Source organism: Serratia montpellierensis (assembly GCF_020858655.1).
Classification (GTDB): domain Bacteria; phylum Pseudomonadota; class Gammaproteobacteria; order Enterobacterales; family Enterobacteriaceae; genus Serratia; species Serratia montpellierensis.
This window is the reverse complement of the sequence record NZ_VOSN01000005.1, coordinates 648,868-695,044: the sequence shown is the minus strand read 5'-3', so window position 1 is coordinate 695,044 and position 46,177 is coordinate 648,868. Positions and strand designations below refer to the sequence as shown.

The window sequence follows — 46,177 nt, the reverse complement described above, 5'->3', positions numbered from 1 at the left end:
AGAAAAAAGCGCCTTTTGGCGCTTTTTTCGTTTTTGTAACATCCAAACCTGACCTCATCTTCTCGCTAACATAGTTCACCGAGTCGTGCGGGTGAGATCCTGCGTTCAGGTTCGAGCATCACGCAGCGATACGACAACGCGCAGCGTTGCCCGCAGGGTGAGGCCACAGGCCGAATCAATCCTGCACGACCCACCCATTCAGAAAAAAGCGCCTTTTGGCGCTTTTTTCGCATCTGCGTCATCGCAATCTAAATCCGCTGCTTTCTCGTTTCAATACCACACCGATCGTCATCCCGCTCTTTTCTGAACGGCTATACGTTCTCGCCAGGCTGTTAATTCGCTGTGAACTGCGCGGTAACGCCTGTTTTTTTAATTCATTAAACAATAGGTGCGCAAATATGAAAATATCAGCGGACTTTTCGCGCAGTTTTAGGTATTTTGTTTAGTATATAAAACGAAGGGCGTTGCGGCAGGCGATATTCACGCGGCAGGCGCCCAGCCTAGCATGAGATTGCAGCGATGAGTGAAATGTTTGATGTCAATGCGGCGGTGTATCCCTTCCCGCCTAAACCGGTACCGCTGGACGTAGCCGAAAAAGCCTTTTATCGCGAGAAGATCAAAACCCTGCTCAAGCAGCGCAATGCGGTGATGGTCGCCCACTATTATACCGATCCGGAAATTCAGGCGCTGGCGGAAGAAACCGGCGGCTGCGTGGCGGATTCGCTGGAAATGGCGCGCTTCGGCAGCGCTCATCCGGCTTCTACACTGTTGGTGGCCGGCGTGCGTTTCATGGGGGAAACCGCCAAAATCCTCAGCCCGGAAAAGCAGGTGCTGATGCCGACGCTGTTTGCCGAATGTTCGCTGGATCTAGGCTGCCCGGAAGAGGAGTTTCAGGCGTTTTGCGACAGCCATCCCGATCGTACCGTGGTGGTCTATGCGAACACCTCGGCGGCGGTTAAAGCGCGCGCCGACTGGGTAGTCACTTCCAGCATCGCCGTTGAGCTGATCGAACACCTGGACAGCCTGGGCGAGAAGATCATTTGGGCGCCGGATCGCCATCTCGGCAGCTACGTGCAAAAGCAGACCGGTGCCGACGTGCTGTGCTGGCAAGGCGCCTGCATTGTGCATGACGAGTTCAAGACCCAGGCGCTGCGGCGTATGAAGGCGCTTTATCCGCAGGCGGCGATCCTGGTACATCCCGAATCGCCTCAGGCGGTGGTCGAGCTGGCGGATGCGGTGGGGTCTACCAGCCAACTGATTCAGGCGGCGAAAACATTGCCGCATCAACAGCTGATTGTCGCCACCGATCGCGGTATCTTTTACAAGATGCAGCAGGCCTGCCCGGACAAGGAGTTGTTCGAAGCACCGACCGCCGGAGAAGGGGCGACCTGCCGCAGCTGCGCGCATTGCCCGTGGATGGCGATGAATGGCCTGAAGGCAATTGCCGAAGGGCTGGAGCAAGGGGGCGCGCAGCATGAGATCCACGTGGACGCCGCGCTGCGTGAGAAGGCACTGGTGCCGCTGAATCGCATGCTGGATTTCGCCGCTCAGCTTAAGATGCAGGTTAAAGGCAACGCTTAACCGTTTAAAAGGATGACCTCATGAGCTTCTTCAGTACCAGCAATATTCTGGTGCACATTCCGCTGGGCGCAGGCGGTTACGATCTGTCGTGGATCGAAGCTATCGGCACATTGTTCGGGTTGCTGTGCATCTGGTATGCCAGCAAGGAAAAAATCATCAACTACCTGTTCGGCCTGATCAACGTCACGCTGTTCGCGGTGATTTTCTTCCAGATCCAGCTGTACGCCAGCCTGCTGCTGCAGCTGTTCTTCTTCGGTGCCAACATTTACGGTTGGTATGCCTGGAGCCGCCAGACCCAGGATAATCAGGCTGAGCTGCAGATCCGCTGGCTGCCGCTGCCGAAAGCGTTGGCCTGGGCGGCGGTCTGCGTCATCGGCATCGGCCTGATGACCTTTAACATCGACCGCGTGTTCGCCTGGCTGACGCAGGTTGCGGTGGCGGTGATGCAAGGGCTGGGGCTGAACGTGCAGATGCCTGAGCTGCAGCCGGACGCGTTCCCGTTTTGGGATTCGGCGATGATGGTGCTCTCCATCGTGGCGATGATCCTGATGACGCGCAAATACGTGGAAAACTGGCTGCTGTGGGTGGTTATCGATGTCATCAGCGTGGCGATCTTCGCCTACCAAGGGGTGTACGCGATGGCGCTGGAGTACGTCATTCTGACGCTGATCGCCCTCAACGGCTCCTGGCTGTGGATTAAGAGCGCCGGGCGCAACCGTTCCAATCCGCTCTCTTCCACACCGTAACAACGCAGAGGGCGCCGTGGTGGCGCCCTCTTGGCTTAGTGACGATGTCCCAGATGGGAATGCGCTTCGGCATGTGAGTGTTCACTCGGCTCCGGCGCCCGGTTGATACCGCAGTCCGGCGTCTCGCAGTGCTGGTACTCCATCTGAATGGTCACGTGGCCAATCTTGTAGTGTTCCAACAGATAAGCCTGAATGCGTTGCAACAGCCCATCGTGGTCATGCGGCGGGATCACCTGCGCATGCAGCGTCATCAGCTTCTGGTCGCCGATCTGCCAGACGTGTACGTGGTGGATGTTGCGCACTTCCGGGATATTCAGGCACAGGTCTTTTTGCAGCTTGGCGATGTCGATCTCCTGCGGCGTGCCTTCCAACAGTTCGTGGAAACTCTCCTTCAGCAGTCGCCAGGCGCTGCGCAGCACCAGACAGGAGACCAGTACCGACAGGATCGGGTCAATCGGCGTCCAGCCGGTGGCAAGAATGACGATGGCGGCGACGATGGCGCCCACCGAACCGAGCAGATCGCCCAGAACATGCAACGCGGCGGCGCGCACGTTGATATTTTTCTCTTCGCTGCCGCGATGCAGCAACCAGAAGGCGAACAGGTTCGCCAGCAGCCCCGCTATGGCGATGATCAGCATCGGGGCACCCATCACCGGCTGTGGTTCGAAGAAACGCCGTATCGCCTCCCACAGGATGAATACCACGATCACCAGCAGCGCCGCGGCGTTGAGGAAGGCCGCCAGGGTAGTGAGACGCAGATAGCCGAAGGTATGGCGCGCGTTGGGCTTGCGCTGGGAGAAATGTACCGCCATCAGCGCCACCAGCAGCGCGGCGGCATCGGTCAGCATGTGGCCGGCATCGGCCAACAGCGCCAGCGAGCCGGACAACAGGCCGCCGACCACCTCGGCCACCATAAAGACCGCGGTGACTAAAAAAGCGGTCAGTAGGCGTTTACTATTACTGTCTTTCGGCAAGTGTACGTGTGGAGTGTCCGACATTATTCATCCTTATGCATAGCGAAAGAGGGGGCGGCGGTGAGCAGAGCGTCCAGCTCCGGCACTATCTGCGCCACTAACGCCTTTAATTTAGTATAAGCGGCGGCGGCAAGCTCACCCCGACGTGCGGTATCCACCAGCTGCTGGCACAGCTGCGCAGCTTCCGGCAGCTGCAGCATCAGCAGACTGCCCTTGATGCGGTGCGCCGCCTGCTCCAGCTGTGGCCAGTCGCTCGCGGCGACGGCATCCGCGAGTCGCTGCCGGTCTTGCCGCAGCGTATCGCCGAGCGTCTGCGCCAGCCGCTGCAGCATGGCGCGATCGCCACCTGCCATTTCGGCCAGCGTTTGTCGCAGGTCAGTAAGGACTGACTTTTCTTCCTGAGCCTGCGGTTGCTGAGCCAATACCTGGCCGATCGCCGCCAGTGAAATCGGTTTGGTCAGGAAGTGGTCGATCGCCACCAGCCCTGGCGGGATGCGGGTAAACTCCTGCACGTCTGCCGAGCAGAGCACGATGCGGCAAGGCGGGCGCCGCAGCCGCTGTTCGTCGCGGCGGATCAGCCTGGCCAGCGTCAGGCCGTCCGGACGCGGCATGTTATAGTCAATAAACAGCAGATCGAACGGCTGCCGGCGCTGGGCCTTCAGCAGCGCATAGCCTTGCTCGAAGCGGGCGGGCTGCAGCCCGAAGTGGCGCAACTGGCGTTCCAGCAGCAACAAATTGGTGGGGTGATCGTCGATCAGCGCGGTACGCAAGGCGGAAGACGGCAGAGCAAAGGTATGCTCCTCCGGGGTGACAGCCGGCGCGGTACCGCTCAGCTCGACCGGTACCGTGACCTCGACGCGGGTGCCGACGCCCGGCTGCGACCGCAGCTCGATGCGGCCGCCCATTTGTTCGACGATCTCTTTGCAGATAGACAGCCCTAAACCGGTGCCCTGCACCGAGATGCGTTGCGCGCCGCGCGCGCGGTAAAACGGTTGGAACAGCTTGTCTATTTCATCGGCGGCGATGCCGCAGCCGCTGTCGTTCACCGTCAGATGCAATTCTCTCTGTCGATCATTCTGCGCGTGCCAGCCGACCTCGACCTGAATGGCGCCGCGCGGCGTGAACTTTATCGCGTTGTTTATCAAGTTGTTAGTTACCTGAAGTAAACGCTCACCATCAATAATCACCCCCTCCGGCAGCGCCGGATCCGCCAGCACGCTCAGCGTCAACGGCCGCTCGCCGATCAGCGGCCGGTAAAGGGCGTCGATGCGCGCTACCCAGGGGCGCAGCGCCACCGGTTTCGGCGCCAGCGTCAGCGAACCGGTTTCCAGCCTGGCGTGATCCTGCAGGTCGTTGAGCAGGTTGAGCAGCGAAGAGGCCGAGCTGTATATCACCGGCAGCCCTTCCGGCGCAGGTTGGCGTTTAAGCTCCAGCTCCAGCAGGCCGAGGATGGCGTGCATCGGCGTGCGTAATTCGTGGCTGACGGTGGCGAGGAATTTACTCTTCATGCGGTTTTCCGCCTCGGCGCGACGGCGCGCGTGCTCGAGCTCTTCGCGTTCGCGTTTTTCACGGCGCTGCAGCATGAAACGGCGCAGCGTCAACGCCAGCAGCAGCACGGTGGCGGCGGCCAGCAGCGCCAGCAGCCAGGTGGTCTGCGGCGGCATGCGGTTGTCGTTTACCGCGTCGATCAGATTGCTGCGATCGACGATCCACTCGTCGCGCAGCGATTGTAGGGTGTCCGCCGGGATCTGCATCAGGTTCTTATCGAGGATGGCCAACAGAAGAGGTTGATCGCGGCGCACGCCGAAGGCCACCGGGTAGGGGATGTTGTTGGCGGCAAAGGCCAGCTTGATGGCGCCGGAATAGCGCGACAGCGCCAAAAAGTTGGCGGAGATAACGTTATCCACCAGCGCATCCAACTGGCCGTTGGCCAGCGCATCATACATCGACTTGCTGTCGGCGAAGCTGATGGTTGGTTCCCGTTCCGGCACCAGCCCCTGCGCCAAATCGCCCTGCAACACGCCGATGCGCTTACCGGCCAAATCGCTCCAGGTCGAGATGCCGTTGGCGTATTGGCCGACGTAAACGCCCCACAGCGAACGGTGGATCGGCATGCTGGCGCCGTAGCGCGCCTTGACGCCGCGCGCCAGCGGCAGGGCGGCGCGGAAGCTGGCCTGGCCGGACTGCACCAACTCATCGGCCTGCTCGGCGTTGCGCGCCCACAGCGGCGCGAAACGCAGCCCGGTGTTTTGCGCGATGATGTTGAGAATGTCGATGGCGTAGCCACGCGGCTGGCCGTCGGAACCGCGGTAGGCGAACGGGAAGTTGTTCTCGATGGCGGCGTAGTAAACCACGCGGTGGCTCGCCACCCAGTTTTTCTCCATCGTCGTCAGATCGGCATTGCCGGTGTCGAGGTAGCTGGGGATTTTTTTGCTCCAGCGGCTCTGCAGGGCGTTCATCAGTTCCATCGGCGCGTCGGCGATGGCGGTGTCCAGCGTGTCTATCAGTCGCGGGTCGGCGGCGGCGAACACAAAGGAGAGGTTGCCCAGGTTCTCGTTGCTTTCAATCTGATAGAGCTGGCCGAGCTGCAGCTGATCGATGATAAAACTGGCGCTGGCCTCGTCGGCGATAAAGTAGTCGCTGCTGCCGTTGAGCAGCGAGTAGACCGCCTGCAGGTTGTTGTCGTAGCGCTGGATCTGCGATGCCACCGCCTGCAGGGCGCCGCCGGATTGCATGTCGGTCAGCGCGCCGATCGCGACGCGGGCGTTGGCGGAATTGAGCATCACCGGCCGATCGTTGCTGCGATCGCGCAATACGCGCAGGTTGCTGACGTAGTAAGGCTGAGAGATCTCCAGCCCGTGCAGCGCTTCGCTCTGCGGGATGCCGTACAGCAGATCGACCTTACCGTCGTGCAGCGCCTGCTCCAGCTGCGTCAGGTCGGCGAAGCCGTAAATGGCAAAGCGGATGCCGGTCACCTGCTGAATGTAGCCGAGGTAATCGGCGTTCAGTCCGTATAGATCGTCGTCCACGATGATGTTGTATGGGCTGGTGTTCTCACTGATGATGCCGATGCGCAGCGTTCGGTCGCGCCAGGGGTTTTTCTCGCCGACAATCAGCATGTTATCGGGGGTATTCAGATTGCTGACCAGCTGATAGCGCACCGGCTCTGCCGCCTGCGCCAGACCGCACCACAGCAGCAGCAGCAGCAGGGCGCGGCGCATCATGGCGCCAGCTCTTTAAACACCGCCACCAGCTCCAGCAGGTTGCCGGCACCGGTCTTGCGCTGGATGTTTTTCTTGTGCGTGCTGACGGTCTTGTTGCTGATGTGCAGCCGATCGGCGATCTGCAGGTTGGACAGGCCCTGGCTCAGCAAGCCCAGCACTTCGAGTTCCTTGGGGGTGAGCAGCCCGCCTTCCGCCATCGGCGCCTCTTCGGCCAGCGCGGCGGCGGGGAAGCTGGTTTCCCCGTCCAGCACCTGCTCGATCGCCTGCACCAGCTGCGCCAGCGAGCTGCCTTTATTGACGAAACCGTTGGCGCCGGCGGCGTGCGCCATGCGTGCATAGACATCGGCCTCCTGCGCGGTGTAGATCAGGATCGGTTGTTGCGGGTAGCGGCGGCGGATTTTTTTCAACAGCTGCAGCCCGTCGACCTGCGGCAGGCCGATATCCAGGATCACCAGGCCGAAAGCGGCCTCGGCCAGCAGGGCCAGCGCCTGAACGTCGTCGTGCGCCGCCTGCAGGCGGTAGGGACGGGATGATTTCATTAGCGCCGCTTCCAGTGCGACATGAACCACCGGGTGGTCATCAACTAATAACAGAGAGGGCATGTTCAACTCGGGTCGCTTTATATTCCGATCGCTAGCATAGCGAAAAAGGAGGCTCTGCGCTCCCCTGATGAAACAGCACAATCTGCTGTTAATTTGGCGGTTCCAGCGGAGGGGGGCAAAGGTGATTTACAGCGCCATTCCCACAGGCTAGATTGTTGGGATCTACACCGTTACGCACTGCGAAATACCCCTCGATACCGAATGGAAAAGCTATGAATTACCAAAACGACGATTTACGCATTAATGATATTAAGGAACTCCTGCCGCCGGTGGCTTTGCTGGAGAAATTCCCGGCCACTGAACGCGCAGCAAAGACGGTGTCCCAGGCCCGCAGCGCAATTCACAATATCCTCCGCGGCAGTGACGATCGCCTGCTGGTGGTGATTGGCCCTTGCTCTATTCACGATACCCAAGCCGCCAAAGAGTATGCAGGGCGCCTGCTGGCGCTGCGTGAAGAACTGAGCGGCGAGCTGGAAGTGGTGATGCGCGTGTACTTCGAAAAACCGCGCACCACCGTGGGCTGGAAAGGCCTGATCAACGATCCGCAAATGGACAACAGCTTCAACATCAACGACGGCCTGCGCCTGGCGCGCAAGCTGCTGGTGGAGATTAACGACAGCGGCCTGCCGGCCGCCGGCGAATTCCTCGACATGATCACGCCGCAGTACCTGGCGGATCTGATGAGCTGGGGCGCCATCGGCGCGCGCACCACGGAATCGCAGGTGCACCGCGAGCTGGCTTCCGGCCTTTCTTGCCCGGTCGGCTTCAAGAACGGCACCGACGGCACCATCAAGGTGGCGATCGACGCCATCAACGCCGCCGGCGCGCCGCACTGCTTCCTGTCGGTGACCAAATGGGGCCACTCGGCGATTGTTAACACCAGCGGCAACGGCGACTGCCACATTATCCTGCGCGGCGGCAAAGAGCCGAACTACAGCGCGGCGCACGTGAAGGACGTCAAAGCCGGTCTGAGCAAAGCCGGGCTGCCGGCGCAGGTGATGATCGACTTCAGCCATGCCAACAGCAGCAAACAGTTCAAAAAGCAGATGGACGTGAGCGCCGATGTTTGCGGGCAAATTGGCGGCGGTGAAAAAGCGATTATCGGTGTGATGATCGAAAGCCACCTGGTGGAAGGCAACCAGAACCTCGAAAGCGGCGAACCGCTGGTTTACGGCAAGAGCGTGACCGACGGCTGCATCGGCTGGCAGGACACCGAAACCGTGCTGCGCGATCTGGCGGCGGCGGTGAAAGCGCGCCGCGGTTAATCGCGAAAATGACAAGGGCTCGGCAGCGGGCCCTTGTTTTATCCTTGTCATTGCATTTCTCTATCTCCATCTTCCGTTAATATAAGGCTTACAATTAATAGGCCAATGAAATCATTAAGCGACCTCCTTCGCATTATTCCTATTTAATAAAAGAATAATTGTCACTGCTCATGGCATTGTGCTTATATAAGACGCTTTTTTATTCCACAAACCCCGCATGAAAAATAAGTGGGGAGTGGTATGACCTATTCCTTTCAGGACGAAAGAATTATGACAAGCAATACCTCGCAGCCGCTGGGGCTGCACCGGATTAAATTCCATGGGAAAGGTGGCGAGTACTTCGCTATTTGGTTAGTCAATGCATTATTGACCATTGTGACCCTGGGCATCTATTCCGCCTGGGCGACGGTGCGTCGGCGTCGTTATTTTTACGGCAACACGGAATTGGACGGCGATCGTTTCGATTACCATGCGCAGCCGCTGCAAATTCTGAAAGGGCGTCTGTTGGTGATCGGTGGCATCATCGTGTTTTATATCCTGCTGGCGGTGGCGCCACTGCTGGGGCTGCTGGCCTTACTGGCGTTGCTTGCCCTGCTGCCATGGGTGGTGATTCGCAGCTGGCGCTACAATGCGATTATGTCGAGCTATCGCGGCGTGCGTTTTAATTATGTTTGCCGCACCGGGCGTGCTTATTGGGCGCTACTGTTCTGCCCGCTATTACTGATTATTGGGCTTTATGTCGGCTTAATCATTTTGCTCAGTATTGGCAGCGGTTTTGACAGTATCAACGCCATCGGCCTGATTCTGGTGCTGACGCTGCTGTTGGCCGTGCCGGCATTCGCCGCCGTCAACGGTATTATTAGCGCGCTGCAGCACGATCTGTACGTTAATAATCTGTTCTTCGGCCGTACGCCGTTTATTGCCGAGCTGAAAAAGTCGGCCTTTATCAAATTTGCCTTGATCGGCCTGCTCATTTTCCTGCCGTTTATGTTGGCGGCGCTGGTATGTATGGGGTCGTTCATACTGTCGCTGTACCAAATGGTATTGATGGGCATACTGACGGATGAAACCGCCGACTTGCTGGTGTTGGAGAATATTGGCAGCCTGCTGCTGATGATGGTGGTGTTGCTGGTTGGCGCGTTGATCGCCGGCAGCTACCAGATCGTCGCCCAACGCAACTATCTGTATAACCAGGCGACGCTGAACGGCAACATCAAACTGCGTTCTTCCATGCAAACCCTGCCGTATATGGGGCTGTTGATCACCAATACCCTGATCACGCTGTTCTCGCTCGGCTTTGCTGCGCCGGTGGCGGAAGTGCGTCACGCCCGTTATCTGGCGGAGTGCACGGCGGTTGAAGGCGATCTGGCATTGCTGGACATCGCGTCGCATCAGGAAACCGCCAACAGCGCGGTGGCTGAAGAAGCGGTGCAGGCGCTGGATCTGGGCGGCAGCTTCTGAGGCGCCGATGATCCTTGAGGGCGCCTATCAGTTGCCGGGGCGGGCCGCACGTGAGGCGGCCCGTCTGCTGGTGAACGAAAGCGGCGAGGGCGTGACGCTGCAGCGGCAGGATGAGCAACGTTACATCCCCTTGGCTGACATCACCGTCTCTGCGGCGCTGGGCAATATTCCGCTGACGCTGACCTTCAAGGACGGTGCGCGCTTTGTGCCGGACGACGACGCGGCGTTTCGCCGCTGGTTCTATCAGCGCCGTTCGCCGGGCTGGGTGCATCGCCTGGAACGCCACAAACGCGGCGTGGCTCTGGCGCTGTTGATGACGCTGCTGGCGGTCGTGGCCTACGTTTACGTTGTGCTGCCGTGGGCGAGTAGCGAGATCGCCATGCACATCCCTACCTCGGTGGAACAGACGCTGGGCGAACACACGCAGACGTTTTTGAGCCAGAGCGGCTTCAAGCCTTCTGCACTCCCGGCCGAGCGGCAGCAGGCATTGCAGCAGCTGTTCCGGCAGGTGATGCCGGCCGAGATGCGCCAGGAGCGCACGCCGCTGTCGTTGAAGCTGATGGCGGTGCCCGGTGCGCCGAACGCCTTTATGTTGCCGGACGGTACGCTGGTGCTCAGCGATAGTCTGGTCGCCTTGTCGAAAAACGACGAGGGGCTGGCGGCGGTGATGCTGCATGAGATGGGGCATCACGCTCATCGCCACCCGATGCGTATGCTGGTGCGTTCGTCGCTGGTGGCCTTGACGCTGATGTGGATGACCGGCGACGTCAGCGGCATCGGCGACACGCTGCTGCAGTCCGCGTCCTTCGTGAATGAGATGCAGTTTTCCCGCGGGATGGAGCGCGAGGCGGATGCGTTCGCCATCGCTCAGATGCAGCGCCAGGGGCGTTCGCTGGCGGAAATGGCGGCGATCTACCGCGCGTTGGCACAGGCGCCTGAACGAGAACAGGCCGATGACTGGGCGTTGCCGGCCTGGCTCAGCACCCATCCGGCGATGCAGGAACGGCTGGAGGCGGTGAACGAGGCGATGGCGCAGCAGTAATAAAAAAGCCCCCGGCGAAAACCGGGGGCTTTTTCGTTAACGGGCGAAATTACTTCGCTTTACCCTGGTTCGCTACGGCCGCCGCTTTTGCTGCGATCTCGTCAGCGTTACCCAGGTAGTAACGTTTGGTTGGCTTGAAGTTCTCGTCGAACTCATACACCAACGGCACGCCGGTTGGGATGTTCAGCTCGAGGATTTCGTCTTCGCTCAGGTTATCCAGGTATTTCACCAGCGCGCGCAGCGAGTTGCCGTGCGCCGCAACGATCACGCGCTCGCCGCTCTTGATGCGTGGCAGGATCTCTTCGTCCCAGTAAGGGATAACGCGATCGATGGTCAGCGCCAGGCTTTCGGTCAGCGGCAGCTCTTGCTCGGTCAGCGAGGCGTAGCGCGGATCGTGGCCAGGGTAGCGTTCGTCTTCTTTGGTCAGCTCAGGTGGGGTCACCGCGAAGCCGCGACGCCATTGTTTCACCTGCTCGTCGCCGTATTTTTCAGCGGTTTCCGCTTTGTTCAGACCCTGCAGCGCGCCGTAATGACGTTCGTTCAGCTTCCAGGATTTTTCGGTCGGCAACCAGGCCTGATCCAGCTCGTCGAGGATGTTCCACAGGGTGTGGATCGCGCGCTTCAGTACGGAGGTGTAAGCGAAGTCGAAAGTGAAACCTTCTTCTTTCAACAGCTTGCCTGCGGCTTTCGCTTCGGTACGGCCCTTGTCGGACAGATCAACATCATACCAACCGGTGAAGCGGTTTTCTTGGTTCCACTGGCTTTCGCCGTGACGCACCAGAACCAGCTTAGTTACAGCCATAGCTTAACTCCTTAATAATCTGACATTTCAATGATAACGAAAATCATTATATTGCCGCGGGCCGGGGCTCGGCAATCGATAGTGTCTAACCATAGCCAATTTCTTGCCGCAAAGTAAGGGCTGGTGAAAGGAAAAAGCTGAATCGTTCAGGCTGGCGCTGCGAGGGGGAAACGGCGCGCCGAAATCGCGTCGGACGCGCCGTGGCGTGGGGGAAATCAGGTCGATTTTTTCAGACAGCTGCTCATGAAGGTTTTACGCGCGTCGCCCTTCAGATTCTTGGTCTTGGCGTCGGCGTTGCAGGTTTTCATTTTCTGCTGCTGCGGCGTCAGGGTTTTGCCCGTCGCGGCGGCGCCTTCAGATTTCAGGCAGGTGCTCATAAAGGTGGAGCGATCCGCGCCTTTCAGCGACTTGGTGGATGCCTGTTGGTTGCAATCGGTCATGCGTTTCTGTTGGGCCGCCTGCGCCGGCGAAGGCGTTTTTGTCGCCGTCGTCGCGTCGGCCGCCATCAGATTGGTGCTCAGCATTAAGCCCGCCAGCAATGGAAGTGCAGTAATCAGACGCATAGGTGTTCCTTCAGCTATTGATTGGCCGCCATCGGCCGAAAATTGTGACGTTGCACAAGGCGTTGTGCTTATCACGGTAGCCTGAGTGTAGTGCGCGCTTTGGAATAAGGAAAGGTGGGCGCCGGCGGGGGATTAGCGCTAAAAGGTAAGCATTTATAACAAATCGCCCCCGGCCGCGCGGCGAGGGGCGTGGCGGGTCAGATAGGATAAAACTGATAATGCGTGGCGCTGCGGTAGCGGCTCCCCGGCTGCAGCCAACAGTCCGGCTGCGGCCACTCGGGATGGTGCGGGCTGTCCGGCAAAAACTCGCTCTCCAGCGCCACACCGGCGTGGTTGGCATAGCTGCCCCCGTCGCGCGCCGGCGTGCCGGCCAGATAATTGCCGCTGTAGAGTTGCAGTGCGGGCGCATCGGTGAACACGCTCATCTGCACGTGCCCGTCGGCGGACCATAAATGGGCCGCCGGGCACTCCAGCGCGCCGCAGGTGCGGTGCAGCAGAAAAGCGTGATCGTAGCCTTTTACCCGCTGCTGGTCGCGGTCGCGCAGAAAATCCTGCAGCAGCGTTTTCGGCTGGCGAAAATCCATGCCGCTGCCGTCCACCGGCGTCAGCCCGGTACAGGGAATGCCCTCGGCGTCAACGGGCAGATAGCGATCGGCGAACAGCTGCAGCCGCTGGGCGCGGGCATCGGTGCCTGCGCCGTCCAGATTGAAATAGGCGTGGTTGGTCAGGTTGACCGGGCAGGGGCGATCGACCTGGGCCAGATAGCTGATTTCCACGCGATTGTCGGGGGTCAGGCGGTAGCAGACCTGCACGTCGAGATTCCCCGGGAAACCCTGATCGCCCTCTGCTGAATGCAACGCATAGCAGACCTGATGTGCATCATGCTGTACCCGGCGCCAGCGGCGGGCATGGAAACCGTCGGGGCCGCCGTGCAGCTGGTGGGCGCCCTGATTGGCGGCCAGCGCATGGGGTTTCCCGTCGATGGGCAGACTGGCGTTGGCGATGCGGTTGGCGTAACGGCCGACGGTGGCGCCCAGATAGGCGCCCTGACGTTGGTAGTCCGCCGGGCTGCGGCAGCCGAGCAGCAGCTCGCGCCTTTCGCCGGATTTGAGCGGCAAGACGGCGGACAGCCAGGTGGCGCCCCAGTCCATCAGAGTGACGGTCATGCCGCCGGCGTTTTGCAGCTGCGTCAGTTGATAAGGTTGCCCATCGGGGGCCGCTGCCGTGGTTGCCGTCAGCATGTACCGGCCCCTTGCGAAGCTTGGCAGACATAAAACGTTTCCCGCAATCCGTCGGTTTGCCGTGGATACTCGTGCGCCACGGCGGCACGCACCGTCTCCACGAGATCCTGCGGCATCAGCGCGACGATGCAGCCGCCAAAGCCGCCGCCGGTCATGCGCACGCCGCCGCGTGGGCCGATCGTCGCTTTGACAATCTCGACCAGCTTATCGATCGGCGGCACGGTGATTTCGAAGTCATCGCGCATCGAGGCGTGGGATTCCGCCATCAGTCGGCCCATGCGTTGCAGATCGCCGGCCGCCAGCGCGTCGGCCGCCGCCAGCGTGCGGGCGTTCTCGCTGATAACATGGCGCGCGCGTTTGGCCACTAACGGATCGAGCTGATGTTGACGGGCTTCAAACTGTTCGGCGCTGACGTCACGCAGCGCCTTGACGCCGAAGAACCGCGCCGCCTCTTCGCACTGTTTGCGTCGGGTGTTGTACTCGCTGTCCACCAGCCCGCGTTGCACATTGGAGTTGATGATCACCACCGCGACGCTATCCGGCATCGGCACCGCACGGGTTTCCAGCGAGCGGCAGTCGATCAGCAGAGCGCTGTCGCGCCGGCCGAGCGCGGAGATCAGCTGATCCATGATGCCGCAATTGCAGCCGACGAATTGGTTCTCCGCCTCCTGGCCGTTCAGCGCCAGCGCCACGCCGTCCAGCGGCAGCTGATAGAGCGCCTGCAGCGCCTGGCCCACCGCCACTTCCAGTGCGGCGGAGGAACTGAGCCCCGCCCCTTGCGGCACATTACCGGCGATCACCAGATCCGCGCCGCCGAAGTCGGCGTTGCGGCGCTGAAGGTGCTTCACCACGCCGCGCACATAGTCGGACCAGCGCTGATCGGGATGGTTGACGATCGGATCGTCGAGCGAGAATTGATCCTGCTGATTCTGATAATCGGCGGCGAGTACACGGATCTGGCGGTCGTCGCGTTTGGCGCAGGCGATAACGGTTTGATAATCGATGGCGCAGGGCAGAACGAAGCCGTCGTTGTAATCGGTATGCTCGCCGATCAGGTTCACCCGCCCCGGCGCCTGGATGGTCAACGCCGGCGCGTAGCCGAAGTGCTCGGTAAACAGAGAATGGGTAAGCGGTTTCAGGCTCATGCTTGGGCTCCGGCTTCACGGTAATGAATATCGCTGACGGCGCGCAGACGCTCTGCGGCCTGTTCGGCGGTCAGGTCGCGCTGGGTTTCCGCCAGCATCTCGTAACCGACCATAAATTTGCGCACGCTGGCTGAACGCAGCAGCGGCGGGTAGAAATGGGCGTGCAGCTGCCAGTGTCGATTGTCGGCACCGTTGAACGGCGCACCGTGCCATCCCATCGAATAGGGGAAGGAGCACAGGAACAGGTTGTCGTAGCGGCTGGTCAGCTTCTTCAGCGCCAGCGCCAGATCTTGGCTTTGTGCCGCGCTGAGATCGGTAATGCGCTGCACCGCCGCTTTCGGCAGCAGCAGCGTTTCAAACGGCCAGGCGGCCCAGTAGGGCACCACCGCCAGCCAGTGTTCGGTGTTCACCACGACGCGTTCGCCGGCGGCCAGCTCGCGCCGCGCATAGTCCAGCAGCAGCGGGGAGGCGTGTTCCCGGAAATAGTCGTGCTGCAGGCGATCTTCGCGCTCGGCCTCGTTCGGCAAAAAACTGTTGGCCCAGACCTGCCCGTGCGGGTGCGGGTTGGAGCAGCCCATCGCCGCACCTTTGTTTTCGAACAGCTGCACCCAGGGGTACTGCCTGCCCAGCTCATCGGTTTGCGCCTGCCAGGCGGCGACCACCTGCTCCAGCGCCGGCAGCGGCAATTCGGGCAGGGTCTTGCTGTGATCGGGAGAGAAGCAGATCACCCGGCTGACGCCGCGCGCGCTCTGACTGCGCATCAGCGGATCCTGGCTGTCGGGTGCCGGCGGCGTATCGCTCATCAGCGCGGCGAAATCGTTGGTGAAAACGTAGGTGCCGTGATAATCCGGATTGCGATCGCCGGTGACGCGCGCGTTGCCCGGGCACAGGAAACAGTCGGGATCGTGCGCCGGCAGCGTTTCCGTGGGGATGGCCTCTTGTTGGCCCTGCCAGGGGCGCTTGGCGCGGTGCGGTGAGACCAGCACCCACTGGCCGCTCAGCGGGTTGTAGCGGCGGTGTGGGTGGTCGATAGGGTTAAATTCCGTCATACGGTTCCTTTCTTGACGTCGACGAAGGTGTAATCGCTTCCAATTACCGCCTTGATACGCCCGTCACTGGACAGGGAGAGGTCATTGCGCAAAAAGATAGCATGCCCGCGGCGATAAAAAGGTGATCTAACGCGAAAAATGGAATCGTTTACACTTCATTGAAAAGCGACGAATGGCCGGAGATGAGCCGGTGGCTACGTGATTGAGGGGATTGCGGTGAGCTGCCGGTGATAGCGTTTTCACCTGGCCAACCGGCAGAGAGGGGCTCTCTGCCGGCGTCAGCCGTCAGGGGTGCTGATACAGCGGGTAGGTGAAGAACAGCAGATGGGTCAGGTTAAGCCCGAAATGGAACAGAATCGGCACCCACAGGCGGCCGCTCCACATCCATGCCAGGCCGTAGATCACGCCGGCCAGCGTCGCGAAGATCACCATCAGCATGCCACCGGCCAAATGCGCGGCGCCGAACACCAGGGCGGCGACGATCAGCGCCGGCCAGGCCCCCAGCCATTGGCTGAGGCGCTGTTGCAGGTAGCCGCGAAACAGCGCTTCTTCGGCCATGCAGACGAAGAACAGGTTCGCCATCACGAATGGCAGCATCCAGGCGGGCGCATGCAGTTCGATTTTTAAACCGCCCAGCGCCACGGCCAGCAGCAGCAGCGCCGGTACGCTGATGATCAATGCGATCCAGGAACCCGAGGCGACGCTTTTTTCCGCTTTATCGGTTCTGAACAGCGTGGGCAAGCAGGCGAACAGCAGGAAGGGCACCATCGCCTTGTCGAAATTGTAATACATGGTGAACGGCGCGCTGAGCGGGCCGGCTTTCTCGCCGTCGATCATCAGCTGGTTGTGGATGCCCGGCACCAGATGCAAGAACAGCGCGATGCAGCCGGCGACCACCAACCCTTCGAACGCGATCGCCAGATTACGCTGCGCGCGAAAATGGTGACGCAGCCCGGCCAACGCTACGATCGCCAGCAGATAACTCAGGCTGAGCGGCGTCAGTACCCCATGATACAGCCCCATGCCTGCCGAGGCAGCCAGGATCACCCAGGCTATCAGCCGATTAAACGGCAAGAAAAATAACGAAGCAGCCAGTACGCCCCACATAATATGTCCCTTTAAAATATGTACACGGCGCTCAGCGCCTTTGCGGCGTGCGATGATGGCGAAATTGAGCGCTAAAGCGGATAGTAGCACACCCAAATGACGCTAAAGGTCGGGGCAGTGACGGATTTGTGCATGATGCCGGCCCACACGACCGGCGACAACGCGGGTCAGCCTTTCATCCAGGCCTGCGAACGGGTGATTTCGGCCAGATTTTGCAAGGTATCGAGGCTTTGTTGGTGGATTTCCTGCGTGGGGGCCGCGCACAGGTCGTGCAGCACGGTCACCTGAAAGCCGGCGTCGTGCGCCTGACGCGCGGTGCTCTCGATGGCGAGCGGCGTGCTGACGCCCGCCAGCAGCAGATGATGGCACCGATGCTGCCGCAGCCAGGCTAACAAATTGTTACCGGAGAAGGCGCTGACCGCCGTTTTTTCAAACAGCAGATCGCTCTCTTCCTGATGCAGGTCGGGCATCCAGCGGCAGCCCGGGCTGTTAAGCCGCAGCGCGCCTATCTGTTTCAAATGGTTGAACAGCGGCGAGTGGGGCGGGATGTCATGATAATCGTCGGCGAATCCCACCCGCACCCAAATCACCGGGATTTTTCGCACCCGGGCGTAGGCCGCGGCGGCATTGACGTTGGCGAGCAGGTGGGTCGCCAGCACCTGTTCGCGGCAGTGGTTGGCGCGCCCTTTGGGCCCGATCAGATCCTCGATCAGGTCGATGATAATCAACGCAGCGGACATGGCGTCTCCAGAAAATGGCCTTCTTTCTTTCTATGATAAAAGGCCAAATGTGATGTGCTGCGGTGAAGTGTTGCCGGATATGTTTACGCCGCGCTTCAGGCGGAGGCCGCCTCCAGCCGTTGCTGTTGGTAGCCGTAGCCGCCCTCGCCGTCGGGCACGAAGCTGAGGCGGTGAGTGATGCACCGCGGCGCGTCTTCGGCATGGTGTGAGACGAACAGCAGCTGGGTGGCGCCCTGGCCAATCAGCACGTCGATGAAGCGACGCACCAGCTGGCGATTGAGTGGATCCAGCCCTTGCAGCGGCTCGTCGAGGATCAGCAGCGCCGGGTGTTTCACCAGCGCGCGGGCGATCAGCGCCAGCCGCTGTTGGCCCCAGGAAAGGCTGTGGAACGGAGCGTCGCCGCGCGCGCCGTCGAGCCCGAGCAGCGCCAGCCATTGTTCGGTCAGCTGCCGCTGACGATCCGAGACCGCCTGATAAATACCGATCGAATCGAAGAACCCCGACAGCACCACGTTGCGCACGCTGGTGTTGACGCGATAATCCAGATGCAGGCTGCTGCTGACGTAGCCGATATGGCGCTTGATCTCCCAGATGGTTTCCCCGCTGCCGCGGCGGCGGCCGAACAGCGTCAGATCGTTGCTGTAGCCCTGCGGATGATCGCCGGTGATCAAACTCAGCAGCGTGGACTTGCCGGCGCCGTTCGGGCCGACGATCTGCCAATGTTCACCGGGGTTAACCTGCCAGTCGAGATGATTGAGGATCGGTCGATCGTTATAGCTGACTACGCCGTCGCGCAGGACGATCAGCGGCCGATCCGCCGGCAGGGTCACCTTTTGCGTCGGATCCTCGGTCTCCGGCAGCGCCAGCCCGCTGAGGTTTTCGCTGTGCGCCAGCTGCGCCACCAGCGCGTCTGCCATCACCTGGCGGCGCGGCCCGCGGCTGGTCAGGGTGCAGTCCGCCAGCACGCCCACTTGCCGGACAAAATCCGGTATTTCGTCGAACCGGTTGAGCACCAGCACCACGGTTTGGCCCTGGGCGGAAAGTTCGCTCAGCAACGCGGCGAGCTGCGCGCGCGAGTGAACGTCCAGCCCGTCGAAGGGTTCGTCGAGGATCAGCAGGTCAGGCTCGGGCATCAGCGCCCGGCACAGCAGGGTTTTACGCGTTTCGCCGGTGGAGAGGTACTTGAAGCGGCGCGTCAGCAGGGCGGTGATGCCGAACTGCGCGGCCAGCCGCTCACAGCGCGCGGCGTCTTTCACCTCTTCCTGAATGATTTCCGCCGCGGTGCGGCCGGTGTCGTCCTCGTCCGCGCTGAGCAGATCGGTGTTGTTGCGTTGCCACTCGTCGCTGACCATTTTTTGCAGCTGTTCGAAGGAGATGCGCACCGCGTGCTGAAAATCGCTGCGCCGTTCGCCGCTCAGCAGAACCAGTTCGTCGGCCAGCGCACGCGCCAGGGCGGATTTGCCGCTGCCGTTGGCGCCGACGAAGGCCCAACTGTCGCCGGCCTGGATTTCCAGCGCGTCCAGCGTCAGGGTACGGGTATCGCTTAAGCGGAATGAACCTTGCGAAATGTGCAACGACGACATCACCTGTTCCTTTTTTTGCAATTATTTGCCTTAGAAATAGGCGCATTGCACGGTGATGTCAATCAGCAAAAACGCAACGTTACGTTGCGCTTAACACAACGTGGCGACAATCACGTGGTCGGCGTTGAACAGGGCGTGTACGGCGGCGCCGACGCTCAGCTGCAGGCGCTGCAGCTCCGCCGTCGTCAGGGTGGCGCACAGGGTTTCGCCCCCCGCCAGCGTCACCAGCACCTCGCTGTGTTCGGCCCCCGGCTGAATGCCGGCTACCACGCCTGCCAGCGCGTTATCCGCACCGGCATGCTCCGCCGTCTCGACGCTTAACCGCACCCAGGGCGCCTTGATCAGCGCCAGCACCTCTTTGCCCGGCGTCAGCTGCAACCGGTCGGCACTTTGTTGGGTGATGGCCGCCGTCAGGCGAGTGGTGCCGTCGTTCAACAAAATCGCCAGGTGCTGCTGCACCTGCTGATGATCGCGTTCGATCACGGTGCCGAAGAACTGATTGCGCGCGCTGGTTTGCAGCGAGAAGCGCGAGATGGCCGCCAGCAGGCTGTCGAGCGGCAGATCGTCCTGCTGCAACACGTCGAAAGCTTTTTGCTGTACCTGGCCCAGCAGGTCATAAAGCTGGATCAGCCGTTGGCCATAGTGCGTCAGCTGCGCGCCGCCGCCGCCTTTACCGCCGGTGGCGCGTTCCACCACCGTTTGTTCCGCCAGCTGGTTCATCTCATTGATGGCGTCCCAGGCGCTTTTGTAGCTGATGCCCGCCAGTTTGGCCCCCTGACTGATGGAGCCGGTGTGCTGCACCTGTTTCAGCAGCGCGATGCGGCGCGGATCGGCGAACAGCTTTTGCTGGAGTTTGAGAGTCAGAAGAATTTCGGCCTGCATTGCGCACATCCTGTCGGCAGCAAAAATCTTATTGTCGCCGATTTGGCGGCAAAGCGCCAAACGCCGTGCGTGGGAGAGCGGGGCAATAAAGACTGGCATTGCAATATTGTAATAATATAACATAACAGAAAACGATAAAGCTTTATTCCGGCTGCGGCCGATTTTTATTTCACCACAGGGATGCTCCACATGAGTACGACACGCCGGCGCCTTCGCGCGCCCAGTAAATCTTTATGCCTCGCCGCCGCCTGGGTCGGCGGTGCACTGGCGGCGCCGCTGGCTTTCGCCGCCGACTGCGATAAAGCCCGCAATGCCACGGGATGTGAAGAACATCTCACCGTGGAGGCGGCGGCGGCAGCCCCCACCGGGCGTTACGATGCGTTGAACGCCGTGAGCCGCAGCGCGTCACAGCTCGGGCTGAGCGCTCGGGAGACGCCGCGCAGCGTCGATATCATCAGCGCGCGGGCGATCCAACAGCGGGGCGATCGCTCGCTGGCCACCGCCGTCGAGCACGCCACCGGTCTGTCCGGCGTCGCTTCGCCAACGTTGTCCAACAACTTTTCCGCACGCGGTTTTCGGCCGATCGCCTGGCTGTATAACGGCGTAGAGATGCCCGGCAGCACGCTGCAACTGGGCGATCCGTCGCATTACGACAGCATCGAGGTACTGCGCGGGCCGGGATCGGCCTTGAACGGCCTGAGCGCCGCGGGCGGCAGCGTCAACCTGATCTCGCGGCGGCCGACCTTCAGCCGCCAGCCGGTTGAGCTTGATTATGGCTTCGGCAGCTACCGCAGCCAGCGTCTGCATCTGGGGGCCGGCGGCGCGCTGGTGGACGATGCGGTGGCGTACCGGTTGGACGTCAGCGGCAACGACAGCGGCAGCAACGTGCAGTATGAACGCGATCGGCAGAAGCGGGTTTCCGGCTCGCTGCTGTTTAAATTGACGGACGAAGCGTTGCTGACGCTGAGCCTGGACCGCATGCTCAACCGCACCAACAACCCTTACTACGGCACGCCGCTGCTGGACGGGCGCATTGCCGGCGAGCTGCGTGACATCAATTACAACAACCTGACCGACAGCCGCATCCAGAGCAACGCCACCGCATTTCAGGCCAGTCTGGACTGGTTTATGACGCCCGAAGTGGAGTGGCATAACCAATTCTATTACTACAGCGGCTTTCGCGAATGGCGCAACGTCGAGCGTTTCCGCGTCGCGGCGGCGGCCCGGCCCGGCGACGTCAACCGCGACTCCTTTGGCGCCCTGGCGCACGACGACGATCTGATCGGCAACCGCAGTTCGCTGGTGTTCGATCGGGCCATCGCCGGTTTCGATAACCGGTTGCTGGTCGGCTTCGATCTGAGTAAGCGGCATTTTCAGTACTACTCGAACGGTTTCCCTGGCTCCGAAGACGTACCGCTCGGCGCGCCGCCCAGAGAGCCGTTCGCTCAGGGCACCGCCAGCCAGCGTGCGCCGGTGCGCCACGTCACCCAGAATCAGTACGCCGCCTTTCTTGAAGACCGCTTCAGCCTGACCGAGCGTTTAGCGTTGCTGGGCCAGCTGCGCTACAACCATATGAACATGGACTGGCGCTTCCAGGGGCCGCAGGAAGAGAGCCGCGCCCACACTTATGTTTTCAGCACCTGGAGCCTGGGCCCCAGCTATGCATTGACCGATAACCTCACGCTCTACGCCAACTACACCACCGGTCAGGAGCCGGGCAACGATCTGTTCTTCCTCAGCCCAACGCAGACCGATCTGCCGCTGACGCGAGCGCGCCAGTGGGAGGCCGGCGTCAAAGGGCAGTTCTGGGGGAACAAGGGCGAGGCGACGCTGGCGCTGTACGAACTGCGCAAGGACAACCTGTTTGTGCCCGACGCGCAGCGGCCGGATGCGTTGAACGCGGTAGGCAGGCAGACGTCGCGTGGCATCGAGCTTGGCGTGGTGCTGCGTCCCGACGATCGTTGGGAGCTGGCCGGCAATGCCGCCTACACGCATGCCCGCTACGACGACTATCGCGGCGGCAGCCCGCTGCGCAGCTACAACGGCAATCGCCCGGCCTATATCCCGGACTGGACCGCCAACCTCAGCGTGCATTATCAGGCGACGGCGCGCCTGGGGCTGGCTTCTTCGCTGCGCTACGTCGGCAGCAGCTACAACGACGACGCCAACCGGCGCAAGATGCGCGCGTACACCACGCTCGATCTGGCGGCAGACTATCAGCTGACGCCGATCGTCGATGTCGGTTTTCGCATTCGCAACGCCACCAACCAGCTGTACGCCTATCAGCGCACCTACCCGGATCAGGCGCTGATCGCGCCGCCGCGCAGCTATGAAACCTTCGTGTCGGTCAGGTTCTGACGGCGTGAAACGATCGCTTTATCCGTTGTTGTGCGCCCTGGGATTGGGCGGGGGCGTGCCGCTGCCGGTCGATGCCGTCAGCCTGCAAAATTGCGGGGTAACGCGCGATTACCCGCAGCCGCCGCAGCGGGTGCTGGTTTACGCCAATCCGGCGCTGGAAAACCTGCTGGCGCTGGGGCTGGCTGGCCGTGCGATCGCCGTGGTCGGGTATGACCGCACGCGCGATCCCGCGCCGACGGCGCCGGCCGATGCGCTGCGGGCGCCCGCCAGCCCGGCGCCGCCCACGGCGGAAGCGTTGCTGCTGATGCAGCCGGATTTTGTCTATTCGGCCAGCTATTACTGGCTGCACAGCCCGGAAACGCCCGATCGGGCGCGGCTGGCGGAATGGGGCATCGGCACTTACCTCTCCCCCGGCGCCTGCAGCGGCCAGCAAAGCGCGATCGCCGCCGCGCTGACGTTTGAAGACATCTTCTCCGAGCTGCGGGAGCTGGCGCGCATTTTCAACGTCAGCCGTGCCGGTGAAGCGCCGATCGCGCGGCTGCGCGGGCAACTGCAGGCGTTTGAGGCGCAGCGCGCGCCGCTGCCGCATTTGCGTCTGCTGTGGTGGTATGCCGGCACGCAGACGCCCTACGTGGCCGGCTGCTGCGGCGCACCAGGTTTGCTGAGCCGCAGCATCGGCAGCGAGAACCTGTTCGGCGATCGGCCCGAGCTGTGGCCGACGGTATCCTGGGAGGTTATCGCCGCCCGCGATCCGGATGCGATCGTGCTTGGCGATCTGCCGCGCGGCGGCTTCGGCGACAGCGCAGCGGACAAGATCGCCTTTCTGGAGCATCACCCGCTGACCGCGACGCTGCGCGCCGTGCGTCAGCGGCGCTACGTGATCCTCCCCGGTTACGACATGGACCCTTCCGCCCGCACCGTGGCGGCGCTGGGCCGTTTGATTCGGGGCCTGGCGGCCTTGCCGCCGCAGGCTACGACTTTTTCCAACAAGGAACCTTGATATGACAGCCGTTTCATTATCTTCATCTTCTTCGCTCTCTTCACTGCTGGATGCCTGGGATCGCCAGCAGGCGGCCTACATCGCCGAGCGGGAAGCGCGTTTTAACGCCCAGCTGGAGGTGCTGGCGCTGGCCGCCGGCCAGGATTTTCACGTGGTGGATCTGGCCTGTGGCCCGGGATCGCTGAGCCTGCGCATTTTGCAGCGCTTTCCGCAGGCCAGGGTGACCGCCATCGATCTCGATCCGCTGCTGCTGGCGGTGGCGCGCGGTGCGCTGGCGGCATACGGCGATCGGATCCGCATTCTGCAGGCCGATCTGGCGGATCCGGCCTGTTTTGCCGCATTGTCCGGCCCCGCGCCGCAGGCGGCGGTGTCCAGCACGGCGCTGCACTGGCTGATGCCGGAGCAGCAGCTGGCGCTGTACCGCAACGTCGCCGAGCTGCTGGCCGACGGCGGCGTATTCCTCAATGCCGATCATCAGCGCTATGACCACCGTCAGCCACGGCTGAAGGCGTTGGCCGAGCGGCACGATGAGCAGACCCAGCAACGCGCCTGGGACAACGGCGTCGAGGATTGGGATCGCTGGTTCGCGAACGCACTGCAATCGCCGGCATTGGCCGCTTATCAGGCCGAGCGTGACGCGCTGTTCGCCGGCCGCCCGGTGCCGCCGCCGACGCCGGTGGATTTCCAGCTCGCGGCGCTTAGACAAGCCGGTTTCAGCGAGGTGGGGACGGTGTGGCAGCTGTTGGACGACTATGTGATCGCAGGCTGGAAATAACATGATCCGGTGGTTACTGCCCGGTCGTGAGGCCGGCTGGCTGCTGTTGCTGGCGGCGGCGTTGCCGCTGGCTCTGCTGGGCGCCACCTTGTCGGGGCCTGCGCCGATCGCGTGGCACGACGCCTGGCGCATCGTGCTCGGCGTTAGCGGCGGTGCGCAGACCGATGCCGAGGTGTATCAGCGCATCATCTGGTCGCTGCGGATGCCGCGCGCGCTGCTGGCGGCGCTGGCCGGCGCCGGGCTGGCGCTGGCGGGCACCGTGCTGCAGTCGCTGACCCGCAACCCGCTGGCCGATCCCTGGGTGCTGGGGATCTCCTCCGGCGCCGGTGTGGGGGCGGTAACGGTGCTGGTATTGGGGCTGGGGAGCGGCCTGCTGTCGGTGTCCGGCGGGGCGTTTATCGGCGCGCTGGGGGCATTTGCGCTGGTGATGTTGTTGGCCGGGCGTTCGCTGCAGGGGGAGTCCACGCTGTTTATTCTGGCCGGGGTGGCGGTGACGCAGCTGCTTTCTGCGTTGACTTCGCTGATCACCCTCTGGCAGGCAGACGCCAACGCCACGCGCGGCGTGATGTTCTGGCTGCTGGGATCGTTCAGCGACGCGCGCTGGCCGCAGGTCGGGCTGTGCGGGCTGGCGCTGGCGGCGGCGCTGCTGCTTTGTTGGCTGCGGGCGGGTGAGCTGGACGCGCTGGCGTTCGGCGGCGTGACCGCCGCTTCGCTGGGGGTGGCGGTGGCTCCGCTGAAGTTGCTGCTGTATGTGGTGACTACCGCGCTGACGGCGGCGATCGTCGCGTTCAGCGGCGCGGTGGGATTTATCGGGCTGACGGTGCCGCACGTCGCCCGGCGGCTGGTCGGCTCGCGGCATCGTCAGCTGTTGCCGGCCAGCGCGCTGTGCGGCGCGTTGTTCGCCGTGGCGGCGGACACCCTGGCCAGAACGCTGTTTGCCCCGCGCGAGTTGCCGGTTGGCGTGTTGACGGCGCTGTTGGGGGTACCGGTATTCCTGCTGTTGCTGTATCGGAAGGTCAATGCATGACGGTTGAAAAAACGCAATCCGGTCTGTGCGCCGAGGCGGTAAGTTGGCGAGTGGGCGAACGCACGGTGTTGGAAAACCTCAGTTTCTGCGCCTTGCCCGGTGAAATCACCGGCGTGCTCGGCGTCAACGGCAGCGGTAAATCCACGTTGCTCAAGCTGCTGGCCGGGCTGCAACCCGCCGCCGGCGGCCGCGTTTGGCTGGAAGGGCGCGAAATCGCCGCGTTTTCCGCGCGGGAGCGCGCCAGGCGCATCGCCTTTCTCGAGCAATCCGCCCCCGGCGCCTTCGCGCTGCCGGTGAAGGAGGCGGTATTGTTGGGGCGCCTGGCCCACATCGGCCGCTGGCGCGGTTTCGGCTCCGAAGATCGCCGCCTCGCCGGGCAGGCGATGGAACAAGTGGGCATCAGCCACCTGGCCGATCGTGATTGGCAACGGCTGTCCGGCGGTGAACGGCAGCGGGTGCACCTTGCGCGCGCGTTGGCGCAGCAAACGCCGTGGCTGCTGCTGGACGAACCCGCTAATCATCTGGATATTGCTCATCAGCAGCAGTTTATGGCCTTGCTGCGGCGGCTGAAGCTCAGCGTGGTGGTGACGCTGCACGATCTGAATCTGGCGGCCTGTTATTGCGATCGGGTCGCGCTGCTGCAGCGGGGCGGGATCTGTGCGGCGGGCACGCCGCAGCAGGCGCTGACGCCGGATCACATTCGCGCGGTATACGGGGTGGAGGCCCGGCTGGCAGCGCCCGACGGCTATGCGCCGCCGCTGATCTATTACCCTGCGGCAGGATGAGATCGGTCAAAAGGGCACGTTTGGCCGATCACAATTTCGCCTCGCTGGCTAAAATAACTCCGGTTTTAGCGATTTTTTTGGGTTAGAATAACCCGATATGCGGTGAAAGGCATTTGCCGCTCAATGGGCAGTTAAGCGAGGCTATCATGTTGGAATTATTGAAAAGTCTGTTATTCGCCGTGGTGATGGTGCCGGTGGTCATGGCGATCATTCTCGGTCTAATCTACGGTTTTGGCGAAGTGTTCAACGTCTTCTCCAAAGTGGGTCGTTCGAAAGAAAACCGCACCCAGCACTGACCGTTCCCCATCCCGATACCCGTCGGCATCGCCCGGCGGGCATTCCTCAAGTTATCTCACGCTTTGCCGATAAACCGCATGACAAGCTTTCGCGCAACGTTATATTATTTTTTATATAACGAAGAGTGATAATGCACGTTAACTTGCGGAGAAAAACAATGAAACAGCAATGGACCAAATGGGTTGGCGGGATCGTGTTGGCATCGGGCCTGGTGGCTCAGGCCTCGGCGGCGGAAAAGGTCACCGTGTTCGCCGCCGCGTCGCTGACCAACGCGCTGCAGGACATCGCCACCCAATATCAAAAAGGCAAGGACGTACAGGTGGTTTCTTCCTTTGCGTCGTCTTCTACGCTGGCGCGCCAAATTGAGCAGGGCGCTCCGGCCGACCTGTTTATCTCCGCCGATCAGCAGTGGATGGATTACGCCATCGATAAGCAGCAGGTGGTGAAAGACACCCGTTACACGCTGCTGGGCAACGAGCTGGTGCTGATCGCCGCCAAGAGCGATAAACAAGACAAGATTGCCATCGACAAGCAGACCGACTGGACCAAGTTGCTCAGCGGCGGCCGCCTGGCGGTGGGCGATCCGGATCACGTGCCGGCCGGCATTTACGCCAAAGAGGCGCTGGAGCATCTGGGCGCCTGGAGCGCGCTGGAACCGAAACTGGCGCGCGCCAACAACGTGCGCAGCGCGATGGCGCTGGTGGAGCGCGGTGAAGCGCCGCTCGGCATCGTCTACGGCTCCGATGCGGTCGCCAGCGACAAGGTGAAAGTGGTGGGCGTGTTCCCGGAAGACAGCCACAAACCGGTTGAATATCCGATGGCGATGGTGAAAGATCGTCAAACTCCGGCGGTCAGCGCTTTCTATACCTATCTGAAGAGCCCGGAAGCCGCCGCTATTTTCGAACATTATGGATTCACCCCGCGTAAATGATTCTGAGTGAGTACGAGTGGCAGGCGGTTGAGCTGAGCCTGAAAGTCTCCGGTTTGGCGGTGGTCTGCAGCCTGCCGTTCGGCATTTTGATGGCCTGGGTGCTGGTGCGTTGCCGTTTTCCCGGCAAGGCGCTGCTGGATGGCGTCATTCACCTGCCGCTGGTGCTGCCGCCGGTGGTGGTCGGCTATTTGCTGCTGATCGCCATGGGGCGGCGCGGCGTCATCGGCGAGTGGCTGTACGACTGGTTCGGCTTCAGCTTCAGCTTTAGCTGGCGCGGCGCCGCGCTGGCGTCGGCGGTGGTGGCGTTTCCGCTGATGGTGCGCGCTATCCGGCTGGCGCTGGAGGCGGTGGACACTCGGCTGGAGCTGGCGGCACGCACGCTGGGTGCCAACCCGTGGCGGGTGTTTTTCACCATCACGCTGCCGCTGTCGCTGCCCGGCGTCATTGTCGGCGTGGTGCTGGCCTTTGCCCGTTCGCTGGGGGAGTTCGGCGCCACCATCACCTTCGTCTCCAACATTCCCGGTGAAACCCGCACCATTCCGCTGGCGATGTATACGCTGATTGAAACGCCGGGGGCGGAGGCCGCCGCCGCGCGTCTGTGTGCGATCGCCATCGTGCTGTCGCTGGCTTCGCTGATGGTGTCCGAATGGCTGGCCCGCTGGGGCCGCAAACGGATGGGGGTGTAAATGCTGGAGCTGGACTTCTCGCAGCAGCTGGGCGACCTCAATCTCAACGTCCGCGCCGATTTGCCGGCGCAGGGCATCACCGCGATTTTCGGCCTGTCCGGCGCGGGCAAAACCTCCCTGATCAACGCCATCGGCGGCCTGACCCGTTTGCAGCAGGGGCGCATTGCGCTCAATGGCCGCACGCTGGTGGATACTGCCGCGGGCCTTTGCCTGCCGCCGGAAAAGCGCCACATCGGCTACGTGTTTCAGGATGCGCGGCTGTTCCCGCATTATCGGGTGCGCGGTAACCTGCAGTACGGCATGGCGGCCGGCATGCGCGCGCAGTTCAATACCATTGTCGAGCTGCTGGGCATCGGGCCGCTGCTTAATCGGCTGCCGCTGACGCTCTCCGGCGGTGAAAAACAGCGGGTGGCGATCGGCCGCGCGCTGCTGACCGCGCCGGAACTGCTGCTGATGGACGAGCCGCTGGCCTCGCTCGATCTGCCACGCAAACGCGAGCTGCTGCCGTATCTGGAGCGGTTGGCGCAGGACGTCAACATCCCTATCCTCTACGTCAGCCATAGCCTGGACGAGATCCTGCGCCTGGCCGAGCAGGTGATGGTGCTGGATCGCGGCGAGGTGCGCGCGTTCGGCGGGCTGGAAGCCGTCTGGGCCAGCAGCGCGCTGCGGCCTTGGCTGCAGCGTGAAGATCAGAGCAGCGTGCTGCGCGTCAGCGTGATTGAGCATCATCAACGCTATGCCATGACCGCGCTGGCGCTTGGCGATCAGCGGCTGTGGGTCAGCGGCATCGACGCCGAACTGGGCACCCAGCTGCGCATTCGCATCAATGCCGCCGACGTCTCGCTGGTGCTGCAGCCGCCGGTCAACAGCAGCATTCGCAACGTGTTGCCGGCCAAGGTGAGCGAGTGTCTGGACGTGGACGGGCAGGTGGAAGTGAAGCTGGCGGTCGGGGAACACGTGCTGTGGGCGCGGATCACGCCGTGGGCGCGCGATGAACTGGCGATCCGCCCTGGGCAGTGGCTGTACGCGCAGGTGAAGAGCGTGTCGATCAGCCGCGAGAGCCGCTAAGACAGGCCCTCCCGGCGGGAGGGCGAAAAAACTAGAGTACGCGGGTGCGGATCACCTCGGCGATGCCCGGCTGCAGGTTATCGGCGATCACCAGATCGGCGCGTTCCTTGATCGCGTCATCGGCGTTGCCCATCGCCACGCCCAAACCGACCGCTTCCAGCATGCTGATATCGTTGTAGTTATCGCCGAACGCCACCACCTGATCCATGCTCAGCCCCTGCGACTCCACCCATTGGCGCAGGCGCTTGCCTTTGCTGTTGCCGCCTTTGGCGATATCCACCTGATCGTGCCAGGACCATTCGCACGCCAACCCCAGCTCTTTCTCCACCGTGTCGGCAAACTCGCGCAGCGCCAGGGTATCGGCGTGCGAGGTGGCGAATTTCCAGATGGCCTGCGCGTCGTCGGCCGCCTGCGCCAGGCTGCCGACCTGCAGCAGCGTCGGGCGCTGCGCCGCCGGCAGGGTTTCGGCCCAGGCCAGAGAGCGGGTCACGTGGCCGCTCGGTTCCTGATACAGCATGGCGTCGTCAACGTACATCAGTCCGTGAATGTCGGTCTGTTTGAGCATCTGCAGTACCAGCTTGGCCTGCTCCTTCGCCAACGGGTCGGCGGCCAGCACCTTTTTCTGCTGAAAATCATACAGGTAGGTGCCGTTACAGCAGATGGCCGGCGTGTCTATTTGCAGCGCCTGGTAGAACGGATGGATGGCGACGTGATGGCGGCCGGTGACCACCACCACCTGGACGCCGGCGGCGCGCGCCTGCGCCAGCGCTTCCAGCGACTGCGGTAAGATGCGTTTTTGATTGTCCAGCAGGGTGCCGTCAAGATCGAGGGCGATGACGCGGTAGCTCATAGGGTTCTCGTTATCGTTAGCCATAAAATTAATCCGATGGTACACCGGATAGCCAATGGAGAAAACCGCGTGAGCTTCCGGTGCTAAGCAGGGTTGCCATGCGACGGATGTGCGGTAAGCTAGGAGCAATCGAACGGCCTGAAACCGGTTCCTCTTTTACCCTTTGCAAGGAGAACACATGAAGCAAATCGTTTATGTCGCCAGCCCGGAGAGCCAGCAGATCCACGTCTGGCAGTTGGACGACGCCGGCGCGCTGGCGCTGCTGCAAACCGTTGACGTGCCGGGCCAGGTGCAGCCGATGACCCTTCATCCGGACAAGACCCACCTGTACGTCGGCGTACGTCCGGCATTCGGCATCGTCAGCTACCGCATCGAGGCGGACGGCACGCTGCAGCAGGCCGGCATGGCGCCGCTGCCGGGCAGCCCGACCCATATTTCCACCGATTTGCAGGGGCGTTACCTGTTCTCCGCCTCCTACAGCGGCAACTGCGCCAGCATCAGCCCGATCGGCCACGACGGCGTGGTGACGGCGCCTATTCAGCAGATCGACGGCCTGACCGCGCCGCACTCGGCGAACATCGATCCGACCAACCAGCTGGTGCTGGTGCCTTGCCTGAAAGAAGACCGCATCCGCCTGTTCAACCTGAGCCTGGCGGGCCAGCTGACGCCACACGCGCAGGAAGCGGTGGCGACCGCCGCCGGCGCCGGGCCGCGCCATATGGCGTTCCACCACAACGACAAGTTCGCCTACTGCGTCAATGAGCTGGACGGTACGGTGGACGTGCTGGCTATCTCGGAAAACGGTGGCAAATACACCGTGACGCAGACGCTGGACATCATGCCGGCCGACTTCGACGGCACCCGCTGGGCGGCGGACATTCATATCACGCCGAACGGCCGTTTCCTGTACACCAGCGATCGCACCGCCAGCATTCTGACCATTTTCAGCGTTTCCGAAGACGGCGGCACGCTGAGCGTGGTCGGCTATCACCCGACCGAAACGCAGTCGCGCGGTTTCAATATCGATCACAGCGGCCGCTTCGTGATTTCGTCCGGTCAGAAGTCCGATCACATCGCGGTGTATGAAATTGACCAGGCCAGTGGCGAGCTGACCACGCTGGCGCGTTATCCGGTGGGCAAAGGCCCGATGTGGGTGAGCGTGCTGGCGAAGTAATTCGGCGGTCAGACGAGTATGGAAAAAGCGCGGTTCGGTTGAACCGCGCTTTTTTATTGGCGGCGGATCAGTTGAACGTCACCGTCAGCGTGGCGCTGCCGAGGCTGTGGAAGTGGACGTTGAAGCCCACCAGCGCGCCGCTGGAACCTTCATCCACCTCAATGCTTTCCACGTCCAGCGCATGCACGGTGAACTGGTAGCGGTGGCTCTCGCCCTCTGGCGGCGCCGCGCCGCCGTAGCCGGCCGAGCCAAAATCGGTGCGGGTCTGCAGTGCGCCGGCGGGCAGCGGGGCTTTGCCGGAGCCCGCGCCCTGCGGCAGCTCGCGCACGTCGGCGGGAATGTTGGCCACGATCCAGTGCCACCAGCCGGAGCCGGTTGGGGCATCGGGATCGTAAACGGCGATTACGAAGCTCTTGGTGCCGGCCGGCACGCCGTCCCAGGCCAGGTGCGGCGACAGGTTATCGCCGTGGTAGCCCATGCCGTTGAAGACCTGCGCCTGCGGCAGCTTGCCGCCGTCCTGCAGATCGTTGCTGTACAAACGAAAAGCCATAGTGACTCCCAGTTGTCGATAAACGCGGACCCTTAAGCTAGATCGTTTCGCCGTGACAATACAAGCGGGATTGCCATTCGCCAACGGCGGCGCGGATCGGTTACCATGGCCGCATCTTCCTCCCTACAGACCGCCGGATAGCCAAACAACGCCACCATGATCTCACTGAAAAAACGCACGCCGTGGTTCGGCTGGCTGCGCCGTTGGGCCAAAAGCATCAAGCGCGATATTTACGCGCTGTGGCTGGCCGCCCGTGATAAGCGCACCCCGTGGTACGCCAAACTGATCGCGCTGCTGGTGGCCGGCTATGCGATCTCGCCGATCGATCTGATCCCGGATTTCATTCCGGTGCTGGGCTATCTGGACGATGTGATCATCGTGCCGCTGGGCATCATGCTGGCGGTGCGACTGATCCCCAAGCCGCTGATGGCCGAACTGCGCGAGAAGGCGCAAAAACGCGTCGACAACCCCACCGGCCGCATGGCGGCGGCGATGATCATTTTACTCTGGCTGCTGTGCCTGGGGTTGCTGGCCCGTTATCTGGACCAGCATTGGTAAGGCATTAACGCGCGGCGGCGGCCACGGCGGCGGTCAGGCGGCTGAGCTGTTCCGTTTCGATGATGTAAGGCGGCATCAGGTAAATCAGCTTGCCGAACGGCCGGATCCATACCCCGCGCTCGACGAACCCGCGCTGCAGCTCGGCGACATCCACCGGTTCGCGCATCTCCACCACCCCAATCGCCCCCAGCACCCGCACGTCCGCCACCTTCGGCAGCGCCGCGAGCGGCAGCAGTTCCTGTTTCAGCTGGGTTTCGATGGCGCTCACCTGCGCCTGCCAGCGATTTTCCGCCAGCAGCGCCATGCTGGCGTCCGCCACCGCGCAGGCCAGCGGATTGCCCATAAAGGTCGGGCCGTGCATAAAGCAGCCGGCCGCGCCGTTGCTGATGGTCTCCGCCACGTGGCGGGTGGTCAGGGTGGCGGACAGGGTCATGTAACCGCCGGTCAGCGCTTTGCCGAGGCAGAGAATGTCCGGCACCACCTGCGCGTGCTCGCAGGCGAACAGCTTGCCGGTGCGGCCGAAGCCGGTGGCGATCTCGTCGGCGATCAGCAGCACCCGATGGCGATCGCACAGCTCGCGCACCCGCTTGAGGTAGGTCGGATGGTAGATGCGCATGCCGCCGGCGCCTTGCACCACCGGTTCCACGATCACCGCCGCCACTTCACCGGCGTGCTGCTCCAGCAGCGCAGCGAACGGTGCAATATCTTCTTCACGCCATTCTTCGTCGAAGCGGCACTGCGGCGCGGTGGCGAACAGGTGCGGCGCCAGATAGCCCTGATAGAGGCTATGCATCGAGTTGTCCGGATCGCAGACCGACATCGCGCCGAAGGTATCGCCGTGATAGCCGTGGCGCAGCGTCAGGATGCGCTGCCGGCGCTCGCCGCGCGCCTGCCAGTACTGCAGCGCCATCTTCAACGACACTTCTACCGCCACCGAACCGGAGTCCGCCAGGAACACGCACTGCAGCGCTTCCGGCGTCATCTCCACTAGCCGCCGGCATAACGAGATGGCGGCCGGATGGGTAATACCGCCGAACATCACGTGTGACATCTTCTCCAGCTGCTGGCTGGCGGCCTGATTCAGGCGCGGATGGTTGTAACCGTGGATCGCCGCCCACCAGGAGGACATGCCGTCCACCAGGCGCCGGCCGTCCGCCAACTGCAGTTCGACGCCGCTGGCCGATTCGATCGGGTAACAGGGTAACGGGCGGCTCATGGAGGTATAGGGGTGCCAGATATGGCGTTGGTCAAACGCCAGGTCGGAAGCGGTCACAGACATACTTGTAAACCAAATTGAATTAAGATTGGTTGACAGTATATCCACAATATTTAAACTGGCGACACTTTTTCGTTTTGGAGACGCCATGATGGCCGACCGCATTCACTGGACAGTAGGGCAAGCCCAGGCCCTGTTTGATAAACCGCTGCTGGAACTGCTGTTCGAAGCGCAAACCGTACACCGCCAGCACTTCGACCCGCGTCAGGTGCAGGTCAGCACGCTGCTGTCGATCAAGACCGGCGCTTGCCCGGAAGACTGTAAATACTGCCCGCAGAGCTCACGCTACAAGACCGGCCTGGAGTCGGAGCGGCTGATGCAGGTCGAGCAGGTGCTGGAATCGGCGCGCAAGGCCAAGGCGAACGGTTCGACCCGTTTTTGCATGGGTGCGGCGTGGAAGAACCCGCACGAGCGCGATATGCCTTATCTGCAGCAGATGGTGCAGGGCGTGAAAGCGATGGGCATGGAAACCTGCATGACGCTGGGCACGCTGGACGGCACTCAGGCCGAACGGCTGGCGGAGGCCGGGCTGGATTATTACAACCATAACCTCGACACCTCGCCGGAGTTCTACGGCAACATCATCACCACCCGCAGCTACCAGGAACGCCTGGATACGCTCGACAAGGTGCGCGACGCCGGCATCAAAGTGTGCTCCGGCGGCATCGTCGGGCTGGGGGAAACGGTGCGCGACCGCGCCGGGCTGCTGGTGCAGCTGGCCAACCTGCCGAAACCGCCGGAAAGCGTGCCGATCAACATGTTGGTGAAGGTGAAAGGCACGCCGCTGGCGGACAACGACGACGTCGATCCGTTCGATTTCATCCGCACTATCGCGGTGGCGCGCATCATGATGCCGTCCTCTTATGTCCGCCTTTCCGCAGGCCGTGAACAGATGAACGAACAGACACAGGCGATGTGCTTTATGGCCGGCGCCAACTCGATCTTCTACGGTTGCAAGCTGCTGACCACGCCGAACCCGGAAGAAGACAAGGATCTGCAACTGTTCCGCAAGCTGGGGCTGAACCCGCAGCAGACCGCCACCGAACACGGCGACAACCAGCAACAGCAGGTGCTGGCTAAGCAGCTGCTGAACGCCGATACCGCCGAGTTTTACAACGCGGCGCTGTGATGAGCTGGCAACAACGCATCGAGCAGGCGCTGGCAGAGCGGCGCCTCAACGCCGCCTACCGTCGGCGACAGACCACCGAGGGCGGCAACGGCCGCCAGATCCGGCTCGGCGATCGTCTCTACCTGAACTTCTCTGGCAACGACTACCTGGGGCTGAGCCAGGATGCGCGGGTGATCGCCGCCTGGCAGCAGGGCGCGCAGCGTTACGGCGTCGGCAGCGGCGGGTCGGGCCACGTTACCGGCTTTAGCGCGGCGCATCAGGCGCTGGAGGAGCAACTGGCGGCGTGGCTCGGCTATCCGCGCGCGCTGCTGTTCATCTCCGGCTATGCCGCCAACCAGGCGGTGCTGGCGGCGTTAATGCAGAAGGGCGATCGCATTTTGGCCGATCGCCTCAGCCACGCCTCGCTGCTGGAGGCGGCGGCGCAGTCGCCGGCCGAGCTGCGCCGCTTCCAGCACAATCAGCCGCAGGCGCTGGCGGATCTGCTGGCCAAACCCTGCGATGGGCAGCGGCTGGCGGTGACCGAAGGGGTGTTCAGCATGGACGGCGACGGCGCACCGTTGGCGGAGCTGCATCGCTTAACCCGCGCGGCGGGCGCCTGGCTGATGGTGGACGATGCCCACGGCGTCGGCGTGCGCGGTGAGCAAGGCCGCGGCAGCTGCTGGCAGCAGGGCGTGCGCCCTGAACTGCTGGTGGCGACCTTCGGCAAGGCGTTCGGCGTCAGCGGCGCGGCAGTGCTGTGCGATGAGGCGACCGCCGAGTATCTGCTGCAGTTCGCCCGCCATCTAATCTACAGCACCGCGATGCCGCCGGCGCAAGCCTGCGCGCTGCAGGCGGCGCTGGCCTGCATTCGAGAGGGCGATGAACTGCGTGCCCGGCTGCAGGACAACATTCGGCGTTTCCGTCAGGGCGCGGCGCCGCTGGCGCTGACCCTGACGGATTCCGACACCGCCATCCAGCCGCTGCTGGTGGGGGACAATCAGCGCGCGCTCGATCTGGCGACCCGTCTGCGCGAGTGTGGAATGTGGGTGAGCGCCATCCGACCGCCGACGGTGCCGCCGGGCGGCGCGCGGCTGCGCATTACCCTGACGGCGGCGCATCAGCCGCAGGATATCGATCGTCTGCTGGAGGTATTGCATGACGTCAGTCAATGACACGGTGAACAAACAGGCGGTCGCCTCGGCCTTCAGCCGTGCCGCCGGCAGCTACGATGCCGCCGCTGCGCTGCAGCGTGACGTTGGCGAGCGCTTACTGGGGATGGGAAGTCCCCATCCGGGCGAACGGCTGCTGGACGCCGGCTGCGGCACCGGTTATTTCAGCCGCCTGTGGCGCGAGCGCGGCATGCAGGTCACCGCGCTCGATCTGGCACCGGGCATGCTGGACGTCGCCCGCCAACGGCAGGCGGCGCACCATTATCTACTGGGCGATATCGAACAGGTGCCGTTGCCCGATGCGGCGATGGACATCTGTTTCAGCAGCCTGGTGGTGCAGTGGTGCAGCGATCTGCCCGCCGCGCTGGCGGAGCTGTATCGCGTGACCCGCTCCGGCGGCGTAATTTTGTTTTCCACGCTGGCGGCGGGATCGCTGCAGGAACTGGGGGACGCCTGGCAACAGGTGGACGGCGAGCGCCACGTGAACGCCTTTCTGCCGCTGGCGCAGATCCGCGCCGCCTGTGCTGATTATCGGCACGAACTGGTCACGGAGCTGCGCACCCTGAACTATCCGGACGTGATGACGCTGATGCGTTCGCTCAAGGGCATCGGGGCCACGCATCTGCATCAGGGGCGCGAGGGCGGCCTGATGTCGCGCGGCCGTCTCGCCGCGTTGCAGGCGGCTTACCCGTGCCGACAGGGGCAGTTTCCGCTCAGCTATCATCTGGCTTATGGAGTGATTTATCGTGATTAAACGTTGGTTCGTGACCGGCACCGACACCGAAGTGGGGAAGACCGTCGCCAGCAGCGCCTTGCTGCAGGCCGCCAACCGGGCGGGCTACCGCAGCGCCGGCTATAAGCCGGTGGCCTCCGGCAGCGAGATGACCGCCGAGGGGCTGCGCAACGGCGACGCGCTGGCGCTGCAGGCCAACAGCGGCGTGGCGCTTCGTTACGACGAAGTGAACCCTTACGTTTTTGCCGAACCGACCTCGCCGCATATCGTCAGCGCCGATGAAGGTCGGCCGATCGACGCGGCGCGGCTGTCCGACGGCCTGCGCCGGCTGGAGCAGCGCGCCGACTGGGTGCTGGTCGAGGGCGCCGGCGGGTGGTTTACCCCGCTGTCGGCGGAGTACACTTTCGCCGACTGGGTGCAGCAGGAACAATTGCCGGTGATCCTGGTGGTGGGCATTAAACTGGGCTGCATCAACCACGCAGTGCTGACGGCGCAGGCGGTGCAACAGGCGGGGTTGACGCTGGCCGGTTGGATCGCCAACGACGTGACGCCGCCGGGGCGGCGGCATCAGGAATACCTGGCCACGCTGCGCCGCATGCTGCCTGCGCCGCTGCTGGGCGAAATCCCGCATCTGCCGCAGGCCGAACGGGCGCCGTTGGGGGAGTATCTGGACATCAGCCTGCTATAAACGCTCAATGAGGGGGGCTTCTCTCCCTCATCCTTCTTCTTGCCCTGCCAGCCCGGCGCCGATCAGCGCCTCATCCAGCTGCGCCAGCGCGCCGTGCGCCACCGTGCGCCCCCTGTCTAACAGACAGAAACGATCCGCCACCCGACGCACGAACGGCAGCTGATGCTCCACCAATAAAATGGTCATGCCCAATTCATCGTTGAGCCTGCGGATCACGTTGCCGATATCGGCGGCGATTGAAGGGGGGACGCCCGAGGTCGGTTCGTCGAGGATCAGCAGCGCCGGCTCCTGAGCCAGCGCCCGACCAATCGCCAGCTGGCGTTGGGCGCCCACGCACAGATCGCCGGCGCGGCGAGCGCGCATCTGGCGCAAATGGGGGAACAGGCTGTAGATCAGCGGCGGAATGCGGCGAGGGGCGCCGCGCCCGGCCATTTGTGCCACCTGGAGATTCTCTTCTACGCTCAGCTGTGAGAAAAGCTGCCGCCCCTGGGGCACGTGGCTGATGCCCAGCGCGGCGCGGCGTTCCATCGGCTGCAGCAGCAGGTTTTGCGGCGGCTGATCCGCCGGCAGCCAGGTCATGCTGCCGCTCACCACCGGCACATGCCCCATGATGCAGTTGACCAGCGTGGTCTTGCCCACGCCGTTGCGCCCAAGCAGCACGGTGCACTGACCGCGCGGCAGCTCCAGGTTGATGTCCCACAGGGTATGGTTCTGCCCGTAAAATTGATTGACCGACCTCAGGCTCAGCATTTGGCATTCTCCTCATAGACGCTCGTTTCACTCGTTGGTGGGGGACTGCAAAGGCCGCATGCGCGGCGAATTTCCCGAGTGTGGCCATGTCTGGAACAAAATGCCGTCCGTCCGATGAGCCAGAGCAAGGCCTGCGGTGGACGGAATGACAGTCAATATGTCGTTAAAAACGACGCTTGTGACGACTTGGTGTCGTTCTTGCGCTTTTACGGGCGATAGCGCCGCAAGGGTTACACGAAGCGGCAGACAGCGCATCATGCTGCCGCACCGCATTTATACGCAGGAAGATAAAGCAACTCCCAGGCCAATTTTGCCACCGGGTGAAAACGGGGGATTGTTATCGCCTTGTTAACCGCCGGTCAGGCCTGACGCGCGCTGCCGTGACAGCCTGAAAATACGCGGGGAAGTTAACCCGGACGTTTTTTGCACTCTTGTGGTGCTCTTCGGTGAGGGCATGGTGCAAGGCATTGCGCCGCCGTCAAGAGCGATCCGCGAGAAAGGGGCCGATGCGATTTTGGCAATGGGGATTTTTAGTATTAATCGGCATAAACAAAGCGATATTTTTATGAAAAAATAACTAAAAAAGGCATTTTGGCGAGTGTAAAGGGCGAAAAGCTTTCTTTCTGTAACTCCCGCCCCGGGCGGGGCGGTGAGAGTTATCCACTATTCCTGTGGATAACCTTGTGCATTAGATTTAGAAAAACGCTGTAAAGCGAGAGCCGACGCGGGTTCTGTTCGCTTTGTCCGCATTCTCGTCTTTTTATTAATATTATTAAATATCAATAATTTAATTAAAATCAAGACGCAGGGGTATTGATCAGGCCTCTATGTATGATTTTTCGACGCCGTGCTATCAATAAGTTAATTCGCGGCAAGTTCTGGGGATAAATCTGTTATTGACAATAAAAATGTCACCGGGCTGTAACGCCACGGTGCAGGGGCGTTGCCGCCGCATCGATCGCGGCGACGAATCCGCTTGAAGCTGGTTTTATATCCAGTATCATGGGCACTGGCGCAAATCGCCGACACTTTCCATAATTAGGGGCCATATCCGGCGCAGAGCCGGCTGGCCGCCTGAGCGCGCGCATCTCCACAGGGTAGCCGAGCAATGAGTAAACTTTTCAAACTGCATTCCGAGTTCAAACCGGCCGGCGATCAGCCGGAAGCCATCCGCAAGCTGGAAGAGGGGCTGGAAGACGGCCTGGCGCACCAGACGTTGCTGGGAGTCACCGGTTCGGGCAAGACGTTCACCATCGCCAACGTGATAGCCGATCTGAATCGACCGACCATGGTGATGGCGCCGAACAAGACGCTGGCGGCACAGCTGTACGGCGAGATGAAAGCGTTTTTCCCGGAGAATGCGGTGGAGTACTTCGTCTCCTACTACGACTACTACCAGCCGGAAGCCTACGTGCCCAGCTCCGACACCTTCATTGAAAAAGACGCTTCGGTGAACGAACACATCGAGCAGATGCGTCTTTCCGCCACCAAGGCGCTGCTGGAACGGCGCGACGTGGTGGTGGTGGCGTCGGTGTCGGCGATCTACGGCCTGGGCGATCCGGATCTTTACCTGAAGATGATGCTGCACCTGACCCAGGGCATGATCATCGATCAGCGATCCATTTTGCGCCGCCTGGCGGAGCTGCAGTATTCCCGCAACGATCAGGCTTTCCAACGCGCCACCTTCCGCGTGCGCGGCGAGGTGATCGATATCTTCCCGGCGGAATCGGACGAGCTGGCGCTGCGCGTCGAGCTGTTCGACGAGGAAGTGGAGCGGCTGTCGCTGTTCGATCCGCTGACCGGGCAGATTGAGCAGGTGGTGCCGCGTTTTACCATCTACCCGAAATCGCACTACGTGACGCCGCGTGAGCGGATCATGCAGGCGATGGAAGAGATCAAGGTCGATCTGGCGGACCGCCGCAAGGTGCTGCTGGCCAACAACAAGCTGCTGGAAGAGCAGCGCCTGACGCAGCGCACCCAGTTCGATCTGGAGATGATGAACGAGCTGGGTTACTGCTCGGGCATCGAAAACTACTCGCGCTATCTGTCCGGGCGCGCCGAGGGCGAGCCGCCGCCGACGCTGTTCGACTACCTGCCGGCGGACGGCCTGCTGGTGGTCGACGAATCCCACGTCACCATTCCGCAGATCGGCGCGATGTTCAAGGGGGACCGCGCGCGTAAGGAAACGCTGGTGGAGTACGGCTTCCGCCTGCCGTCGGCGTTGGACAACCGCCCCTTGCGCTTCGAGGAGTTCGAGGCGCTGGCGCCGCAGACCATCTACGTTTCCGCGACGCCGGGCAAATATGAGCTGGAGAAATCCGGTGGCGATCTGATCGATCAGGTGGTGCGCCCGACCGGGCTGCTGGATCCGATCGTGGAAGTGCGGCCGGTGGGCACCCAGGTGGACGATCTGCTCTCCGAGATCCGCAAGCGTGCGGCGATCAACGAGCGCGTGCTGGTGACCACCCTGACCAAACGCATGGCGGAAGACCTGACCGAATACCTGGAAGAGCATGGCGAGCGCGTGCGCTACCTGCACTCGGATATCGATACCGTGGAACGGGTCGAAATCATCCGTGACCTGCGTCTGGGCGAGTTCGACGTGCTGGTGGGCATCAACCTGTTGCGTGAGGGGCTCGACATGCCTGAGGTGTCGCTGGTGGCGATTCTGGACGCCGACAAGGAAGGCTTCCTGCGTTCCGAGCGTTCGCTGATCCAGACCATCGGCCGCGCGGCGCGTAACCTGAACGGCAAGGCGATCCTGTATGGCGATCGCATCACCGATTCGATGGCCAAGGCGATCGGTGAAACCGAGCGGCGTCGTGCCAAGCAGCAGGCCTACAACGAAGCCAACGGCATCGTGCCGCAGGGGCTGAACAAGAAGATCGGCGATATTCTGCAGATCGGCCAGCCGGTCAACCGCGCCAAGAGCAAAGGCAAGGGCAAGGCGGTGGACGGCGGCGCTCAGCTTCAGAACCTTACGCCGAAAGCGCTCGATCAGAAAATCCGCGATCTGGAGGCGCAAATGTACACCCACGCGCAAAACCTGGAGTTCGAACAGGCGGCTGCGCTGCGCGACGAGATCCACCAGCTGCGCGAGCAGTTCATCGCGATTTCCTGACCGTTGGACGGCGCCCGCGCCGCGGGCGTCAAAATTCCTTGTCGGCCGCGCCAAAGCTGTTATGGTGTGCGGCCCGATTTGACCACGAAGAGTACCGAACATGAGCCAACACCAGTCTAAAGACCCGCTGCACGGCGTAACGCTGGAGCAACTGCTGAATAAACTGGTGGATCACTACGGTTGGTCCGAACTGGGCGCGCGCATTCGCATCAACTGCTTCCTCAGCGATCCGAGCATCAAGTCCAGCCTGAAGTTTTTGCGTCGCACGCCCTGGGCGCGTAAAGAGGTGGAAGATCTGTATATCGATATGATCAGCCATCCCGCCCCAGCCAGCGATAATCCCTGGCTGCGCGGGCGAGACGGTTAAATTCGGTTAGCGGCGCGCGGCCAGCTCCACCAGCGCGTGATCCAGCGCCTGGCGCAGCAGCTGGCGATCGTGGCGGTAGGGGATGTCGCTCGCTTCCAGCGGTTGCTGAATCACCACCCGATCCTGCACTTCACTGGCGTCCACCGCCGGGCCGACGATCAGCGCATCGATCATCCGGCGGCCGATCTTCTCTTCCATCAGCGTCAGCTTATCCTTTAACGACAGCGCCGCGGCGGCCACGCTCAGCTCGCGGCCGAGGTTGCCAATATAGATCATGCTGGCGCTGCTGCGGCGCAGCGCCTGGGTGAGATCGTCCAGCAGCAGCAGCGGCATCAGGCTGGTGAGGAAACTGCCCGGCCCGATCAGGATCACGTCGGCCTGTGCGATGGCGTCCAGCGCTTCGCGCGTGGCGTTGACCGGCGGCGACAGCATCAACTCCTGCGGCATATGGGTCAGCTGGTCGACATTCACTTCACCGTAAACATGGTTGCCTTCGTGATCGTGCGCCATCAAATCCACCGGCTGCTCCGACATCGGGATCAGCGCCGCGTCCACCTTCAACAGGCTGCGTACCAGGTTGATCGCTTCCAGCGGGCGCACGCTCAGGTGATCCAGCGCTTTCAGCATCAGGTTGCCGAGGTTGTGGCCGGCCAGTTCGCCGTTGCCGCTGAAGCGGTATTCGAACATCGCCGAGGCGACGCTCGGTTCGGTGATCAGCTGGTTGAGACAGTTACGGGTATCGCCCCAGGCAATGCCGCCTTCCGAACGGCGGATACGGCCGGTGGAACCGCCGTTGTCGGTGGTGGTGACGATGCCGGTCAGGCGGGAGCCTAAGGACGACAGGGCCGACATCACACGGCCCAGGCCATGTCCGCCGCCTAACGCCACCACGCGGTCGAGATCGGCCAGGGTACGATTACGCATAAATTTCCTTACAAAGGGGCTGAACTGCCCGCATAAGGTAGCGGATCCGGCATAAAAACGCGATAAGAGTGTCATTTGCGTGATTCCGGTCAATTCGTCCGCGCAAGCGATGTTTATCATGGTTTACCAGAATACGCGGCGTCTAAAAACGCTGTATAGACAATTATATAGCGAATTAACGCGTTGGCTATCGTTGCCGATTAGCGCTAGAATTCTGCTGAAAACCACGGTTTCATTCCGGCTACTCAAGGTAGCGGGAAGAGAAATCAAACTCCTAGCCCCTGTGCCTACGTTGTTCATCCGGAACGATATGGCGCCTGGGCCGTGGCGAAGTCAGCCACCAGGGTGCAGAGGGGAAACGCTCGCATCTCCCGACTTTGGAAAGGTGTTATGGTACCGCAACTCATTGATGCTTATGAGCGCAAGTTCTATTACCTGCGCTTGTCGATCACCGACGTGTGCAACTTTCGTTGCACCTATTGTTTGCCCGACGGCTACAAGCCGAGCGGCAGCCCGAAAAGCTTCCTGTCGCTGGATGAAATCCGCCGCGTCAGCCGTGCGTTTGCCGAACTGGGCACCGAAAAGGTGCGCCTGACGGGCGGTGAGCCTTCGCTGCGCCGCGATTTTACCGAGATCATCGCCGCCGTGCGGGAAAACCCGGCCATCCGTACCCTGGCGGTCACCACCAACGGCTACCGTCTGGCGCGCGACGTCGCCGCCTGGCGCGATGCCGGTCTGACGGCGATCAACGTCAGCGTCGACAGCCTGGATCCCCGTCAGTTTCACGCCATCACCGGCCAGGACAAGTTCCGTCAGGTGATGGACGGCATCGATGCTGCCTTCAGCGCCGGTTTCAGCAAGGTCAAGGTCAACGCAGTATTGATGCGTGACGTCAATCATCAGCAACTCGGTGCCTTTCTCGCCTGGATCAAAGACCGACCGATCCAGCTGCGCTTTATCGAACTGATGGAAACCGGCGAGGGCGGCGAGCTGTTTCGCAAACACCACGTTTCCGGCGAAGTGATTCGCCGGCAGCTGGAGCAGCAGGGCTGGCAGCGCCAGGCGCGCGGCCGCAGCGACGGCCCGGCGCAGGTGTTCAGCCACCCGGACTACCAGGGTGAGGTGGGTCTTATCATGCCGTATGAGAAAGACTTCTGCGCCAGCTGCAACCGGCTGCGCGTTTCTTCCATCGGCAATCTGCACCTGTGCCTGTTCGGCGAGCAGGGGGTGCCCCTGCGCGATCTGCTGGCAGAGGACGGCCAGCTCGACGCGCTGAAGGCGCGCATCCAGAGCGGGCTGTTGAGCAAGAAGCAGACCCATTTCCTGCATCAGGGTAACAGCGGGATCACCCAGAACCTGTCGTTTATCGGCGGCTGACAGCCAATAGGAGCTTATTGAACCATGAGCCATGCGAGCAGCGAGTTTATTCCGGCGCATATCGCCATCCTGACCGTGTCTGACAGCCGCGGCGCGGCGGAAGACACCTCCGGCCAATATCTGCAGGACGCGGCGCAGGAAGCCGGCCATCAGGTGGTGGATCGCGCCATCGTCAAAGATGACATTTACCAGATCCGCGCGCGGGTTTCCGCCTGGATCGCCGATGACAACGTGCAGGCGGTGCTGATCACCGGCGGCACCGGTTTTACCGCCCGCGACAACACGCCGGAAGCGCTGTTGCCGTTGTTCGACAGAGAGGTGGAAGGGTTCGGCGAACTGTTCCGTATGGTGTCGTACGAAGAGATCGGTACCGCGACGATCCAGTCGCGCGCGTTGGCCGGCCTGGCCAACCGCACGGTGATTTTCGCCATGCCGGGCTCCACCCGCGCCTGCCGCACCGCCTGGGAGCGGATTATCGAAGAGCAGTTGGACGCGCGCCATCGCCCGTGCAACTTCCAACCCCATTTGAAGAAGCCCTGAGTCATGACACAGCTAACCCACATTAACGCCGCCGGCGAAGCTCATATGGTCGACGTATCCGCCAAGGCCGAAACGGTGCGCGAGGCGCGCGCCGAAGCCTTCGTCGAGATGTTGCCCGCCACGCTGGCGATGATCGTCGACGGCAGCCATCACAAGGGCGACGTGTTCGCCACGGCGCGCATCGCCGGCATTCAGGCGGCCAAACGCACCTGGGAGCTGATCCCGCTGTGCCACCCGCTGATGCTGAGCAAGGTCGAAGTGCAGCTGGAGGCGCAGACGCAGCACAGCCGGGTGCGCATCGAAACCTGTTGCCGGCTGACCGGCAAAACCGGCGTCGAGATGGAGGCGCTGACCGCCGCCTCGGTGGCGGCACTGACCATCTACGACATGTGCAAAGCGGTACAGAAAGACATGGTGATCGGCCCGGTGCGCCTGCTGGCGAAAAGCGGCGGCAAATCCGGCGATTTTAAGGTGAACGTATGATCGATATTCTTTTCTTCGCGCAGGTGCGCGAACTGGTGGGCACCGGCGGCCTGTCGATGCCGGCGGATTACCCGACCGTTGAGGCGCTGCGCCAGGCGCTGTGCGCGCGCGGCGATCGCTGGGCGCTGGCGCTGGAGTCCGGCAAACTGCTGGCGGCGGTCAATCAGTCGCTGGTGGCGGCGGACCATCCGCTGCGCGCCGGCGATGAAGTGGCCTTCTTCCCGCCGGTCACCGGGGGATAAGCATGGAAAATACCCGCATTCGCGTGGGCGAAGCGCCGTTCAACGTCGGCGACGAGTACCAGTGGCTGGCTCAGTGCGACGCCGATGGCGCGGTGGTGACCTTCACCGGCAAGGTGCGCAACCATAACCTCGGGGACGACGTCAGCGCGCTGACGTTGGAACACTACCCCGGCATGACCGAGAAGGCGCTGGCGGAGATCGTGGCCGAGGCGCGCAGCCGTTGGCCGCTGCAGCGGGTGACGGTGATCCATCGCGTCGGCGCGCTGTATCCCGGCGACGAGATCGTGTTCGTCGGCGTGACCGGCGCGCACCGCAGCATGGCGTTCGCCGCCAGCGAGTTCATCATGGACTACCTGAAGACCCGCGCGCCGTTCTGGAAGCGCGAAGCGACAGACCAGGGCGATCGTTGGGTAGACGCTCGCGACAGCGATCGCGAGGCCGCGCAGCGCTGGCACGACGCGGCTAAATAACGCGTCAACAGCGGAAACAAATCAAGACCTTTGCCGCTTTCGCGCGGCATATTCTGTGGTACGCTTATAGCAGGCGAAGCCCCGTTCGAGGGGCTTCGGAATCTTGTTTACAACGCAAAAGGTAACCGTCATGGACCGATATCCACGCTCTAATGGTTCAATCGTCGAACGTGCCAACAGCGGCATTCAGGCCTACATGGCGCAGGTTTACGGCTGGATGACCTGCGGTCTGCTGCTGACGGCGTTCGTTTCTTGGTATGCGGCCAACACGCCCGCGATCCTCAACTTCATCTTCTCCAGCCAGATCACCTTCTTCGGCCTGATCATCGCCCAACTGGCGCTGGTGTTCGTGATTTCCGGCATGGTCAACCGCCTGAGCGGCGCGGTGGCCACGTCGCTGTTCATGCTGTACTCGGCGCTGACCGGGCTGACGCTGTCGAGCATCTTCATCGCCTACACCTACAGCTCGATCGCCAGCACTTTCGTGGTCACTGCCGGCATGTTCGGCGCCATGAGCCTGTACGGCTACACCACCAAGCGCGATCTGAGCGGCTTCGGCAGCATGCTGTTCATGGCATTGATCGGCATCGTGCTGGCCTCGTTGGTGAACATCTGGCTGAAAAGCACCGCGCTGATGTGGGCGATTACCTACATCGGGGTGGTGGTGTTCGTCGGCCTGACCGCGTACGACACGCAAAAACTCAAGGCGATGGGCGAGCAGCTGAACGCCGATGATAAAGACAGCTTCCGCAAGTACGCCATCGTCGGCGCGCTGACGCTGTATCTCGACTTCATCAACCTGTTCCTGATGTTGCTGCGTATCTTCGGCAACCGCCGCTAAATCCGTCGTTTTTCAAGCAGTA

General features: G+C 62.2%; 46 protein-coding genes, 1 other RNA gene and 1 riboswitch. Of the genes, 30 read left to right on the top strand and 17 right to left on the bottom strand.

Annotated elements, in window-relative coordinates; genetic code table 11:
* The first annotated feature begins 71 nt into the window (after positions 1 to 71).
* The 3 genes from FUU19_RS08715 (at position 72) to pnuC (ending at position 2,327) form a co-directional block, all read left to right on the top strand.
* A non-coding RNA gene (locus tag FUU19_RS08715) (RtT sRNA) lies at positions 72 to 196 on the top strand.
* A gap of 323 nt (positions 197 to 519) precedes the next feature.
* On the top strand, positions 520 to 1,581 hold the full coding sequence (gene nadA, locus FUU19_RS08710; RefSeq protein ID WP_141970363.1) for a quinolinate synthase NadA: 1,062 nt from the start codon (positions 520 to 522) through the stop codon (positions 1,579 to 1,581).
* A 20-nt stretch (positions 1,582 to 1,601) separates the two neighbouring features.
* On the top strand, positions 1,602 to 2,327 hold the full coding sequence (pnuC, locus tag FUU19_RS08705) for a nicotinamide riboside transporter PnuC (RefSeq protein ID WP_089180632.1): 726 nt from the start codon (positions 1,602 to 1,604) through the stop codon (positions 2,325 to 2,327).
* Positions 2,328 to 2,362: 35 nt separating this feature from the next.
* Here the strand turns inward: pnuC and zitB are convergent, their stop codons facing one another.
* The 3 genes from zitB to FUU19_RS08690 are packed head-to-tail and all read right to left on the bottom strand — an operon-like array spanning position 2,363 to position 7,127.
* Entirely contained in the window at positions 2,363 to 3,325 is a 963-nt protein-coding gene (gene zitB / locus FUU19_RS08700) for a CDF family zinc transporter ZitB (protein ID WP_230490124.1), read from the bottom strand.
* A complete protein-coding gene (locus tag FUU19_RS08695; protein ID WP_230507109.1) occupies positions 3,325 to 6,525 on the bottom strand; it encodes an ATP-binding protein in 3,201 nt (1,066 codons plus the stop codon). The genes zitB and FUU19_RS08695 overlap by 1 nt, the downstream gene beginning before the upstream one ends.
* Entirely contained in the window at positions 6,522 to 7,127 is a 606-nt protein-coding gene (locus FUU19_RS08690; protein ID WP_141970357.1) for a response regulator, read from the bottom strand. The genes FUU19_RS08695 and FUU19_RS08690 overlap by 4 nt, the downstream gene beginning before the upstream one ends.
* A 212-nt stretch (positions 7,128 to 7,339) precedes the next feature.
* Between FUU19_RS08690 and aroG the strand changes: the two genes are divergently transcribed.
* The 3 genes from aroG to FUU19_RS08675 all read left to right on the top strand — a co-directional run bounded on the left by aroG (position 7,340) and on the right by FUU19_RS08675 (position 10,895).
* Entirely contained in the window at positions 7,340 to 8,392 is a 1,053-nt protein-coding gene (aroG, locus tag FUU19_RS08685) for a 3-deoxy-7-phosphoheptulonate synthase AroG (protein WP_141970355.1), read from the top strand.
* Between the two features lie 270 nt (positions 8,393 to 8,662).
* The gene (locus FUU19_RS08680) at positions 8,663 to 9,853 is read left to right on the top strand and encodes a YjgN family protein (RefSeq protein ID WP_230490126.1); all 1,191 of its coding nucleotides are present in this window, start codon (positions 8,663 to 8,665) and stop codon (positions 9,851 to 9,853) included.
* Positions 9,854 to 9,860: 7 nt separating this feature from the next.
* Complete coding sequence (locus tag FUU19_RS08675; RefSeq protein WP_230490127.1) at positions 9,861 to 10,895, top strand: M48 family metallopeptidase; 1,035 nt, start codon at positions 9,861 to 9,863, stop codon at positions 10,893 to 10,895.
* A 49-nt stretch (positions 10,896 to 10,944) separates the two neighbouring features.
* Here FUU19_RS08675 and gpmA read toward each other — a convergent pair whose 3' ends face one another.
* From gpmA to modE, 9 genes are all read right to left on the bottom strand, one after another.
* Positions 10,945 to 11,697: a 2,3-diphosphoglycerate-dependent phosphoglycerate mutase gene (gpmA, locus tag FUU19_RS08670; RefSeq protein ID WP_004939834.1), complete on the bottom strand. Its 753-nt coding sequence runs from the start codon at positions 11,695 to 11,697 to the stop codon at positions 10,945 to 10,947.
* A gap of 215 nt (positions 11,698 to 11,912) precedes the next feature.
* Complete coding sequence (locus FUU19_RS08665; protein WP_230490128.1) at positions 11,913 to 12,260, bottom strand: PsiF family protein; 348 nt, start codon at positions 12,258 to 12,260, stop codon at positions 11,913 to 11,915.
* Positions 12,261 to 12,457: 197 nt separating this feature from the next.
* Entirely contained in the window at positions 12,458 to 13,501 is a 1,044-nt protein-coding gene (galM, locus tag FUU19_RS08660; protein ID WP_202669091.1) for a galactose-1-epimerase, read from the bottom strand.
* Positions 13,495 to 14,646 carry a galactokinase gene (galK, locus tag FUU19_RS08655; protein ID WP_202669092.1) on the bottom strand — a complete coding sequence of 384 codons (1,152 nt, stop codon included), beginning with the start codon at positions 14,644 to 14,646 and terminating at the stop codon, positions 13,495 to 13,497. Before galK ends, galM begins: the two co-directional genes overlap by 7 nt.
* The gene (galT, locus tag FUU19_RS08650) at positions 14,643 to 15,695 is read right to left on the bottom strand and encodes a galactose-1-phosphate uridylyltransferase (RefSeq protein ID WP_230490129.1); all 1,053 of its coding nucleotides are present in this window, start codon (positions 15,693 to 15,695) and stop codon (positions 14,643 to 14,645) included. Before galT ends, galK begins: the two co-directional genes overlap by 4 nt.
* A 285-nt stretch (positions 15,696 to 15,980) precedes the next feature.
* The gene (locus FUU19_RS08645; protein WP_141970343.1) at positions 15,981 to 16,802 is read right to left on the bottom strand and encodes a CPBP family intramembrane glutamic endopeptidase; all 822 of its coding nucleotides are present in this window, start codon (positions 16,800 to 16,802) and stop codon (positions 15,981 to 15,983) included.
* Positions 16,803 to 16,969: 167 nt separating this feature from the next.
* The gene (locus FUU19_RS08640; RefSeq protein ID WP_060432608.1) at positions 16,970 to 17,542 is read right to left on the bottom strand and encodes a cysteine hydrolase family protein; all 573 of its coding nucleotides are present in this window, start codon (positions 17,540 to 17,542) and stop codon (positions 16,970 to 16,972) included.
* Positions 17,543 to 17,637: 95 nt separating this feature from the next.
* On the bottom strand, positions 17,638 to 19,125 hold the full coding sequence (gene modF / locus FUU19_RS08635) for a molybdate ABC transporter ATP-binding protein ModF (protein ID WP_230490130.1): 1,488 nt from the start codon (positions 19,123 to 19,125) through the stop codon (positions 17,638 to 17,640).
* A 90-nt stretch (positions 19,126 to 19,215) separates the two neighbouring features.
* Complete coding sequence (gene modE / locus FUU19_RS08630) at positions 19,216 to 20,007, bottom strand: molybdenum-dependent transcriptional regulator (protein ID WP_141970338.1); 792 nt, start codon at positions 20,005 to 20,007, stop codon at positions 19,216 to 19,218.
* 189 nt (positions 20,008 to 20,196) lie between these two features.
* Between modE and FUU19_RS08625 the strand changes: the two genes are divergently transcribed.
* The 9 genes from FUU19_RS08625 to modC all read left to right on the top strand — a co-directional run bounded on the left by FUU19_RS08625 (position 20,197) and on the right by modC (position 28,934).
* Positions 20,197 to 22,365 carry a TonB-dependent siderophore receptor gene (locus FUU19_RS08625; protein ID WP_230507108.1) on the top strand — a complete coding sequence of 723 codons (2,169 nt, stop codon included), beginning with the start codon at positions 20,197 to 20,199 and terminating at the stop codon, positions 22,363 to 22,365.
* A 4-nt stretch (positions 22,366 to 22,369) separates the two neighbouring features.
* Complete coding sequence (locus tag FUU19_RS08620) at positions 22,370 to 23,365, top strand: ABC transporter substrate-binding protein (protein WP_230490132.1); 996 nt, start codon at positions 22,370 to 22,372, stop codon at positions 23,363 to 23,365.
* Between the two features lies 1 nt (position 23,366).
* On the top strand, positions 23,367 to 24,140 hold the full coding sequence (locus FUU19_RS08615; RefSeq protein WP_230490133.1) for a class I SAM-dependent methyltransferase: 774 nt from the start codon (positions 23,367 to 23,369) through the stop codon (positions 24,138 to 24,140).
* A gap of 1 nt (position 24,141) precedes the next feature.
* Positions 24,142 to 25,167: a FecCD family ABC transporter permease gene (locus tag FUU19_RS08610; RefSeq protein ID WP_230490134.1), complete on the top strand. Its 1,026-nt coding sequence runs from the start codon at positions 24,142 to 24,144 to the stop codon at positions 25,165 to 25,167.
* Positions 25,164 to 25,952, top strand: coding sequence for an ABC transporter ATP-binding protein (locus FUU19_RS08605; protein ID WP_230490135.1), 789 nt, complete (start codon positions 25,164 to 25,166; stop codon positions 25,950 to 25,952). Before FUU19_RS08610 ends, FUU19_RS08605 begins: the two co-directional genes overlap by 4 nt.
* Positions 25,953 to 26,098: 146 nt before the next feature.
* A complete protein-coding gene (locus FUU19_RS08600) occupies positions 26,099 to 26,248 on the top strand; it encodes an AcrZ family multidrug efflux pump-associated protein (protein ID WP_141970326.1) in 150 nt (49 codons plus the stop codon).
* 158 nt (positions 26,249 to 26,406) lie between these two features.
* The gene (gene modA / locus FUU19_RS08595; RefSeq protein ID WP_230490136.1) at positions 26,407 to 27,180 is read left to right on the top strand and encodes a molybdate ABC transporter substrate-binding protein; all 774 of its coding nucleotides are present in this window, start codon (positions 26,407 to 26,409) and stop codon (positions 27,178 to 27,180) included.
* Positions 27,177 to 27,866 (top strand): molybdate ABC transporter permease subunit, encoded by a 690-nt coding sequence (gene modB, locus FUU19_RS08590; RefSeq protein WP_230490137.1) that lies wholly within the window; start codon positions 27,177 to 27,179, stop codon positions 27,864 to 27,866. The genes modA and modB overlap by 4 nt, the downstream gene beginning before the upstream one ends.
* Positions 27,867 to 28,934 (top strand): molybdenum ABC transporter ATP-binding protein ModC, encoded by a 1,068-nt coding sequence (gene modC, locus FUU19_RS08585; RefSeq protein ID WP_230490138.1) that lies wholly within the window; start codon positions 27,867 to 27,869, stop codon positions 28,932 to 28,934. It abuts the gene before it with no gap.
* A gap of 31 nt (positions 28,935 to 28,965) precedes the next feature.
* Here the strand turns inward: modC and FUU19_RS08580 are convergent, their stop codons facing one another.
* Positions 28,966 to 29,784 carry a pyridoxal phosphatase gene (locus tag FUU19_RS08580; protein ID WP_197752976.1) on the bottom strand — a complete coding sequence of 273 codons (819 nt, stop codon included), beginning with the start codon at positions 29,782 to 29,784 and terminating at the stop codon, positions 28,966 to 28,968.
* A 178-nt stretch (positions 29,785 to 29,962) separates the two neighbouring features.
* Here FUU19_RS08580 and pgl point away from each other — a divergent pair, with 178 nt between their 5' ends.
* Positions 29,963 to 30,958 (top strand): 6-phosphogluconolactonase, encoded by a 996-nt coding sequence (gene pgl, locus FUU19_RS08575; protein ID WP_230490139.1) that lies wholly within the window; start codon positions 29,963 to 29,965, stop codon positions 30,956 to 30,958.
* Between the two features lie 67 nt (positions 30,959 to 31,025).
* Here pgl and FUU19_RS08570 read toward each other — a convergent pair whose 3' ends face one another.
* The gene (locus FUU19_RS08570; RefSeq protein WP_202669100.1) at positions 31,026 to 31,508 is read right to left on the bottom strand and encodes a kinase inhibitor; all 483 of its coding nucleotides are present in this window, start codon (positions 31,506 to 31,508) and stop codon (positions 31,026 to 31,028) included.
* Between the two features lie 156 nt (positions 31,509 to 31,664).
* On the opposite strand from FUU19_RS08570, the gene FUU19_RS08565 reads away from it, so the two are divergent.
* On the top strand, positions 31,665 to 32,066 hold the full coding sequence (locus tag FUU19_RS08565; protein WP_038870940.1) for a YkvA family protein: 402 nt from the start codon (positions 31,665 to 31,667) through the stop codon (positions 32,064 to 32,066).
* 4 nt (positions 32,067 to 32,070) lie between these two features.
* On the opposite strand, the gene bioA is transcribed toward FUU19_RS08565, so the two are convergent.
* Positions 32,071 to 33,345 (bottom strand): adenosylmethionine--8-amino-7-oxononanoate transaminase, encoded by a 1,275-nt coding sequence (gene bioA / locus FUU19_RS08560; RefSeq protein ID WP_141970319.1) that lies wholly within the window; start codon positions 33,343 to 33,345, stop codon positions 32,071 to 32,073.
* Positions 33,346 to 33,433: 88 nt separating this feature from the next.
* On the opposite strand from bioA, the gene bioB reads away from it, so the two are divergent.
* The 4 genes from bioB to bioD are packed head-to-tail and all read left to right on the top strand — an operon-like array spanning position 33,434 to position 37,040.
* Entirely contained in the window at positions 33,434 to 34,471 is a 1,038-nt protein-coding gene (gene bioB / locus FUU19_RS08555; RefSeq protein WP_089196509.1) for a biotin synthase BioB, read from the top strand.
* Positions 34,471 to 35,622, top strand: coding sequence for an 8-amino-7-oxononanoate synthase (gene bioF, locus FUU19_RS08550; RefSeq protein ID WP_197832987.1), 1,152 nt, complete (start codon positions 34,471 to 34,473; stop codon positions 35,620 to 35,622). The genes bioB and bioF overlap by 1 nt, the downstream gene beginning before the upstream one ends.
* The gene (bioC, locus tag FUU19_RS08545) at positions 35,606 to 36,373 is read left to right on the top strand and encodes a malonyl-ACP O-methyltransferase BioC (RefSeq protein WP_089195617.1); all 768 of its coding nucleotides are present in this window, start codon (positions 35,606 to 35,608) and stop codon (positions 36,371 to 36,373) included. The genes bioF and bioC overlap by 17 nt, the downstream gene beginning before the upstream one ends.
* A complete protein-coding gene (gene bioD / locus FUU19_RS08540) occupies positions 36,366 to 37,040 on the top strand; it encodes a dethiobiotin synthase (protein WP_230490140.1) in 675 nt (224 codons plus the stop codon). The genes bioC and bioD overlap by 8 nt, the downstream gene beginning before the upstream one ends.
* Positions 37,041 to 37,067: 27 nt before the next feature.
* On the opposite strand, the gene FUU19_RS08535 is transcribed toward bioD, so the two are convergent.
* A complete protein-coding gene (locus FUU19_RS08535) occupies positions 37,068 to 37,790 on the bottom strand; it encodes an ATP-binding cassette domain-containing protein (RefSeq protein WP_141970310.1) in 723 nt (240 codons plus the stop codon).
* 454 nt (positions 37,791 to 38,244) lie between these two features.
* On the opposite strand from FUU19_RS08535, the gene FUU19_RS24670 reads away from it, so the two are divergent.
* The 3 genes from FUU19_RS24670 (at position 38,245) to FUU19_RS08525 (ending at position 41,278) form a co-directional block, all read left to right on the top strand.
* Complete coding sequence (locus FUU19_RS24670) at positions 38,245 to 38,367, top strand: hypothetical protein (protein WP_255703093.1); 123 nt, start codon at positions 38,245 to 38,247, stop codon at positions 38,365 to 38,367.
* Positions 38,368 to 38,898: 531 nt separating this feature from the next.
* Entirely contained in the window at positions 38,899 to 40,911 is a 2,013-nt protein-coding gene (uvrB, locus tag FUU19_RS08530) for an excinuclease ABC subunit UvrB (RefSeq protein WP_141970308.1), read from the top strand.
* Positions 40,912 to 41,011: 100 nt separating this feature from the next.
* On the top strand, positions 41,012 to 41,278 hold the full coding sequence (locus FUU19_RS08525; protein WP_230490142.1) for a VF530 family protein: 267 nt from the start codon (positions 41,012 to 41,014) through the stop codon (positions 41,276 to 41,278).
* A gap of 6 nt (positions 41,279 to 41,284) precedes the next feature.
* Here the strand turns inward: FUU19_RS08525 and yvcK are convergent, their stop codons facing one another.
* Positions 41,285 to 42,202: a uridine diphosphate-N-acetylglucosamine-binding protein YvcK gene (gene yvcK / locus FUU19_RS08520; protein ID WP_141970306.1), complete on the bottom strand. Its 918-nt coding sequence runs from the start codon at positions 42,200 to 42,202 to the stop codon at positions 41,285 to 41,287.
* A 259-nt stretch (positions 42,203 to 42,461) separates the two neighbouring features.
* Positions 42,462 to 42,606, top strand: a riboswitch (molybdenum cofactor riboswitch).
* On the opposite strand from yvcK, the gene moaA reads away from it, so the two are divergent.
* From moaA to FUU19_RS08490, 6 genes are all read left to right on the top strand, one after another.
* The gene (gene moaA / locus FUU19_RS08515) at positions 42,593 to 43,579 is read left to right on the top strand and encodes a GTP 3',8-cyclase MoaA (RefSeq protein WP_047728407.1); all 987 of its coding nucleotides are present in this window, start codon (positions 42,593 to 42,595) and stop codon (positions 43,577 to 43,579) included. Its footprint overlaps the riboswitch before it by 14 nt.
* Positions 43,580 to 43,603: 24 nt before the next feature.
* Positions 43,604 to 44,119, top strand: a complete 516-nt coding sequence (gene moaB, locus FUU19_RS08510; protein WP_025301928.1) for a molybdenum cofactor biosynthesis protein B — start codon at positions 43,604 to 43,606, stop codon at positions 44,117 to 44,119.
* Between the two features lie 3 nt (positions 44,120 to 44,122).
* A complete protein-coding gene (gene moaC / locus FUU19_RS08505) occupies positions 44,123 to 44,602 on the top strand; it encodes a cyclic pyranopterin monophosphate synthase MoaC (RefSeq protein ID WP_033637506.1) in 480 nt (159 codons plus the stop codon).
* Entirely contained in the window at positions 44,599 to 44,844 is a 246-nt protein-coding gene (moaD, locus tag FUU19_RS08500) for a molybdopterin synthase sulfur carrier subunit (RefSeq protein ID WP_019453985.1), read from the top strand. Before moaC ends, moaD begins: the two co-directional genes overlap by 4 nt.
* 2 nt (positions 44,845 to 44,846) lie before the next feature.
* A complete protein-coding gene (gene moaE / locus FUU19_RS08495; RefSeq protein WP_202669104.1) occupies positions 44,847 to 45,314 on the top strand; it encodes a molybdopterin synthase catalytic subunit MoaE in 468 nt (155 codons plus the stop codon).
* Between the two features lie 130 nt (positions 45,315 to 45,444).
* Positions 45,445 to 46,155 (top strand): Bax inhibitor-1/YccA family protein, encoded by a 711-nt coding sequence (locus FUU19_RS08490; protein WP_033637508.1) that lies wholly within the window; start codon positions 45,445 to 45,447, stop codon positions 46,153 to 46,155.
* Positions 46,156 to 46,177: the final 22 nt, after the last annotated feature.

Coding starts and splice junctions, on each gene's coding strand:
- nadA (WP_141970363.1), top strand. CDS start 520: ATGAGTGAAATGTTTGATGTCAATGCGGCGGTGTATCCCTTCCCGCCT.
- pnuC (WP_089180632.1), top strand. CDS start 1,602: ATGAGCTTCTTCAGTACCAGCAATATTCTGGTGCACATTCCGCTGGGC.
- zitB (WP_230490124.1), bottom strand. CDS start 3,325: ATGTCGGACACTCCACACGTACACTTGCCGAAAGACAGTAATAGTAAA.
- FUU19_RS08695 (WP_230507109.1), bottom strand. CDS start 6,525: ATGATGCGCCGCGCCCTGCTGCTGCTGCTGCTGTGGTGCGGTCTGGCG.
- FUU19_RS08690 (WP_141970357.1), bottom strand. CDS start 7,127: ATGCCCTCTCTGTTATTAGTTGATGACCACCCGGTGGTTCATGTCGCA.
- aroG (WP_141970355.1), top strand. CDS start 7,340: ATGAATTACCAAAACGACGATTTACGCATTAATGATATTAAGGAACTC.
- FUU19_RS08680 (WP_230490126.1), top strand. CDS start 8,663: ATGACAAGCAATACCTCGCAGCCGCTGGGGCTGCACCGGATTAAATTC.
- FUU19_RS08675 (WP_230490127.1), top strand. CDS start 9,861: ATGATCCTTGAGGGCGCCTATCAGTTGCCGGGGCGGGCCGCACGTGAG.
- gpmA (WP_004939834.1), bottom strand. CDS start 11,697: ATGGCTGTAACTAAGCTGGTTCTGGTGCGTCACGGCGAAAGCCAGTGG.
- FUU19_RS08665 (WP_230490128.1), bottom strand. CDS start 12,260: ATGCGTCTGATTACTGCACTTCCATTGCTGGCGGGCTTAATGCTGAGC.
- galM (WP_202669091.1), bottom strand. CDS start 13,501: ATGCTGACGGCAACCACGGCAGCGGCCCCCGATGGGCAACCTTATCAA.
- galK (WP_202669092.1), bottom strand. CDS start 14,646: ATGAGCCTGAAACCGCTTACCCATTCTCTGTTTACCGAGCACTTCGGC.
- galT (WP_230490129.1), bottom strand. CDS start 15,695: ATGACGGAATTTAACCCTATCGACCACCCACACCGCCGCTACAACCCG.
- FUU19_RS08645 (WP_141970343.1), bottom strand. CDS start 16,802: ATGTGGGGCGTACTGGCTGCTTCGTTATTTTTCTTGCCGTTTAATCGG.
- FUU19_RS08640 (WP_060432608.1), bottom strand. CDS start 17,542: ATGTCCGCTGCGTTGATTATCATCGACCTGATCGAGGATCTGATCGGG.
- modF (WP_230490130.1), bottom strand. CDS start 19,125: ATGTCGTCGTTGCACATTTCGCAAGGTTCATTCCGCTTAAGCGATACC.
- modE (WP_141970338.1), bottom strand. CDS start 20,007: ATGCAGGCCGAAATTCTTCTGACTCTCAAACTCCAGCAAAAGCTGTTC.
- FUU19_RS08625 (WP_230507108.1), top strand. CDS start 20,197: ATGAGTACGACACGCCGGCGCCTTCGCGCGCCCAGTAAATCTTTATGC.
- FUU19_RS08615 (WP_230490133.1), top strand. CDS start 23,367: ATGACAGCCGTTTCATTATCTTCATCTTCTTCGCTCTCTTCACTGCTG.
- FUU19_RS08610 (WP_230490134.1), top strand. CDS start 24,142: ATGATCCGGTGGTTACTGCCCGGTCGTGAGGCCGGCTGGCTGCTGTTG.
- FUU19_RS08605 (WP_230490135.1), top strand. CDS start 25,164: ATGACGGTTGAAAAAACGCAATCCGGTCTGTGCGCCGAGGCGGTAAGT.
- FUU19_RS08600 (WP_141970326.1), top strand. CDS start 26,099: ATGTTGGAATTATTGAAAAGTCTGTTATTCGCCGTGGTGATGGTGCCG.
- modA (WP_230490136.1), top strand. CDS start 26,407: ATGAAACAGCAATGGACCAAATGGGTTGGCGGGATCGTGTTGGCATCG.
- modB (WP_230490137.1), top strand. CDS start 27,177: ATGATTCTGAGTGAGTACGAGTGGCAGGCGGTTGAGCTGAGCCTGAAA.
- modC (WP_230490138.1), top strand. CDS start 27,867: ATGCTGGAGCTGGACTTCTCGCAGCAGCTGGGCGACCTCAATCTCAAC.
- FUU19_RS08580 (WP_197752976.1), bottom strand. CDS start 29,784: ATGAGCTACCGCGTCATCGCCCTCGATCTTGACGGCACCCTGCTGGAC.
- pgl (WP_230490139.1), top strand. CDS start 29,963: ATGAAGCAAATCGTTTATGTCGCCAGCCCGGAGAGCCAGCAGATCCAC.
- FUU19_RS08570 (WP_202669100.1), bottom strand. CDS start 31,508: ATGGCTTTTCGTTTGTACAGCAACGATCTGCAGGACGGCGGCAAGCTG.
- FUU19_RS08565 (WP_038870940.1), top strand. CDS start 31,665: ATGATCTCACTGAAAAAACGCACGCCGTGGTTCGGCTGGCTGCGCCGT.
- bioA (WP_141970319.1), bottom strand. CDS start 33,345: ATGTCTGTGACCGCTTCCGACCTGGCGTTTGACCAACGCCATATCTGG.
- bioB (WP_089196509.1), top strand. CDS start 33,434: ATGGCCGACCGCATTCACTGGACAGTAGGGCAAGCCCAGGCCCTGTTT.
- bioF (WP_197832987.1), top strand. CDS start 34,471: ATGAGCTGGCAACAACGCATCGAGCAGGCGCTGGCAGAGCGGCGCCTC.
- bioC (WP_089195617.1), top strand. CDS start 35,606: ATGACGTCAGTCAATGACACGGTGAACAAACAGGCGGTCGCCTCGGCC.
- FUU19_RS08535 (WP_141970310.1), bottom strand. CDS start 37,790: ATGCTGAGCCTGAGGTCGGTCAATCAATTTTACGGGCAGAACCATACC.
- FUU19_RS24670 (WP_255703093.1), top strand. CDS start 38,245: ATGGTGCAAGGCATTGCGCCGCCGTCAAGAGCGATCCGCGAGAAAGGG.
- uvrB (WP_141970308.1), top strand. CDS start 38,899: ATGAGTAAACTTTTCAAACTGCATTCCGAGTTCAAACCGGCCGGCGAT.
- FUU19_RS08525 (WP_230490142.1), top strand. CDS start 41,012: ATGAGCCAACACCAGTCTAAAGACCCGCTGCACGGCGTAACGCTGGAG.
- yvcK (WP_141970306.1), bottom strand. CDS start 42,202: ATGCGTAATCGTACCCTGGCCGATCTCGACCGCGTGGTGGCGTTAGGC.
- moaA (WP_047728407.1), top strand. CDS start 42,593: ATGGTACCGCAACTCATTGATGCTTATGAGCGCAAGTTCTATTACCTG.
- moaB (WP_025301928.1), top strand. CDS start 43,604: ATGAGCCATGCGAGCAGCGAGTTTATTCCGGCGCATATCGCCATCCTG.
- moaC (WP_033637506.1), top strand. CDS start 44,123: ATGACACAGCTAACCCACATTAACGCCGCCGGCGAAGCTCATATGGTC.
- moaD (WP_019453985.1), top strand. CDS start 44,599: ATGATCGATATTCTTTTCTTCGCGCAGGTGCGCGAACTGGTGGGCACC.
- moaE (WP_202669104.1), top strand. CDS start 44,847: ATGGAAAATACCCGCATTCGCGTGGGCGAAGCGCCGTTCAACGTCGGC.
- FUU19_RS08490 (WP_033637508.1), top strand. CDS start 45,445: ATGGACCGATATCCACGCTCTAATGGTTCAATCGTCGAACGTGCCAAC.